Below are 55,828 nucleotides of genomic sequence, written 5' to 3' on the forward strand. Positions count from 1 at the left end.
ATATCGCGCTCGCCCGCGCGGTCTTTCCGGAAGGGACGCGCGGCGGCCAGCTCGATACGCTCGCCCGCCAGTTCCTGTGGAGCCACGGCCTCGATTACGCCCATGGCACCGGCCATGGCGTCGGCGCCTATCTCGCGGTGCACGAGGGGCCGCAGCGCATCGCCCCGGTCGGCGGGGCGTATGTCGGCGGGGACGAGCCGTTGCGCGCGGGCATGATCCTCTCCAACGAGCCCGGTTACTACAAGGCGGGCGAGTACGGCATCCGCATCGAGAACCTCATCCTCGTCGAGCCGCGCGACGTGGCCGGGGCCGAAAAACCCTGCCTCGGCTTCGAGACGCTCACCTTCGCGCCGATCGACGCCAGCCTGATCGACGTCGCCCTACTCGACTCCACCGAACTTACATGGTTGAATGCCTATCATGCGCAGGTGCTGGCGATCGTCGGCCCCCGTGTGGAAGGCGAGGTGAAGGCGTGGCTCGGGGGGGCCTGCCGCCCGCTGGGAGAGTGACGATGGGCAAGGTTTCCGCGGTCGCCGGTTTCGCCATCCTGGGCCTCTGCGCGGCGGTCTATGCCGCCCACCCCGAAATCCCGGCCACTCCGCCGATGGCGGCGGCACAGGCGGCCAGGATGAAGGCGACCGATTTCCAGCTCGTCGCGATCGACGGCGCGCCGCTCCCGCTCAAGAAGTTCAAGGGACAGGTCGTCCTGCTCGTCAACACCGCCAGCTTCTGCGGCTTCACCCCGCAGTACGAGGCGCTCCAGAAGATCCAGACCGAATATAAGCCCAAGGGCTTCACCGTGCTCGGCGTGCCCTCGGCCGATTTCGGCGGGCAGGAATATGCCAAGAACAGCGAGATCGCGGGCTTCTGCAAATCCAAGTTCGGCATCAATTTCCCGCTGACGGAGAAATCCGACGTGGTCGGCCCGCAGGCGATCCCGATCTACAAATGGGCCGCCGCCAAGATGGGCGCGGACAACACGCCCAAGTGGAACTTCCACAAATATCTGATCGGCAAGAACGGCCAGATCGTCGCCGCCTTCGGCAGCAAGGCGACCCCCGACAGCCCCGAAGTGCGCGCCGCGATCGAGGGTGCGCTGAAGAAGGGCTGAGCATTCGGGTCAGGCCGGGGGGCACATGATGCGGACGACGATCGCCGGCCTCGCGATGGGCCTCCTGCTTCTTGCCGGATGCAGCAAGCCTGCGCCCGACGGTGGTGCGCCAGACGTCGCCGAGGAGGCGAAGGGTCCGGATGTCGGCGCCACGCCGGCGGCGGGTGTAGCGATGACCTACAGCTACGTCTTTCGCGTGCCGGTCGCGCGGGTGGCGGCGCTTCAGGAAGTCCATGCCGCACAATGCGAGGCGCTGGGCGTGGCACGCTGTCGCGTGGCCTTCATGACCTATCGGGTCCAGCCGCAGCGCCGGATCGTGGCATCGCTGGAGGTGATGCTGGCGCCCGACATCGCGCGGGCGTTCGGCAAGCGCGGCATCGATGCGGTCGTGGCGCAAGGCGGGATGCTCACCTCGGCTGATATAAACAGCGAGGATGTCGGCGTGGCGGTCGCGAGCGGCGATCGGACTGGCGTCAGTGTCGATCAGGAGCAGCGCGACCTGACGGCGCAACTCCAGAAGCCGGGGCTGGGCTCGGCCGAGCGCACGCAAATCCAGACGCGGCTGGCCCAACTCGCCGATGGGCGGAGGCAGGCGCAGACCGCGCGCGACGAGGCTCAGCGCAAGCTGGCCGGCACACCGATGCGCTTCGCCTATGAATCGGGCGAAGTGGATCCGGGCTTCAGCGATGGTCCGATCCTCGGCGCCCTCAAGGATGGCTGGTCGAACATCGTCTGGGGCTCGGCGGCCCTGCTGGTGATCTTCATCACGCTGCTGCCGTGGGGGCTGTTGCTCGCGGCGGTAATCTGGATTTCGCGGCGGTGGATCACGCCGCTGCTGGACGCGAAGCGACCCGGCGACGGCGGTTGATCGAACAGTCGCTCAAACCCCCGGCCGGGTCCACGCCATAACCAGGAACCACGGCGCGCGGCGGTAGCGTTTGACGCGGCGGGCATCGCCGCCGGTGGGGGCGGGTTCGGAGAAATGGGTCAAGGTGAGGCCCGCGCCCAGCAGCAATTCCATGTAGCGGCCGAGCGGGCGATGCCAGTTTTGCACGCGGATGCCACGCCATTCGATCCAGTCGGCGCGTTCGTCGAGATAATGATCCATCCCGAAATGCGAATTGCCCGACAGATCCTGCATCCAGCCGAGCGTCTGCCCGGCGGTGTTGAAGCCGTTGAGATTGGCGATCAGCAGGGTGCCGCCGGGGCGCAGCACGCGCGCCATTTCCGCGATGGCGGCCGCGACATCGGGCATGTCGATCAGCGAGAGATAGCTGACGACCAGATCGAAGCCGGCGTCGGGCAAATCAAGCGCCTCGCCCCGGCCAAGGCGATAGTCGCCCGCCGGATCGCGCGCGCGGGCCCGGTCGATCAGGGCTTCGGTCGGGTCCACGCCCACCGTCGCGATGCCGTTGGCGCGCAGCATCCGGCAGAAGCGCCCTTCGCCGCAGCCGACGTCGAGCGCGGTGGCGGGCGCGGCGGCCGTCGCCAGCCGCAGCATCGGTTCGTCGAGGACGAAGCGGCGGCCGAAATCGCCCTCCTCGCCCATGTCGGCGATCCACGCCCCGGCTGATTCCGCCCAGCCGTCGGACGGCGGCCCTGCGGGATTCACCCCCACACGACCGGATCGAAGCGCACCGGCGCGCCGATCGCCTGAGGCGCGAGCGTCGCTTCCCACATCACCTTGTTGCCGCGAATGAAGGTGCCGATCGGCTTGCCGGTGATTGCCTTGCCGGTGAAGGGCGACCAGCCGCAGCGCGAGGCGAGCCAGCTTTCCTCGATCGTCCAGCGCGCCTTCAGATCGACGACGGTGAAATCGGCGTCATAGCCCGCCGCGATCCTCCCCTTCCGAGTGAGCCCGAACACGCGCTGCGGGCCGGCGGAGGTCAGCTCGATCAGGCGGGCGAGCGTAAGGCGGCCTTCCGCCACATGGTTCAGCATCAAGGGCAGCAAGGTCTGCACGCCGGGCATGCCGGAGGGCGAGGCGGGATAGGGTTTGGCCTTTTCCTCCAGCGTGTGCGGCGCGTGATCCGAACCCAGCACGTCGGGCACGCCCTGGTTGAGCCAGTGCCACAGGCCGTCGCGGTGCGCGGCCGAGCGAATCGGCGGGTTCATCTGGGCGAAGGTGCCGATCGTCGGATAGGCCTCCTCGCCCGCCAGGGTCAGATGCTGCGGCGTGACCTCGCAGGTTGCCAGATCCTTGTGCCGCGCGATCAGCTCCAGTTCGGCGGGCGTGGTGATGTGGAGGATGTGGATGCGGCGCTTCGCCTCCCGCGCGAGGCGCAGGATGCGGCGGGTGGCGAGCAACGCGCTCTCGTCGTCGCGCCAGACGGGGTGGCTGGCGGGGTCGCCCTCGATCCGCTCGCCCATCCGCGCCTGCATCCGCTCCTCGTCCTCGGCGTGGATCGCGACCCTGCGGTGGCCGCTCGCCAGCACGCGGGCGAGATTGCCATCGTCCGACACGAGCAGGTCGCCGGTGGAGGCGCCCATAAAGATCTTCACCCCCGCCGTGCCGGGCAGCCGCTCCAGTTCGGCAAGGTCCGGCGCGTTGTTGTTGGTGGCGCCGACGTAGAAGGCATGGTCGCACCACATCCGGTCCTTCGCGCGGGCCAGCTTGTCGGCGATGGCCTCGGCCGAATCGGTATTGGGCTTGGTGTTGGGCATTTCGAACACCGCCGTCACGCCGCCCAGCACGGCGGCGCGGCTGCCGCTCTCCAGATCTTCCTTGGCCTCCAGCCCCGGCTCGCGGAAATGAACCTGGCTGTCGATCACGCCGGGCAGGATGGTGAGGCCGCTGCAATCGACCGTCTCGCCCGCGTCTCCGGTGGCGCCCAGCGCCACGATCGTGCCGTCGCGCACGCCGATGGAGGTTTCGACCGGGCCGCCGGGCGTCCAGACGATGCCGTTCTTGAGGATCAGATCGTAGGTGGGCGCTGGCATAAAGGCTCCGTTCGTCCTGAGCGCAGTCGAAGGACGGGCCACAAACGGTGCGCCTCGCCTCCCGTGCTTCGACTGCGCTCAGCACGAACGGGTCGGTGCTGGCAAGCGGTAGTGCCGGCATTCCGGCCGTATCCCTTGAAAGACGGGGCGCGCCGTTCCTTATGGAAGCCATGACCATGCTCGCCGACCGCGCCCTGCTCCGCCTGTCCGGCCCCGATGTGCGGGGCTTCCTGCAAGGGCTGGTCACGTCCGACGTGACCGGGCCGCTGCCGGTGTGGGCGGGGCTGCTCTCGGCGCAGGGCAAGGCGCTGTTCGATTTCCTGCTGTGGGCCGATGGCGACGACATCCTGATCGATTGCGAGGACATTCAGGCCGACGCGCTGGCCCGCCGCCTCGGCCTCTATCGCCTGCGCCGCCCGATCACGATCGCGCGCGATCCGGCGCTGGCGGTGCATTGGGCGCTGGATGGTGACGCCGAGCCCGATCCGCGCCTGCCCGCGCTCGGCCGCCGCTGGATCGCGCCGCCGGGGGCCGCCGCAGAGGGCTGGCGCCCGCACCGCCTGTCGCTCGGCGTGACGGAGGGCATGGCCGAACTCGGCACCGACAAGACCCTGTGGCTGGAGGCTAACGCCGCCGAACTGAACGGCGTGAGCTTCACCAAGGGCTGCTATGTCGGCCAGGAGAATACCGCGCGGATGAACTGGCGGCAGAAAGTGTCGCGCCGGCTGGTGGTGGTGCGCGCCGGGAGCGATCCGGGCGAGGCGGCGAACGTCTGGTATCCCGATCTCCGCCTCGCGGTGGCGCGGCGGCGGGTGGAGGCGCTGGCGGGCGCCGACGACGTGCTGATGCCCGACTGGCTCGAGCAGGCGTTGCGCGCGGCGCCGGAATAAGGGACGATCTCCCGACAATCGGGAGCCCTGCCGATGGACGCCTTTTCCTATCTGTCGGTGCTGCTCTCGATCATCATCGGTCTGGCGATGACGCAGATATTGCAGGGCTATCGCGGGATGCTGCTCGCCCGCGCCCGGATCATCCTTTATCCGCCGACGCTCATATGGTCCGTCCTGATCCTGCTGTTCGCCACGCAGAGCTGGTGGGCGAGCTTCGGGCTCAATGATTACAAGGGGTGGACCTTTGGCACCTTCAGCGTGATCCTCGCGCAGACGATCTTCCTCTACATGCTGGCGGCGCTGATCCTGCCCGACATGCCGGCCGGCGAGACGATCGACCTGAAGGCGCATTATTATCGCGAGATCGGCCCCTTCTACAGCCTGACCATCGCCATGCTGGCGGCCAGTCTCCTGAAGGACTGGATGCTCGACGGCCGCCTGCCCGAGCCGCGCAATCTGGCGTTCCACTTCGCCTTCGCCGGCCTTTCGGTGCTTGCCCTGATCGCCCGCCACCGGCGGCTGCACGAGGCGATCGCCCCGCTGATCGGCCTGTGCACGATCGCCTATATCGCGGCGCTGTTCGACCGGCTGTAAATCCTCACCGGCACGGGGAGGGCGACCGTCGCGCAGCGATGGTGGAGGGGGCGATCCACGATCGCCGCGCTTCGGGGAGAGCCCCCTCCGTCACGCTTCGCGCGCCACCTCCCCGTGCCGGGGAGGATTATTCGGAACCCCCGCCCTCACCGTTCGTCCCACCGCGCATGACCAGCCCCACCTTCATCGGCCTGCCCCGCGCCGATCTCGCCGCGCTCGACAGCCCCAGCGCCGTCGTCCTCGGCGCCGCCGAAGCCTCGCCCTATGTGAAGGGTGTCGCCAGCCATGCCGCCAAGGCGCCGGCCGCGCTGCGCGCCGCGTCGATGCAATTCGCCGGGTCGCTGGCGCAATATGATTTCGACATCGACCAGACCTTCTTCCCGGCCAAGGGCGAGCATCGTGGCATGGTGGATGCGGGCGATGTGACAACCACCACCTACGATGCCGAGGGCAATCGCGCCGCGATCGAGGCGGCGGTGCGGCGGGTGCTGACGGCGGGCGCGGTGCCGATCATGCTGGGCGGGGACGACAGCGTGCCGATCCCGACGATCGCCGCCTTCGCCGACGAAGGCCGGCTGACGATCCTCCAGGTGGACGCGCACGTCGATTGGGCCGACGTGATCCGGGGCAATGCCTATGGCTATGGCTCGCCGATGCGCCGCGCCGCCGAGATGGCGCATGTCACCGGCATGGTGCAGGTCGGCATCCGGGGCCTCGGCTCGGGCGAGAAGTGGCAGCATGACGATGCGCGGAACTGGGGCAGCCATATCGTCACCAGCTACGACTGGCACGATCGCGGGCCGGCCGCCGCGCTCGACCATATTCCCGCCGGCGGGCGCGTGTTCATCTCGATCGACTGCGACGGCATCGATCCCGCCGTGCTCCCCGCCGTCAACATGCCCACCCCCGGCGGGCTGAGCTATGAGGACATGATCCGGCTGGTGCGCGGCGTGGCCGCCAAGGCGACGATCGCGGGGCTCGCGCTGGTCGAATATGTGCCGGAGCGCGACGACACGCACCGGCTGTCGGGCCTCGTCGCGGCGCGGCTGGCGACGGCGATCATGGGGCTCGCCGTCGCCCAGCGGGAATGATCAGGGCCTGAGCGGCAGCAGCACGTCGGTCGTCCATTGCTCGACCGGGGTGTTTTCCGGGTCGGTCAGGAAATGGTGGATCAGCGGCGCGTCGGCCGGTTCGCGGCCGGAGGCGGGGAGCCATTCGCCGACAAGATATTGGTCGATCGCCTCCAGCGCGTCGTAATCGCCGACATGGCGGATCACCGCATGATCGCCGGCGGCGAGTGTGACGCTGTGGAAGGGGGCGGGCGGGCTTGCCGCGCCGAGGGCGAGGCAGGCGTCGTAGCGCAGCGCGTCGACCGGCACGCTCGCCGGATCATCATGGGGGATGCCGTAGAGTCCGGTAAACCCCTCAAGCCGCCCCGCGCCCTCGGCCCAGTCCCACACCGCCTGGAAGCTGGCGTTGAGGTTGGCGTAGGCCCCGCCGGTGCGGCGCAGCGCCACCACCTCGATTGCGTCGCGCCAGACGATCTCGATCGGCGCGGGCGGCCGATCGCCGACCAGCGCCAGCGCGGGCCGGGCACGCCAGTCGCTCGGGCTCATGCCGGTCTGGCGGCGGAAGGCGCGGGCGAAGCTCTGCGGCGTGCCGAACCCGGACGCCATCGCCGCCTCGGTCACGCTGCCGCCGCCCGCCGCCAACATCGCCTGCGCGCCCTCGATCCGCAGCCGCCGCACCGTCTCGGCGACGGTCTCGCCGGTCAGCGCGCGCCAGATGCGGTGGAAATGGAAGGGCGACACCGCCGCCGCCGAAGCCAGTTCCTCCAGTGCGGGCGGATCGTCGAGCCGCGCGGTGAGCAAGGCGGCGGCGCGGCCGATCCGTTGGTGCCACAGGTCGAGGGACGTATCGCGCATGTCGGGCCTCCTGCTTGGGGATGCCGGGGGTGATAGCGCGGGGCAAGAGGACGCGCGGTCCATGGCTTGCGGACTTTGGTGGCAATTCTCCCCTCCAAGGGGAGGTGGCAGCCCGCAGGGCTGACGGAGGGGTATCGCCCTATCGAGAACGGGTCACCCCTCCACCATCGCTCCGCGATGGTCCCCCTCCCCTTGCAGGGGAGGAATAAGAAAGGGCGGCCCTCTCAGGCCGCCCCTCCCGTCCGCCAATATCCGCCGTTTACGCCGCCAGCTTCCGCAGCACATATTGCAGGATGCCGCCGTTGAGGAAATATTCCAGCTCGTTGACGGTATCGATCCGGCAGCGCGCGTCGAAGCTTTCCTCGCTGCCGTCGGCGCGGATCAGTTTCACCGTCACCGTCTGGCGTGGGCGCAGGCTCGCGACATTTTCGATGGTGAAGCGTTCGGTGCCGTCCAGCTTCAGGCTGGCGCGATCGGTGCCCTCCGGGAATTGCAGCGGCAGCACGCCCATGCCGACCAGGTTCGAACGGTGGATGCGCTCGAAGCTCTCGGCGATCACGGCGCGCACGCCGAGCAGGTTGGTGCCCTTGGCCGCCCAGTCGCGCGACGAGCCGGTGCCATATTCCTTGCCGGCCACCACGACCAGCGGGGTGCCGTCCGCCTTGTAGCGCATCGCCGCGTCGTAGATCGCCATCGCCTCGCCGGTCGGGATATATTTGGTCATCCCGCCCTCGATGCCGGGCACCATCTCGTTCTTGATGCGGATGTTGGCGAAGGTGCCGCGCATCATCACTTCATGGTTGCCGCGCCGCGCGCCGTAGCTGTTGAAATCGGCGCGGGCGACCTGATGCTCCTGAAGGTAGCGGCCGGCCGGGCTGTCCGCCTTGATCGAGCCCGCCGGGCTGATGTGATCGGTCGTGATCGAATCGCCGAGGATGGCGAGCGGCCGCGCCTCGATGATGTCGGACACGGGCGCCGGCGTCATCGAGAGACCCTCGAAATAGGGCGGGTTGGCGACATAGGTCGAGCCCGCCGACCAGGTGTAGCGATCCGATCCCTCGATGTTGATCGCGCGCCACTTGCGGTCGCCCTCGAACACGTTGGCGTAGCGGGTGCGATACATCTCGCTGTCGATCACCGAGGTGATGACGTCGGTCACCTCCTGGTTGGTCGGCCAGATGTCCTTCAGGAAGACGTTCTTGCCCTCGGGCGTCTGGCCGATCGGCTCGGTGGTGATGTCCTCGCGCACGGTGCCCTTGATCGCATAAGCGACGACGAGCGGCGGCGAGGCGAGGAAATTGGCGCGTACGTCGGGCGACACGCGCCCCTCGAAATTGCGGTTGCCCGACAGGACCGAGGCGGCGACGAGGTCGTTCTCGTTGATCGCCTTGCTGATCGGCGCGGGCAGCGGCCCGGAATTGCCGATGCAGGTCATGCAGCCGTAGCCGGTCAGGTTGAAGCCGAGCGCGTTCAGATCGTCGGTCAGCTTGGACTTGTTGAGATAGTCCGTCACCACCTGGCTGCCCGGCGACAGCGAGGTCTTGACCCACGGCTTGCTCGTCAGGCCCAGCGCATGGGCCTTGCGCGCGACGAGGCCGGCCGCGACCAGCACGTTGGGGTTGGAGGTGTTGGTGCAGCTGGTGATGGCGGCGATCACCACGTCGCCATGGCCGACCTGATATTCGGCACCGTCGACATCGACGCGCACGTCGGCCTCGCCGGTCTTCTTGTAGCCCTTGACCAGCTCGTTGTTGAAATTGTCGTCCACGTTGGACAGCAGCACGCGATCCTGCGGTCGCTTCGGCCCCGCCAGCGACGGCTGCACGGTCGACATGTCGAGGGCCAGCGTATCGGTAAACACCGGGTCCGGCGCGCCGGCCGTGCGCCACATGCCCTGCGCCTTGGCATAGGCCTCGACCAGCTCGATCTGCCACTCGTCGCGCCCGGTCAGGCGGAGGTAGTTGATCGTGGCGCTGTCCACCGGGAAGAAGCCGCAGGTCGCGCCATATTCGGGCGCCATGTTGGCGATGGTCGCGCGATCCGCCAGGCTGAGCGAATCGAGGCCGGGCCCGTAGAATTCGACGAAGCGGCCGACGACGCCCTTGGCGCGCAGCATCTGCGTCACCGTCAGCACAAGGTCGGTCGCGGTGATACCTTCGGAAAGCGTGCCCGTCAGCTTGAAGCCGACGACTTCGGGGATGAGCATCGACACCGGCTGGCCGAGCATGGCGGCCTCCGCCTCGATCCCGCCGACGCCCCAGCCGAGCACGCCGAGACCGTTGACCATCGTGGTGTGGCTGTCCGTGCCGACCAAAGTATCGGGATAGGCGATCAGCTCGCCATCGACGCCCTTCGACACCCAGGTCGTCTGCGCGATATTCTCGAGGTTCACCTGATGGCAGATGCCGGTGCCGGGCGGCACCACCTTGAAATTGTCGAGCGCCTTGCTGCCCCAGCGCAGGAACTCGTAACGCTCCATGTTGCGCTGATATTCGAGATCGACATTGTCCTGGAACGCCTTGGGATTGCCGAACTCGTCGACCATCACCGAATGATCGATCACGAGGTGAACCGGCACCAGCGGATTGATCTTCTGCGGATCGCCGCCCAGCTTCGACATGGCGTCACGCATAGCCGCCAGATCGACGACGCAAGGCACGCCGGTGAAATCCTGCATCAACACGCGCGCCGGGCGATACTGGATCTCGCGCTCGGACGATCGATCGCTGATCCACTGCACCATCGCCTTCAGATCATCGACGGTGACGGTCGATCCGTCCTCGAAACGCAGCAGGTTCTCCAACAGCACCTTCATCGAAAAAGGCAGGCGGCTTACATCGCCCAGCGTCTCGGCGGCCTTGGCGAGCGAGTAGAAGGCAATCGTCTTGCCTCCGACGTCCAGCGTATCGCGAGTGTTGAGCGTGTCCTGTCCGACGGCGGTCATTGGGTGAGTCCCCTTTGTGCGATGCGGTATGTGGCGGCGCGTGTAGCAACGGGGTGTCGCGCGCGAAAGGTGCGACGGCCCCCGGCCATACCATATGATGGTTGTGATACGTGCGGCGCAGCATAGGGTTCCGAAATGGGCAAGCCTGTGGTTGGACGATGCGGGCGGCTCGGCTAGGCTCCCGTTCCGGGGGGATTCGATGCTGGAGTTTCTGGGCGCCGGGCCGAATGTCGCGTTCGTGGTGGCGCTGGTGACGATGCTGCTGATCGGGGTGCTGGAGGCGATCGGCCTCGGCTCGAGCGCGCTCGGCCACGATCTGGGCGCCGATGGCGACCTGCACTGGCTCGACTGGCTTGGGCTCGGCCGCCTGCCGCTGCTGATGACGCTGGTGCTGTTCCTCGCCGCCTTCGGCACGATCGGCCTCGTCGGCCAGCAGTTCGCGCTCGATCATCTGGGCGGGCTGCTCTCGCCCGCGATCGCGGTGCCGGGGGCGGCGGTCGCGGCGTGGCCCGTTACCGCTTTGCTCGGCCGGGTCGCGGCGCGCATCATCCCGCGCGACGAAACCAGCGCCATCGGCATCGACCAGCTCGTCGGGCTGACGGGCGAGATCGTCGTCGGCCGCGCCACGCGGGGCTCGCCAGCCAAGGCGCGGGTGCGCGATTTCCACGGCCAGTCGCACTACGTCATGGTCGAGCCCGACGACGCCGCGCTCGCCTTCGCCGAGGGCGAGCAGGTCCGCCTCTGCCGCCTCGAAAACTCCATCTTCCGCGCCATCCCCAGCGGCCGCGCGGACTTCTCCGACTGGATCAGCCGATGACCGATACGACCACGCTCCCCGCCACCACCGCCGGCCCGCTGGTGGAGCCCGGGCTGCTGAGCCAGCTGGGCGGCACCTATGTGCTGGTGCCGGCGGTCGCGGTGGTCGCGCTGGTCATCCTGGGCCTCATCATCGCCCGCCTCTATCGCCGCGCCTCCAAGGAGATCGCCTTCGTCCGCACCGGCTTCGGCGGGGAGAAGGTGGTGATGAACGGCGGCGCGCTGGTGCTGCCGGTCTTTCACGAGACGATGCCGGTCAACATGAACACCGTGCGGCTGGCGGTGGAGCGCAAGAATGCCGACGCGCTCATCACGCTCGATCGCCTGCGCATCGACGTGAAGGCCGAATTCTACGTCCGCGTCCGGCCCGATCGTGAGGCGATCGCCATGGCGGCGCAGACGCTCGGCCTCCGCACGATGCAGCCCGAGCATCTGAAGGAGCTGGTCGAGGGCAAGTTCGTCGATGCGCTCCGCTCGGTCGCGGCGGGCATGACGATGAACCAGCTCCACGAGCAGCGCAGCGATTTCGTGCAGAAGGTGCAGCAGGTGTCGTCGGCCGATCTGGCCATGAACGGGCTGGAGCTGGAGAGCGTGTCGCTGACCGGGCTCGACCAGACCTCGATCGAACATTTCAACGCCAACAACGCCTTCGATGCCGAGGGCCTGACCAAGCTGACCGAGCAGATCGAGCTGCGCAAGAAGGCGCGCAACGACATCGAGCAGGATACCCGCGTCCAGATCGAGGCGAAAAATCTGGAGGCGCAGCGCCAGTCCTTCATCATCGGCCGCGACACGGAATTCGCCCGGCTGGAGCAGGAGCGCGAGGTCGAGATGCGCCGTGCCGAGCAGTCTTCCGAGATCGCGCGCCAGCAATCCGAGCGCCAGCGCGAGGCCGATGCCGCCCGCATCTCCGCCAAGCAGCTGACCGACTCCGCCCAGATCGAGGCCGATCGCGCCGTCCAGCAGGCCAAGATCGCGCAGGCCCAGTCGCTCGAGATCGCGCGGCAGGAGCAGCAGATCGCGGTGCAGAACAAGAGTCGCGAGGAAAGTCAGGCGCGCGCCGAGGCCGACAAGGCCCGCGCCGCCGCCGTCGCCGCCGAGGAGCAGGTCGCCACCGCCCGCCAGACCGAGATCGCCGAGCGCGCCAAGCGCATCGAGCTGATCGAGGCCGCCAAGGAGGCCGAGCGCGGCGCCATCGGCATCCAGGTGCAGGCCGAGGCCGAGAAGAACGCCGCCACCGACCGCGCCGCCGCGCTGCGCGCCGCCGCCGAGGGCGAGGCCGACGCCGACAAGCTCCGCGCCGACGCGGCCCGCGTCCGCTTCGAGGTGGAGGCCGCCGGCCAGCGCGCGGTGAACGACGCCGCCAATTTGCTGTCCTCCGAACAGGTCTCGCTCCAGACCAAGCTGGCGCTGCTGAAGGTGCTGCCCGAAATCATCCGCGAGGCGGCCAGGCCGATGGAGGCGATCGATTCGATCCGGATCGTGCAGGTCGATGGGCTGACGGGCAACGGCGCTGGTGGCGCGGCCGGCGCCGGGGGCACCCGCCCCGCCGGCGACCAGAACCTCGCCGACTCGGCCGTCGCGGCGGCGCTCCGCTATCGCGCGCAGGCCCCGGTGATCGACGGGCTGATGAAGGAACTCGGCTTCGACGGCTCGACCCTCGACGCGCTGGTGGCGGGCGCGACGGTGACACCGAAGCCGGTCAACGAGGACACGCCGCCCGAAGCGTAACAACACCGTGCTCCGGCCTGCGCCGGAGCACGGTCAGCTTTTGCTCGCCCGCCCCGCCCACGCCAGCACGGCCGCCCCCGCCAGCGCGGACAGGATCGATCCGCCCAGCACGCCGATCTTCACTTCCTCGCCGAGCAAGGGATCGGTGAAGGCCAGTGCGCCGATGAACAGGCTCATCGTGAAGCCCACGCCGCAAAGCAGCGCTACGCCATAGCATTGCGCCCAACTCGTCCCGGCCGGCCGTTGGGCCAGGCCGAGCGCCGTGGCGGCGCGGATCGCGGCGAAGACGCCCACCTGCTTGCCGACGAACAGCCCCGCCGCGATCCCGAGGGTGACGGGGGCGATCAGCACCTCCGGCCCCAGCCCCCCCAGCGGCACGCCGGCGTTGGCGAGGCCGAACAGCGGCACGATGCCGAACGCGACCCAGGGGTGGAGACCATGTTCGAGCCTCGACAGCGGCCCGTCGCGATGCTCGCCGTCGGGCGCGCGCAGGGGGATGGTGAGGGCGGCCAGCACGCCCGCGATCGTGGCGTGGATGCCCGACAGCAGCACCGCCAGCCACAACAGCGCCGCCAGCAGCAGATAGGGGCCGAGACGCCGCACCCCGCGCCGGTTGAGCGCGACCATCAAGGCCAGCACGCCCGCCGCCGCGGCGAGCGCGAGCAGGTTCAACGAAGCCGTGTAGGCCACCGCGATGATGACGACCGCGCCCATGTCGTCGACGATCGCCACCGTCGTCAGGAACAGCTTCAGCGATGTCGGCGCGCGGCCCCCGAGGAGCGCCAGCACGCCCAGCGCGAAGGCGATATCGGTCGCCGCCGGCACCGCCCAGCCGCGCGCCAGCCCCGGCGTGCCCCCGGCGATGGCGAGATACACGATCGCCGGCGCCGCCATCCCCGCCACCGCCGCGATCACCGGCAGCACGCGGTCGCTGGGTTGCGAGAGATGCCCCACGATCAGCTCGCGCTTGATCTCCAGCCCGACGAGCAGGAAAAACAGCGCCATCAGCCCGTCGTTGATCCAGTGATGCACGCTCAGCGGGCCGGCATAAGCGTGAAGCAGGCCGAAATAGCCCGGCGCCAGCGGCGAATTGGCGATCACCATCGCCAGCGCGGCCGCGCCCATCAGCAGCAGCCCGCCGGCGGCTTCGTTGTGGAGGAAGGAGCGAAGGATCGAGGGTGCGCGCATGCCCCCTCCTCCCCCAAGTTGCCCGCGCGGGCAACGCCGATCGACCGTCGAAGCGTGCTGCGCTGCAAAAATCAGGGATTTACAGAAACCTCCCCGCCCGGCCATGATCGGCTCGCGGGGGGCATGATATGGCGGATTTCGGCGCGCTGGCCGGCGCTGTGCTGGCGGGCGCCACCTACGAGCTGATGCTGTTCGCCGCCGTGGGGCTGGCGATCGGCGGGATCGACGATCTCGCGGTCGATCTGATCTGGCTGGCGCGGGCGGGGTGGCGGCGTGTGACCGTCTATCGCCGCCATCCCCGCATGACGGCGGCCGATTTGCCCCCGCCCGACGCTCCCGGCCGCATCGCGGTGTTCGTCGGCGCGTGGCGCGAGGCCGAGGTGATCGGGCCGATGCTGCGCGCCGCGCTCGATCGCTACGATCATGCCGATTACCGCCTCTATGTCGGCGTCTATCCGAACGATCCCGACACGCAGGCGGCTATCCGCGCGGTGGACGATGCGCGTATCACGATGGTCGGCGGCACCCTGCCCGGCCCGACCACCAAGGCGGAATGTCTCAACCGGCTGTGGCGCCGGCTGCTGCTCGACGAGCGGATCGAGGGCCGGCCGTTCAAGGCGGTGGTGCTGCACGATGCCGAGGATGTGGTGCATCCGGCCGAGTTGAAGATCTTCGACCGGCTGATCGAGCGGTTCGATCTGGTCCAGCTGCCCGTGCTGCCGCTGATCGAGGGCGGGTGGCGGCGCTTCGTCTCCGGCCATTATGCCGACGAGTTCGCCGAGGCCCATGGCCGCACCCTGATCGTGCGCGAGGCGCTGGGGGCTGGCGTGCCCTCCGCCGGGGTCGGTTGCGCGATCGCCCGCGCCGCGATGGCGCGGATGGCCGAAGCGAACGGCGGGCGCCCGTTCGACGAAGGCAGCCTGACTGAAGATTATGAAATGGGGCTGCGGCTCGCCAATTTCGGCGGGCGCGGCGTGTTCGTTTCGATGCGATCGGCCCCCGGCGGCGCGCTGGTCGCCGTGCGCGCCTATTTCCCCGCCAGCTTCGACACCGCCGTCCGCCAGAAGACCCGCTGGCTTACCGGCATCGCGCTGGCGGGGTGGGACCGGCTCGGCTGGGCCGGGGGGCTGGCCGAGGGGTGGATGCGGCTGCGCGACCGGCGCTCGATCCTCGCCGCCGTCGTGACGGCCGGCGGCTACGGCGCCTCGCTGCTGCTGATCCTCAGCATCGCTTTCGGTGTCGCGCCCGCGATCGGGCCGTGGTTCGAAGGGTTGCTCTGGTTCAATTTCGGCCTGCTCTTCTGGCGCGCGGGGATGCGCATGGCGATGGTCACGCGGCTTTACGGGCTGGCGGAGGGCGCGCGCTCGCTGTTGCGCATCGTGCCGGCGAACATCATCGCCATGGCCGCCGCCCGCCGCGCCGTGATGGCCTATCTGGTGACGCCCGAAGGCCCGCCCCGCTGGGACAAGACGCGCCACCATTTCCCGCGGGATCTGCCGTGCGGCTGAACCTGCGATCCCGCCCCTTGCGCTTCATCATCGGCACGCTCGCCGGCTGGGGCGGGCTGCGCGCGGCGCTGCTGGTGCCGTGGGTGGCGGAGGAAGCGCCGGTCGAGGCGGTGCGGCAGACGGTGCGCGTGGCGCCGCCCGCAGCGGTCGCCGCGCCCCTGCCGCCCTTCACGCCCTATCTTCGACCGACGATCCTGGAGACCGCGCGCCGCTCCGACGAAGCCCCGCCCGGCGTCGATCGCGATCTCCAGTTCGTCCTGCTCGCCGCGCAGAGCGGCGGGCGCGACATGCCCCGCGAGGGCCTCTACCTCACCCCCGCCGATATCGCGGCGGCGGAGGCCATGCCCTATGTCCCGCTCCCGCCCGATGCCCCCGTCGCGCCCTTGCGTGCCACCAGCCGCTGGACGGGGTCCGCCTGGGCCTATGTGCGGCAGGGCAGCGGGCCGCGCGCGCTGGCATCCGGCGGGCAGCTCGGCGGATCGCAGGCGGGGGTGCGGATCGCCTATCGCCTCGGCGCGCGGATCGTCGCGGCGGGGCGGTTGTCGGCGGCACTCGGCGTGCCGGGGCGCGAGGCGGCGCTGGGGATCGACTGGCTGCTGGCCGGCAACGCCGCGCGCCTGTCCGCCGAACGCCGCTTCGCGCTGGATGCGGGCGGGCGCGATGCCTGGGCGGCCTATCTGGCGGGCGGCTTCTACGGCGAGGGCAAGGGGCTGGTGATGGACGGCTACGGCCAGGCCGGCGTGGTCGGCGCCAACCGCCGCGATCTTTTCGCCGACGGCGCGGTGCGGGTGGTGCGCCCGGTCTCGAAGGGCGCGGCGCTGGGCGGCGGCGTGTGGGGCGCCGCGCAACCCGGCGTCAGCCGCCTCGACATCGGCCCCCGCGCCGCGCTGCGCCTGCCGGGCGGGGCGGGCGTGCTGGCGGTGGAGCAGCGCTTCAAGGTGGCGGGCGACGCCAGGCCGGGGTCGGGCGTGGCGCTCACATTGGCGAAGGATTTTTGATCGCCGGCGTCAACACCCACCGTTTGTACCGAGCGAAGTCGAGGTACGGCCCCGCGCGCAGGTGTCTCGACTACGCTCGACACGAACGGGTTGAGAATATGGCCAATGTCGGCCTCAGCCCGCGAAATGGCCCTTCAGCCACGCCACCAGCGCGTCGGTCCGCGCGGCATCCAGCGACACGGCCTCGCCCAGCGCCGGCGCCTTGGGCCAGCCCGCGTCGCCGACCGTCACGCCCTCGGCGTTCCGCTCGCCATCGTAGCGGGGGATGACGTGGAAGTGGACGTGCGGGTCCACCATCATCAGCATCAGATAATTGATCTTCGCATAATCCACCGCCGCCTTCAGCGCGCGTTCGATCGAGACGACCACCGCGCCCATTTCCGCGAAGGCGGCCGGCGGCAAGGCGTGGAAGGCGGTCGCCTCGGCCTTGGCCGCCAGCACCAGCGATCCCAGGGTCGGCTGGTCGGGCCGCAGCAGCACCACCCAATGCTCATGCTCGGCGATCAAGGTCGCGGGATAGCCGAAGCGCACGATGGTGTCGTTCATGCCAGCCAGCTCCGAATCTCGCCGCCCTTCGCGCGGACCATCCACGCCTGCACCAGCCGGACGAGATGGACCAGGCACGACAGGCCGGTCCACGCCGCCACCGCGATCAGCCCCCAATCGGGGCGGAAGATCACGACGCTGGCGAACAGGATCACCATGTTCGGATTGCGCCGCGCGGTGATGAGGCGGAACCAGCTGTCGAACCGCTCCCACACATGGATGTGCATCTTGAACTGGGCGATGAACGCCCCCTCGATCAGCCGCTGGACGACATAGCCCGCCAGGATCGTCGCCATCACGATCGCGAAGCTCGCGGGGCTGAGGGGCCGGCCATAGGCGTGCAGCCCCACCCCCCAGGCATACCACCAGAAGGGTGGGTGGACGAGATCGACGCCATGATCGAGGAAGTCGCCCAGCTTGGACGAGGTGATGGTGCAGCGGGCGAGCTTGCCGTCCACCGTGTCGAGCACCATGAACACCAGCCCCATCGCCATGCCGGCCCAATAATAGCCGAACCAGAAGGCGACCGTCGCGGCGAGGCAGAGCGCGATGCCCACGCTCGTCACCTGATTGGGGGTGATGCCGCGCGCCGCGCACCAGCGGGTCGCGACCAGCGCCCATTCGGGCCACAGATATTTGGTGAGCAGATCGGTCACGCCCTTGTAGGCGCCGAAATAGCTTGCGCGCTCCAGCGCGGGCACCGCCTCGGGCACCAGCCGCTCGACGAAGGGCTTTTCCTTCTTGCGCAGTTCGTTGTTGGTCTGGGCGTCGGCCTCCTCGAAGCGGATGCGCTCCAGATCGGCCGGGATCGGCGCCTTGCCCTCGATCGCGAGCGCCATCGCCGCCGCCTCGCGCTGGTCGCGGCAATGGGCGAGGACGGGCACCCCGTCGCGCATCAGCACCGCGCCCGGCTTCGCGCTGATCGTGCGCAGCCAGGCCGGATCGAACACGAAGGCGAGATTGGCGACGATCGCCGCCGTCGTCGCCCGCGCCCCGCCCGACAGCATATGCCCCTGCGCCGCGCCGATCCGCGCCAGCCGTTGCTCGGAGGTCAGGCCCCACAGGCGGGTAGCGTTCTGGCCGGCGGGCAGGATCGGGGGCTTGGCGCTCATGCGCCGGGATTGGGGGCCGGCGCCGGGATTGGCAAGCCGGATCGCGCGGGAAATCAACAGATTTGGGGGTGCCCCACCTTTAATCCTCCCCCGCCAGGGGGAGGATCAGTCGGCGATCACCGCGGCGTGGTCGTCGCGCCCGTCGAGGCGCCGGCGCTCGCGCTCACCCCGCCGGGCGAGGTGCCCGCCGAGACGCCGGCCGCGCCGGTCGCATCGGTGCTGCCGTTCGACGTCGCCACGCCGGTGTTGGCCGAACCGTTCACCGAAGCGCCGGTGGCCGGCATGTCGTGGCCGCGATGGTCGGCATGTTCGGTCGCCCGATCGGCGGCGCGCTGGCTGCGATCGACCGTACGATCCGCCGCGCGCTGCGAGCGATCCGCCGCGCGGCTCGCGGCCCGCTGCGATCGATCGACCGTGGCGCCGGTCACGCCCTGCGCCCGATCGACGGTTCCGTCGATCCGGTCGGTCGGCAGGCCGGGGCTGCCGATCGTGCCGCCCGCCATGCCACCGGCTCCACCGGTCACGCCTCCGACCGTGCCGCCGAGGCCGCCGCCGGCCTGTCCGCCGAGCAATTGGGCACCAGCCATCGCCGGCAGGGCGGCAAGCGCCATGCCCGTCAGCAGGAATTTACGCATGGGATATCTCCTGGGTTTCTGTTTTCGCTGATTGTCCAACGGGCCTGCCCGCTTCCGGTTGCAACGACGGACCGTGCCGGATTTGCGGCAAGCCTATGGAATAGTTTCACAAGTCCGTCGCGATCCGCGCCAATGTGGGCCTGTGCCGCCGTTTCCGGCGCGGCGAGGGAGATGTGGGTTGATCCTTTTCGGTCAGGGTTCGGCCATCGCCCCGCAGATCGTCCGCCTGCTGCCCCAGCTTCGCGCCGCCTGGGATATGCTGGTCGTCATCGTGTTCGGCGGGATCGGCTGGCCGTGGCTGTTGCGCAGCCTCGGCGGCGGATCGCCCGCCGCGCGTGCCACGCTGCTCGCCCGCACCGGCCTGCCCGACGATGCCCTGCCCGCCAAACTCGGAAGCTGGCGGGCCGACGCGAATTTCCTCACCCTGATCGCCGACGAGATTCTTACCCGCCGCCCGCGCACGATCGTGGAATTCGGCGGCGGCACCACCACCCTCGTCGCGGCGCGCTGCCTCGCCAATGTGGGGGAGGGCGGCAGCTTCGTCAGCGTCGATGGCGACACCGGATTCGCCGCCGATACGCGCGCCATGCTGGCGCGGCAGGGGCTCGGCGCCGACATCCGCGCCGTGCCGCTCGCCGATCCGCCTGATGGCTGGCCCGGCCAATGGTATGATCACGGCCCCCTGCCGGCGCAGATCGACATGATGATCGTCGATGGCCCGCCCTGGGCGATCCATCCGATGGTACGCGGCGCCGCCGCATCCCTGTTCGGCCGGATCGCGCCGGGCGGGGTGGTGCTGCTCGACGATGCCGCGCGCCCCGGCGAGCGGCTGGTGGCGCGCCGCTGGCGCCGCGAATGGCCCGATTTCGACTGGCGGCGCATCGATGGCCCCGCCGGCACGTTGATCGGCGTCCGCCGCGCCGATCCGCACGGCTGAGGCCCTATTCGCGGTTTACGCCGCGTCCACCATCTCCCCGGCTGGCGCCGCCCGCCGTTTCGGCGTAAATCGGGGCCATGGCTACACTTGTCGACAAGGGCGTCGCCGCCGTCTCGCTGGCGGCCTATGAGCGCGACCCGACCGCTTTCTCGCAGGAGCTGGGCGACAGCTTCAAACGCTATGGCTTCGCCGTCGTGGCGGATCATGGCATCCCCGCCGATCTGATCGCGCGCGCCGAAAACGCCGCCAAGGCCTTTTTTGCGCTGCCGGTCGAGGTGAAGGCGCAATACCACATTCCCGGCACCGGCGGCGCGCGCGGCTACACCCCGTTCGGGATCGAGACCGCCAAGGACGCCAAGGCGTTCGACTTGAAGGAATTCTGGCACGTCGGTCGCGAACTGCCCGCCGGCCACCGCTTCGAGCGCGTGATGAAGCCCAATCTTTGGCCCGCCGAGATCGCCGAATTCCGCGACACCCAGCTGGAATTGTTCGCCGCCTTCGAGGAAGCCGGCCGCAAACTGCTGTCGGCTGTCGCCCTCTATCTCGATCTGCCGGCCGACTGGTTCGACGACAAGGTGGAGGACGGCAATTCGGTCCTCCGCCTGCTCCATTATCCGCCCGTGCCGCAGGACGGCCCCAACATCCGTGCCGGCGCGCATGAGGATATCAACACCATCACGCTGCTGCTGGGCGCCGAGGAGGCCGGGCTGCAGTTGCTCGACACCAGCGGCGAGTGGATCGCCGTCAGCCCCAAGCCGGGCGAACTGGCGATCAACGTGGGCGACATGCTCCAGCGGCTGACCAACAACGTCCTGCGCTCGACGACGCACCGCGTGCTGAATCCGGCGCCCGAGCGGCGCGGCTATTCGCGCTATTCGATGCCCTTCTTCCTCCACTTCCGCCCCGATTTCCTGATCGAGACGCTGCCGTCTTGCATCAGCGCGGATCGGCCGGACCTCTACCCCGATCCGATCACGGCGGACGACTATCTCTGGCAGCGGTTGCGCGAGATCAAGCTCGTATGATCCTGTGGTGGGCGGCCCTTGCGATGGAGGCCGCGCCACCGTCCGCATCCGCTTTGCCCCTGTGCAGCGAGGCCGTCGTCCTGCCCGCCGGAATGGAGGGCTGGGCGAGGCCCGTACCCGCCACGCGCGGCATCGTCGCCGGCACCGCCGCCGATCTGATGCTGGTCGATGTGGTCGATCTGCGCTGGGCGACGCCGCCCGTTCGTGCACCCATCGGCGGCACCTATGGAGCGGTCGTGGCCGTCACCATCTGGCGCGCGGGCGTCTACCGCCTCGCGACATCGGCCCGCGCCTCGGTGGCGATGGTAAAGGACGGGAGGCCGGTCGAAGCGGGCGCCGCAAGCGAAGGGCCACCGTGCAGCGGCATTCGCCAGATCGTGGATTTCAATCTCAAGCCCGGAACCTATGCGCTCCAGTTGAGCGACGCAGCCGGGCCGGAACTGACGCTGCTGTTAGCTGCCCGTTAGCGCCGGGGATTTCGGGCGCGGCGGCGGCTTCGGCCCGGCCTTGAGCGCGCCGATGCGGCATTCGGGCAGCTTCAGCTTGGGCAGTTCGCGGCACAGGCGTGGCTGGACGGTGCCGTCCGGCCCGACGAACAGGCCATAATCCGCCCCACTGTCGCACCGCGCGACCCACATGAAGAGATTCTTGTACGGCTGCTGATAGGCGACATCGCCGATCCGCCGGCAATAGAGGCCCGAACCCAGGATCGACGACCGCAACGCCGCCCGTTGCTGAACGACCGGCAGGCGCAGGAGCTGCTGTTGATAGGCGTTGACCGGCGCGGCCTGCACGACGGCGGGGGCGGTGAGCGCGAGGGCGGCAGCGAAAGCGATCCAGCGGGTCATGTCTCTCTCCTCACACGCATCCATAACATTGTGCCTCTAGCCCCGCCCGCGATACCCCGGCACGTCCTGCGGCGGCAACCACATCCCCTCGGGCGGGGGGCCGGATTGCCAGAACACGTCGATCGGGATGCCGCCGCGCGGATACCAATATCCGCCGATGCGCAGCCACAGCGGCTGCATCTCGGCCGTCAGTCGCTCGCCGATGCCGACGGTACAATCCTCGTGGAAGCCGGCATGGTTGCGGAACGCGCCGAGGAACAGCTTCAGCGACTTCGATTCGACGATCGTCGCGCCCGGCGCGTAATCGATCACCAGATGCGCGAAATCGGGCTGGCCGGTGACCGGGCAGAGCGAGGTGAATTCGGGCGCGGTGAAGCGCACCAGATAGGGGCGGCCGGGCCGCGGATTGGGCACATAATCCAGCACCGCTTCCTCCGGGGAGGCGGGCAGCGAAGAGGATTGGCCGAGATGGAGCGGATTCATGCGCGCTGATCTAGGTCGCGCACCCGCTCCCCGCAACCGGCGCTCGACAGAGCCCCCCCGCCGCCGATAGAGCGACCCCGACCGTATCAGGGAGCGATGGCCCACGATGGATAAGCTGGTTTCGACCGAATGGCTCGAGAACGAACTGGGCGCCAACGATCTGCGGATCGTCGACGCCAGCTATGATCCCTTCGCCCCGGATCGTGATTTCGCGGCCGAATATGCCGCCGGCCACATCCCCGGCGCGGTCTTCATGAACCTGGCCGAGCTGGGCGCGCCCGATGGCTATGCGCCGAGCGAGGAGAAATTCGCCAGCCGGATGCAGTCGCTGGGCTTGGGCGACGGCAGCCGCATCGTCCTCTACGACGACAGCCCCTATCACACCTCCGCCCGCGCCTGGTGGCTGCTCACGTTGTTCGGCGCGCATGAAGTCGCGATCCTGGACGGCGGCCTCGCCAAGTGGAAGGCCGAGGGCCGGCCGCTGGAGGAGGGCAAGCCGCAGGTCCGCCACCGCCACTTCACCGTCTGGCGCGATCCCAAGCTGATCCGCGAGCTGGGCGAGATGAAGGAGATCGTGGAATATAGCCGCGAGCAGATCCTCGACGCCCGTTCCGCCCCGCGATTTTCCGGCGCCGAGCCCGATCCCCGCCCCGAGCTGGCGGCGGGCCATATCCCCGGATCGAAGAACCTCCCCGCCGGCCGCCTCTTCAACGCCGACGGAACCTGGAAATCGCCCGACGAGATGAAAGCGATGTTCGAGGATGCCGGCATCGATCTGAAGGAGAAGCTGGTCACGACCTGCGGTTCGGGCGTCACCGCCTCCTCGCTGCTGTTCGCCGCCAACCTCTTCGGCAAGACCGACGTGGCGCTGTACGACGGCTCGTGGCGCGAATGGGGCGCCGATCCCTCGACCGAGAAGGCGGTCGGCGTCTGATCGCATGAGCAAGGGCCGGCCATCGGGCGATCTGCGCCCCGCGACGAAGCTGGTGGTCGGCGGGCGGCGCCCGGAATGGACCAATGGCGTGGTCAACGCGCCGGTGATCCACGCCTCGACCATCCTGTTCGACAGCGTCGCCGCGCTGCGCGAGGCCGAGACCCATCCCGATCGCGGCCTCTATTATGGCCGGCGCGGCACCCCGACGCAGTGGTCGCTGGCCGAGGCGCTGACCGATCTGGAGCCCGGCGCCGAGGCGACATTGCTCTATCCTTCCGGCGTGGCGGCGATCTCGACCGCGCTGCTGTCGGTGCTGAAACCCGGTGACGAACTGCTGATGGTCGACAGCACCTATGCGCCGACCCGCTTCATCTGTGACGGTTTGCTGAAATCGATCGGCGTGACGACGCGCTATTACGATCCGTCGCTCGGCGCGGCCGACGTGGCGGCGCTGTTCGGCGACCGGACCTGCGCGCTGTTCCTCGAAAGCCCCGGCAGCCTCACCTTCGAGGTGCAGGACGTGCCCGGCCTGTGCGCGGCGGCGCGCGCGGCGGGCGTCGTCACATTGCTCGACAACACCTGGGCCACGCCCTTGCTGTTCCCGGCGATCGGCCATGGCGTCGATCTCACCATATTGGCCGCGACCAAATATATCGTCGGCCATTCGGATGTGATGCTGGGGTCGGTCACGGCGACGGCAGCGCGGATGCCGGCGCTGCGGCGGATGACGACGCAGTTGGGCCATTCGGTCGCCCCCGACGACGCCTATCTCGCGGCGCGCGGCCTGCGCACGCTGGGTGTGCGATTGAAGGCGCATGGCGAGAATGGCCTGATCGTGGCGCGCTGGCTGGCGGATCAGCCGCAGGTGGCGAAGGTGCTGCACCCCGCTCTGCCCGACTGCCCCGGCCATGCCCTGTTCGCGCGCGATTTCGCGGGCGCGTCGGGCCTGTTCACCATCCTGCTCGATCCCGCGATCGACGATGCCGGCCGCGTCCGCTTCGTCGATACGCTGGAGCTGTTCGGCATCGGCTTTTCGTGGGGCGGGTTCGAGAGCCTGGCGCTGCCGATCGACCCGGAAAGCATCCGCACCGCGCGGCCCTGGGCGGGGGCGGGTCTCGGCGTCCGCCTCCACATCGGCCTGGAAGACCCCGCCGACCTGATCGCCGATCTCGGCCGGGCGCTGGCGGCAATCTAGCCGAACGACGTTCCGTTCGTCCCGAGCGAAGTCGAGGGACGTTTCCCAAGCGCCATCACCCGTGGCCGTGTCTCGACTGCGCTCGACACGAACGGGGATATTCGACCAGTCCCCGTGCCGTCCGTTTCGACATTTACCCCGCACCGCACAGCTGTTGCGAACCCGCAACAGCCGTCGCTATTCCGTAACAAAGTCTTTCTCGATCATTGCTGAGCGCAACATTATGTTGCAATGCGGCTGCCGACCAGCGGTAGCCGACCCACCCGTTCGCGGGGAGAGGATCGCGCCCGTCGGCGCAGGAGCAACGTGGTTTCACTTTCAAGGAAAGACACGATGCGCAGCTTCCTTCTCGCCTCGACCGTCCTCGCGGCGTCCGTTGCCGCCCCCGCTTTCGCCGAGGACGCGCCGGCCGCGCCCTTCACCATTTCGGGCAGCGCCACGGTCGTCACCGACTATCGCTTCCGCGGCATCAGCCAGACCAGCAAGCATTATGCGGCGCAGGCGGGCATCACCTTCGCCCATGAATCCGGCTTCTACGTGTCGGGCTGGACCTCCACGATCGACGATTATGTCGCGGCGGGCTCCGATGCCGAGGTCGATCTGATCGCCGGCTACACCAAGACGATCGACGCGCTCACCGTCGACGGCGGCGTCCTCTATTATTTCTATCCGGGTGCCGCCAAGACCGCGAACACCGACTTCTTCGAGCCCTACGCCTCGGTGAAATATGCCTACGGCCCGGTCACGGTGAAGGGCGGCGTCACCTACGCTCCCAAGCAGAAGGCGATCGGCTTCCCGCACACCAAGGACGACAATCTCTACCTGTACGGCGAAGTCTCGGGCAGCATCCCCGATACCGGCATCAGCCTGACCGGCCACGCCGGCTACAACAAGGGCCGCAGCCTGCTCACCGCCGGCCTCAAGTCCTATTTCGACTGGAGCCTGACTGCCAACTACACCTGGAACAAGCTCACCTTCGGCGTCAGCTATGTCGATACCGACATCAAGAAGGGCGAGTTCACTTTGCCCAACGGCAAGCAGGCCGCGAAGGCCGGCGTGGTCGGCTCGGTCGGCATCGCGTTCTAAGAACGCTTAGGCTGCGAACGAAAAAGGGGTCGTGGCGCGATGCCACGGCCCCTTTTTTCGGCCGTGCTCCTGCGAAGCCAGGAGCCCAGGGTTACAGAGCGCGGCGTTCGTGACTCTGGGCTCCTGCCTTCGCAGGAGCACGGTGCGGTTTGGCTGGCCGCTTGCCCCTTATTTCGCCCGCTCGCGATTCTCCGCGCGCGTGCCGGTGTCCTTGCGGGCTTCGCCCTTCACCGTGCGCTGCTGCGCGGCAGTCGCGCCGGCCAGAACCGGGCCACAGGCGGCGGCCTTGGCGTTGCCGGTATCGACGAAGGCCAGCACCGCCGCCAGCGGGCTCGCGACCAGCCCCAGGCCGATGCCGGCGCCCGCGCGGGTCAGCAGCTGTGGGCTGATGATGTTGATGCCGGGCGCGGCGAAATAACCGTTGATGCCCACCGGCGACTGGCCGGAGAACAGGCTGAACTTCTTGCCGTCGGCGCGGAAACCCATGTCGAGCGATTCATCCTTGAAGCTGAAGCCACCCTTGGCCGTCATGACATTCTTGGTCGTATCGATCAGGATCGGGTCGGCCGCCGCCACGCCGTCGCGCACGGTGAAGGCGATCAGGCCGCAATTCACCTGCACCGGCTCCTTGAGCTTCTTCTGGAACATCTTCTGCACGAACACGCCGATGTCGAATTCGGAGAGCTGGGTGTAGCTCGTCCAGAAGGTGCCGCGCGGCAGGACGACGGCGATGCGCCCGTTCGAGGTGGCGAGCGATTCGCGCACCGTGTCGCCGGTGCCCTTCATCTGGACGCGCGCCTTGATCGTGCCGTTGGTGCCCGACGAGGCCACGCCGAAGCGCGAAAGGAGCGTGCCGAGCGGTGTCGGCGAGAGGCGGATGTCGTAATCGGTCACCACCGCCGGCTGGCGCGCGTCGATCGAGATATCCGAATCGAGATGGCCGCCCGCGACATCGAAGTTGAGTGGCTTCAACGTCATCAGGCTGTGATCGAGGCCGAAGCCCAGCACGATGTTCGAGATCGGAACGAACTTCTGCCGCACGTCGGCGACCTTGTAGTTGATCTTGGCGTCGAACGCCTTGATCGCCTCGATGCGCAGTGGCGCGTCGGGCAGGATGCGCGGGCTGCCGCCGGTCTGCTTGACCGCCGCGACCGCGCCCTGCGTGGCGAGCGCGTTCGGATTGTAGCCGATAAATGGCCCGATATCGACCATATCGACCACCTTGGAGGCGAGGTCCGCCTCCAGCAGCAGGCGATTGTCCGGGAAGGTGACGGTCATGCTGCCACCGAGATCGCTGTTGCCGTAGACGCCCGCTATCCGCGTGAACTTGTACGCCCCGCCATCCTTGGTGAAATGCGAGGTCAGGCGGTAGGAGCGCGTGTCCGGCACGGCGATGCCGGCCAGATCGAACAGGTTGCGGATATTCTGCCCGCGCACGCCGACCCGCAGATCGGCGCCCTCGATGATCGTGGCGCCGGGCAGGGTGCCGGCCACGTCGATCCGCGATCGGGCGACGGCGGCGTGGAAATCGAACTGGTTGCGGCCGCCCGCGAGCAACTCGTTGGGGGTCGATTGGCTGCCCCACAATTTCAGGCTGTTGCCCCGGAACGATCCGCTGCCGTCGAAGCCGATGCGGGTCGCGAAGCGGCTGTCCTTCGCCTTGATCGTGTCGAACTTCACGTCGGCGAAGAGCTGCATCGCCGGCTGGCGGTAATGAATCACTGTACCGTCCACGACGGCGCGGCTGATGAGCGGCATCTGGAAGGGCTCGTCGCCCGCGAAGGTCCAGGTGTTGCGCTTGCCGGTCGCGTCCCATTCCAGATCGACGTCGCCATCGACCAGATTGAGCCACTCCACCCGGCGCCTGCCGAAGATGAGCGGGATGGTCTCGATCCGCGTATCGATCAGCTTGGCGGTGAACAGGTCTGGGCTCTTGGCCCAATCGGGGTTGGAGACGCGCATCCCTTCGGCGAGGAATTTGGCGTCGATGAAATCGAAATAGAATTGGAAGTCGCCCGCCACGCTTACCTTGCGCTCGCTATACTGGCTGGCGATCCGCTCGAACGGATGCTTCAGGAAGCGGCCCTTGGTGACGTAGAGGATCAGCCAGGCCAGAAAGATCAGGCCGATGACCGTCGCGACCAGCGCGATCGTCGAGGCTAACGCCGTCGAGGCGGGATCGCGCGTGCGTCTCGGCGCTTCCGGCGGCGCGTCGGGGGATGACCGGAGGGTCGCGCTGGGGGTTCCGTCTGCCATGAGGCGACTCAACCGCTTCGCCGCGCCACGGTTCCGATTCGTCGAGTTGCAAAGGGGGCGCCTTTCGCGTAGGGGCGCCGTCTTCCAGCGATTTGATGGACTGCCCGGCCGGTATGGGCTGCCGTGGCCGTCTTCGAACGTCGCATATTCAGGAGACGAAAATGCCCAAACTCAAGACCAAGAGCGGCGTGAAGAAGCGCTTCAAGCTCACGGCCACCGGCAAGGTGAAGCATGGCGTGGCCGGCAAGCGCCACCGCCTCATCAGCCACAACTCGAAGTACATCCGCACCAACCGCGGCACCAGCGTGCTTTCCGAGGCGGATACGCCCCGCGTGAAGCTCTGGGCACCGTACGGTCTGAACTAAGGGGTACTGACAGATGGCACGCGTCAAGCGCGGTACGACCACCAAGGCCAAGCATAACCGCATCCTGGATGCGGCGAAGGGCTATTATGGTCGCCGCAAGAATACGATCCGCATCGCCCGCCAGGCGGTGGAGAAGGCCGGGCAATATGCCTATCGCGACCGCAAGGTTAAGAAGCGCTCGTTCCGCGCGCTCTGGATCCAGCGCATCAACGCCGCGGTTCGCGCCGAAGGCCTCACCTATGGCGTGTTCATGCACGGCCTGAAGCTCGCGGGCGTCGAACTCGACCGGAAGGTTCTGGCCGACATCGCGATGCACGAGGGCGAGGCGTTTTCCGCCATCATCGCCCAGGCGAAGGCGGCGCTTCCGGAAGGGGCGCGGGTGGCGGCGTAAGCCTTCATCCACAGCTGATGGCCAAGGGGCGCGACAGGGACACCTGCCGCGCCCTTTGCTTTTTCGGGCCCGACTCCTAAAGCGACCCGGACAATCATGAACCGAGACCGATGACCGACCTCGACACACTGAAGGCCGCGCTGACCGCGCAGGCCGACGCCGCGCCGGACCTCGCCGCGCTGGAGGCGCTGCGCGTCTCGGCGCTGGGCAAGAGCGGGCAGGTGACCGCCCTCCTCAAGACGCTGGGCGGCATGAGCCCCGAGGCGCGCCAGAGCGAGGGGCCGCGCATCAACGGGCTGCGCGAGGCCGTCACCACCGCCATCGCCGCCCGCAAGGCCGTGCTGGATGCCGCCGCGCTGGAGGTGAAGCTGGCCGCCGAGGCGATCGACATGACCCTGCCGGTCGCGCCCGCGCCGCAGGGCTCGGTCCACCCGGTCAGCCAGGTGATGGACGAACTGGCCGAGATTTTCGCCGACCTGGGCTTCGCCGTGGCGACCGGCCCCGAGATCGAGGACGACTGGCACAATTTCACCGCGCTCAACATCCCGGAGACCCATCCGGCGCGCGCGATGCACGACACTTTCTACTTCGACCGGGTCGATGGCGAGGGGCGCAAGATGCTGCTCCGCACCCACACCTCCCCGGTGCAGATCCGCACGATGACCACGCAGGCCCCGCCGATCCGCGTGATCGCGCCCGGCCGGGTCTATCGATCGGACAGCGACGCGACCCATACGCCGATGTTCCACCAGATCGAGGGTCTGGTGATCGATCGCGGCATCACCATGGGCCACCTCAAATGGACGCTGGAGACCTTCCTCAAGGCCTTCTTCGAGCGCGACGATATCGTCCTGCGCCTGCGCCCCAGCTATTTCCCCTTCACCGAGCCGTCCGCCGAGGTGGATGTCGGTTACTCGATCGAGAACGGCCGCCGCGTGATCGGCGGATCGGAGGGCTGGATGGAGGTACTGGGTTCCGGCATGGTCCACCCCAAGGTGATCGCGGCCGCCGGGCTCGATCCGGCCGAATGGCAGGGTTTCGCCTTCGGCACCGGAGTCGATCGGCTCGCGATGCTGAAGTATGGCATGGATGATCTCAGGCCCTTCTTCGACGGCGATCTGCGCTGGCTGAAGCATCATGGTTTCGCGGCACTCGACGTGCCCACGCTTTCGGGGGGGATCGGCGCATGAAGTTCACCCTCGGCTGGCTGCGCGAGCATCTCGAGACCAGCGCCTCGCTCGACGAGATCGTCGATGCGCTCACCCGCGTCGGCCTCGAAGTGGAAGGGGTCGACGATCCCGCCGCGCGCCTCGCCCCCTTCGTCATCGCCCGCGTCCTGACAGCCGAGCGCCATCCGCAGGCGGACAAGTTGCAGGTGCTGACCGTCGCGGTGGGTGACGGCGATGCCGTGCAGGTCGTGTGCGGCGCGCCCAACGCGCGCGCGGGCTTGGTCGGCGTGTTCGGCGCGCCGGGCACCTATGTGCCGGGACTCGACGTGACGCTGAAGGTGGCGGCGATCCGCGGTGTCGAGAGCCGCGGCATGATGTGTTCGATGCGCGAACTGGAATTGTCCGACGCGCATGAGGGCATCATCGAGCTGCCCGCCGACGCGCCGATCGGCGCGCGCTACGCCGATTGGGCCGAGCTGGGCGATCCGATGATCGAGGTGGCGATCACCCCCAACCGGCAGGATTGCATGGGCGTGCGCGGCATCGCCCGCGACCTCGCCGCCGCCGGCCTCGGCACATTGAAGCCGCTGATCGTGCCGACGATCAAGCCCGAATTCCCATGCCCCGTCGAGATCGCGACCGAGGATTCCGAGGGCTGCCCCGCCTTCTTCGGCCGGGTGGTGAAGGGCGTCGCCAACGGCGCCTCGCCCGACTGGATGGCCAAGCGGCTGATCGCGGTCGGCCAGCGGCCGATCTCGGCGCTGGTCGACATCACCAATTATGTGATGCTCGATCTCGGCCGGCCGCTCCATGTCTATGACGTGGCGAAGCTCACCGGGCGCCTGGTGGCCCGCAAGGCGCGCGACGGCGAGAGCCTCGTCGCGCTCAACGGCAAGAGCTATGCGCTCACCCCGGCGATGACGGTCATCGCCGACGACGCGCATGTCCACGATATCGGCGGCATCATGGGCGGCGAAGGATCGGGCGTCTCCGAGACGACGACCGATGTGCTGATCGAATGCGCTTACTTCACGCCCGAGACGATCGCGCGGACGGGGCAGGCGCTCGGCCTCACCTCCGATGCGCGCCAGCGGTTCGAGCGCGGCGTCGATCCCGCTTTCCTCGCCGACGGGCTCGCCATCGCGACCCAGCTGGTCAAGGCGATCTGTGGCGGCGCGCCCTCCGAGGCGATCGAGGCGGGCGAGCCCCCGCTCCAGCGCCAGACGATGCGCTACGATCCGGCGCTGACCGAGAAGCTCGCCGGCCTCGCCGTGCCCGCCGATCGCCAGCGCCAGATCCTCGCCAGCCTCGGCTTCGCGCTGGATGGTGCGTGGAACGTACTGCCGCCGACGTGGCGCCGCGACGTGGACGGCCCCGCCGATCTGGTCGAGGAGGTCATCCGTATCGTCGGGCTCGATCACGTCCCCTCCACCCCGCTGCCGCGCATGGACGGCGTCGCACGGCCGACCGCCACGCCTGCGCAGAAGATCGAGCGCGCCGTCCGCCGCGCCGCCGCCGCGCGCGGCCTGAACGAAGCGGTCACGTGGAGCTTCATCGCCGAGGGCGACGCCGCCATCTTCGGCGGCGGCGCGTGGACGCTCGCCAATCCGATCAGCGAAGACCTGAAGGTGATGCGCCCGACCTTGCTGTCGGGCCTCGCCGCCGCCGCGCGCCGCAATCTCGATCGCGGTGCCGCCAGCGTGCGCCTGTTCGAACTCGGCCGCCGCTATCTGGCCGATGCTGAGCGGCCCACCCTCGGCCTGCTGCTGGCCGGCGAGCGCAGCCCGCGCGACTGGCGCGGCGGCAAGGCAGCGGGCTTCGACGCCTATGACGCCAAGGCCGAGGCGCTGGCGCTGCTCGCGGTCGCGGGCGCGCCCGCCGATCGGCTGATGGTGATGCCGGCGGTGTCCAACGTCTACCACCCCGGCCGGTCGGGCTCGCTCCGGCTCGGGCCGAAGGTGGTGCTGGCCGAATTCGGCGAACTGCACCCGACGACCCTCAAGGCGCTCGATCTAGACGGGCCGGTGATCGCGGCGGAAATCTTCCTCGACGCGATCCCCGCCAAACGCGACACCGGCCGGATGCGCAGCGCCTACGCGCCCCCGGCGTTGCAGGCGGTGACCCGCGACTTCGCCTTCCTCATCCCCGCCGACAAGCCGGCCGAGGATCTGCTGCGCGCGGTGCGCGGCGCGGACAAGGCGGCGATCACCGACGTGGCCCTGTTCGACGTGTTCGTCGGCACGGGCGTGCCCGAGGGCCAGAAATCGGTCGCGATCGGCGTGACCCTGCAACCGGCGGAGAAGAGCTTCACCGATGCCGAGCTGAAGGCGGTCGCGGAAAAGATCGTCGCGGCGGCGGGCAAGGCCGGCGCGGTGTTGCGCGGCTAATTCCAAATCCTCCCCTGCAAGGGGAGGTGGCATGTCGCAGACATGACGGAGGGGTATCGCGCTATTGGAGAGCGCGTCACCCCTCCACCACCGCCTGCGGCGGCGGTCCAGTTTCAGGTCGATCATGCCCCCGGCAATCCAAGATCATGCCGGGGGCATGATCGACCCGAAACTCACCTTACAAGGGAGGAATTTACTCCTCCTCGCCCTTGGCCGGCGGACAGGCGCATTTCGCGGCCGCCTTGCGCGCCACCCGCGTGGCGGCGAACTCCGCCGGCGTCAGCGCGCCCGATCTGTCCGCATCGGCACCGTCGAATTTGGTGAGCGACTTCACCGCCCATTCCTCGAAGCTCAGCCGCCCATCCCCGTTCGCATCCAGCCGGGCGAACGCCTTGCGGCGCGGCGCCAGATATTCCTCGCGCGCGATCTTTCCGTCCTTGTCCTTGTCGTTGCGGGCAAAGCGGCGCTCCTCGCGCGTCTTTTCGCTGGCGGGCGGGGGGAGGGGATCGTCGGCGTCGGCAACGGGTGCGCCGGCCAGCAGCGAGGGCGCGCGGCCGATCGGCGTGTCGGCGACGGCGCGGCTCTTCCACCACAAGGCGCCCGCCGTCACCAGCAGCAGCGCCCCCACGGCCCCGACCAGATAGCGCCACATGATCGTCCCCCCCCTTTGCCGGGGCGCACTATCCGATCGGACCTAGCGGCCCGTCAACCGGTACCAGAGGATGCGCGCGACCCGGCCGGGCGCGCCTTGCTGTCGGCTCTCCGCCCGCGCGTCGCGCCGGGCCAGCGTGGTGAGCGCACCGAGGGCGCGCAGGCGGGGCGGCAGGCGCGGTGGATCGGCCAGCCGGGCCTGCGCGGCGGATCGGGCGGCGGCGCACAGCGCGGGCTCGGTGGAGCGGTGGGCGAGGTCGGCCAGCGCCCAGCCTTCTCCGGCGCGGGCCACATCGGCCGCCGAACCGCCGAGGATGCGCGCGGCGAGGGTGAAGAGAGTGCCGCCGCGTTCGCGGGCGTAGGTGTCGATATCGGGCTCGTCGATCAGCGCCGCCCAGCCGCCTTCGATCGCGGCCAGATCGGTGCCGCTGATGCCGAGCGTCAGGATGTCATGGGCGATGTCGCGCAGCAGCGGTTCGGCGGGGGGCTCGGCGGTGTCGAGTGCCTCCAGCGCCTCGCGCCACCACGCCAGGCGGATGCGGCCGATCATCGCCTCGCGCGTGGCGGCGACGATGCCGCCCAGCCGCTCGTCGAGCCGCCACAGCACCGTCAGCGCCTCGCGCCGCTCGGCGGGGGCGTAGGCCAGGACGAGGGCGCGTTCGGGATCGGCGATGTCGGTCATATCAAATGATCGTCACCCCAGCGCAGGCTGGGGTCCATCTCCATTTCCACGGGCGATGCCGTCCGGGATCGAGAGACATGGACCCCAGCCTACGCTGGGGCGACGGAAGAAAGCGAGGCTGGCGCCCGGCCTCAATCCTTGTAACAGACCTTCTTCGCCGCCGAGACCACGTCGCTCGCCTTGAGCAGCGCGAGCTTCTCGAGGTTGGCGGCGTAGGGCATCGGCACGTCCTTGTTGGTGACGCGCAGGACGGGGGCGTCGAGGTCGTCGAAGCCCTGTTCCATCGCCACCGCCATGATCTCGGACGCGATCGAGCAGGTCGGCCAGCCTTCCTCGACAACGACGATGCGGTTGGTCTTGGCGAGGCTCTTCAGCACCGTCTCGGTATCGAGCGGGCGCAGGGTGCGCAGATCGATCACCTCGGCCTCGATCCCCTCGCTCGCCAGCTGGTTCGCGGCGTCGAGCGCCACGCCCACGCCGATCGAATAGCTTACCAGCGTCACGTCGCTGCCGGCCCGCGCGATCCGCGCCTTGCCGATCGGCAGGACATAATCGTCGAGCTTGGGCACGTCGAAGCTCTGGCCGTAGAGCAGTTCGTTCTCGAGGAACACGACCGGATCCTCGCTGCGGATCGCCGCCTTCAGCAGCCCCTTCGCATCGGCCGCCGAGCAAGGCGCGATGACGATCAGGCCGGGGACGCTGGCATACCAGGGCGCGTAATTCTGGCTGTGCTGCGCACCGACGCGGGCGGCCGCGCCGTTCGGGCCACGGAACACCATCGGGCAGCGCATCTGTCCGCCCGACATGTAATTGGTCTTGGCGGCCGAATTGATGATGTGGTCGATCGCCTGCATGGCGAAGTTGAACGTCATGAACTCGACGATCGGGCGCAGACCGCCCATCGCGGCGCCGGTGCCGATGCCGGCAAAACCATATTCGGTGATCGGCGTGTCGATCACGCGCTTGTCGCCGAATTCGTCGAGCAGGCCCTGGGTCACCTTGTAGGCGCCCTGATATTGCGCGACTTCCTCGCCCATCACGAACACGCGCTCGTCCGACCGCATTTCCTCGGCCATGGCGTCGCGCAGCGCCTCGCGCACGGTGGTCTTCACCATCTCGGTGCCTTCAGGCACTTCGGGGCTGTCGTCGGTCTTTTCGGTCGAGGCGACCAGATCGCGCGCGCCGGTCTCCATCTGCTTGGGCGCCTCGCCGCCCTCCGGCGTGGCGACCTTGGCGTCGGCCTTCGACTCGTCGGCCTTGGCCTCTTCCTTCGGCGCTTCCTCGGCCTTCGGTTCCGGCTTCTCGGCGGGGGCCTCGGCCTCCTCGTCGTCGCCGGCGATCATCGCGATCACCGCGCCGACCTTGACGTTATCGGTGCCCTCGGGAACGACGATCTTGCTGATCGTGCCCTCGTCCACGGCCTCGAATTCCATCGTGGCCTTGTCGGTCTCGATCTCGGCGAGGATGTCGCCGGACTTCACCGAATCGCCCTCCTTGACCAGCCATTTGGACAGGGTGCCCTCCTCCATCGTGGGGGAAAGGGCGGGCATCTTGAGTTCGATCGCCATCAGTAGCTCCCCACCAGCACGTCGGTGGTCAGTTCGGAGAGTTCGGGTTCGGGGGATTCCTCGGCGAAGGCCGCCGCGTCCGCCACGATCTTGCGGATGTCCTTGTCGAGCGCCTTCAGCTCGTCCTCACCCACGCCCAGTGCGCCCAGTTCCTTGGCGAGATGGTCGATCGGATCGGACTTGTCGCGCACCGCCTGCACCTCGTCGCGCGAGCGATATTTCGCCGGATCGGACATGGAGTGGCCGCGATAGCGGTAGGTCTTGAGTTCGAGCAGGATCGGCCCCTTGCCGCCGCGCACCCATTCGATCGCGGTCTCGGCCGCGCCGCGCACCGCCAGCACGTCCATGCCGTCGACCTGGAGGCCGGGGATGCGGAAGCTCTCGCCCCGGCGATACAGCTGGTCCTCGGCCGAGGCGCGGTTGACGCTCGTGCCCATGGCGTATTGGTTGTTCTCGATCACGAAGATGCAGGGCAGCTTCCACAGCTCGGCCATGTTGAAGGCTTCGTAGACCTGCCCCTGGTTGGCCGCGCCGTCGCCGAAATAGGCCAGGCACACGCCGCCGTCGCCGGCATATTTGTGCTTGAAGGCCAGGCCAGCGCCCAGCGACACCTGTGCGCCGACGATGCCGTGGCCGCCGTAGAAGCCATGCTCGACGCTGAACATGTGCATCGATCCACCCTTGCCCTTGGAGATGCCGGCGGCGCGGCCGGTCAGCTCTGCCATGATGACCTTGGGGTCGATGCCATAGGCCAGCATGTGACCATGGTCGCGATAGCCGGTGATGACCGAATCCTTGCCGACCTCCAGCGCGGACTGGAGCCCGACGGCGACGGCCTCCTGGCCGATGTAGAGGTGGCAGAAACCGCCGATCAGGCCGAGGCCGTAAAGCTGGCCCGCCTTTTCCTCGAAGCGGCGGATGAGCAGCATCTGGCGGTAGAATTCGAGCAGCTCGTCCTTCGAGCCCTCGTAGCGCGTCGGCTCGGCCGGGCGCTCGCGGTTGGGGGTTGCGGGGACCGCCTCTGCCGGCTTCTCGGCCTTGGGGGTGGCGGACTTGCTACGCGACGTCGATGTACGGGCCAAGCGGACCTCTCCTCGTCCTGATGCCGCAACCTATACGCGGGCAACGGAAGGGACCGCAACGCTCGACGATTGCAGTTCGCGCAATCCGTCGTGCAAAAAACTTACGGGTGGGATCGCGCGGGGATCAGCCGCGCGGGATGATGACCTCGTCGGGGCGGACCTGTCCGGTCGAGCGGCGCACCAGTTCGTCGGCATAATCGGGATCGACCCGGCGCGGATTGAGCAGCTCGGCATGGCGCTGGAGTTCGGCGCGCTGCGCCTGCAATACCGTCAGCCGCGCCTGCCGCTCGGCGATCTGCGTCTTGTAGGTGCCGAGCGACATCAGCCCGTTCTGGCCGAGCAGCGCATAGCCCGCGAATTGCGCGACGACGAGAATCGCCAGCGCCGGCCAGAAGGCCGATCGAATGAGCTGGGCTGTGTTGCGGCGCGCCATGCGGTTACGCAAACATGAATGACGTGAATTTGCAAGGCCATGCGACGCGAAGGTCGCAATAGAAACGCGGGCGAATCGATCGGGATGGGGCCGATCCTCCCCGGCAAGGGGAGGGGGACCGCCGCCGTAGGCGGGGGTGGAGGGGTGACCCGCTATCGATGGCGGGTCACCCCTCCGTCAGCACTGCGTGCCGCCACCTCCCCTTGCAGGGGAGGATTTGGACCGCCTCAGCGCAGCGCCTTCAGCGCGGTGCGGCCCGCATAGACAGCGATCGGGCCCAGCTCTTCCTCAATGCGGATCAGCTGGTTGTACTTGGCCAGCCGGTCCGAACGGGCGAGCGAGCCGGTCTTGATCTGGCCGCAGTTGGTGGCGACCGCCAGGTCGGCGATGGTGGCGTCCTCGGTCTCGCCCGAGCGGTGCGACATCACGGCGGTATAGCCAGCGCGCTGCGCCATGCTGACGGCTTCGAGCGTCTCCGAAAGCGTGCCGATCTGGTTTACCTTCACCAGCAGCGAATTGGCGAGGCCGTCCTTGATGCCCTGCTTCAGCCGCTTGGGGTTGGTCACGAACAGATCGTCGCCGACAAGCTGCACCTTCCCGCCGATCTTGTCGGTCAGGATCTTCCAGCCCTCGAAATCATCCTCGCCCATGCCGTCCTCGATCGAGACGATCGGATATTTGGCGCACAGGTCGGCGAGGTAATCGGCCATTTCGGCGGGCGAACGCTTCACGCCCTCGCCGTGGAAATCATAGACGCCGTTCTTGAAGAATTCGGTCGCGGCGCAGTCGAGCGCGATCTGCACGTCGTCGCCGGGCTTGTAGCCGGCCTTCTCGATCGACGACATGATGAAGTCGAGCGCGTCGGGCGCCGAGGCCAAGTTGGGGGCGAAGCCGCCCTCGTCGCCCACCGCCGTCGCCAGCCCCTTGTCGTGCAGCGCCTTCTTCAGCGTGTGGAAGATCTCCGCGCCGCAGCGCACCGCCTCGAACAGCGATTCCGCGCCGACGGGCATGATCATGAATTCCTGGAAGTCGATCGGATTGTCGGCGTGCATGCCGCCGTTGATGATGTTCATCATCGGCACCGGCAGCACGCAGGCCGAAACGCCGCCGACATAGCGGTAGAGCGGCAGCGAGCGCGCGTCGGCCGCCGCCTTGGCGACGGCGAGGCTGGCGCCCAGGATCGCGTTGGCGCCCAGCCGGCTCTTGTTCTCGGTGCCGTCCAGCTCGATCAGCATCGCGTCGACCAGCGTCTGGTCCTCGGCCTCCTCGCCGATCAGCGCGTCGGCCACCTCGCCGTTGACCGCATCGACCGCCTTGGTCACGCCCTTGCCCATCCAGCGGCTCTTGTCGCCATCGCGCAGCTCGACCGCCTCGTAGGCGCCGGTCGACGCGCCCGAGGGCACGGCGGCGCGGCCGAAGCTGCCGTCCTCCAGGGTCACCTCGACCTCGACGGTGGGATTGCCGCGGCTGTCGATGATCGAGCGGGCGTGGACGTCGACGATGGCGGTCATCGGAACTCCTCTGGCATGCCTCTGGAAAGGGCGGGCGGGAAAGATGGGCCGGGCTCTATCGGGCGATCCGCCCCCACGCAACATTGTCGATCGCGCGACGAACAATGTCGAACCGGCAATGGAACGTATCGCGGGCGGCGCGGGTTGACTTGGCCGAGCAGGCGCACAAAACCGTTGCGCTTCCGTTCCGGCTTTCGATGTGAGGATATTGGCGATGGCTGACGAGAAACTTCCCGAGGGCACCGATACGGTCATCAACGGCGCGAGCGGATCGAGCGACGCCTCGTCCGCGACCGGCGCCGCCTTCGATGGCGACGCCAAGACGGCGCCCGGCTTCGACTGGACCTCGGCCGAAGGTTTCCGCTCGGCGTTCGGCGCCAAGGCGCAGGGCTTCTTCGACACCGCCGGCGATCGCGCCAAGGATTATGTGACCGAAGGGCTCGATCGCGGCGTCACCGCGCTCGACGATGTCGTCCGCATGGTCGACGATGCCGCCACGACGATCGACGAGAAGGTCGGCGCGCAATATGGCGATTATGCCCGCAAGGCCTCCAGCGCGATCTCGGGCTTCGCCGAGACGCTGCGGATGAAGGATGCCGAAACGCTCTTCGCCGACGCGCGCCATGCCGTGAAGAAGAGCCCCGCGATCGCCATCGGCGCGGCCGCAGCATTGGGCTTCGTCGTGGCGCGGATCATCAAGGCCGGCATGCCCGACGCGCCCGAGCCGACGTCCAAGGCGCCCACGCTCGCCGAAGACGACCCGATCGTACCGGCGGCCTGACCCTTGGAGAAGCCGGGGGAGCTTCGCGGCGAATCGATCGGTGCGCTGTTCTCACGCCTGATCGATCGCGCGCGGGACGTGCTGCGCGCCGAGGTGACCTATTATCGCGAGACGGCGACCGCCAAGGTCACCGGCCTCGTCAAGCCGGCGGTGCTGGGCTTCGTCGCGCTGATGTTCGTGCAGGCGTCTCTGACGGTGCTGGTGGTGACGATCGGCATCGTGCTGGGGCGCTGGCTGGGGGCTGCCGCCGGTCTGTTCGCGGCGGTCGCCGCCGGGCTGCTGATCGCGGCGCTGCTGGGCTGGATCGCCATGCGACTGGCGACGGGAAAGAAATGATGAGCGACGAAACGGAGATCAACGACGCCCGCGCCAAGGCCGATGCCGCGCGCGCCGACATGTTCGCCGTGCTGGGCGAACTCCAGCGCCGCGCCGCGCCCGCCACGTTGGTGCGCGACGGTGTCGAGGCGGTGAAGGAGAAAGCCGGCGATGCCGCCACGGAGGCCCGCCGCTTCGCCCGCCGCCGCCCGCTGATCGCGGCCGGGGCGGTCGCGGCGGCCACCGCCGCCGTGGCCTGGTTCCCGCTGCGCCGGCTGTTCGTCGGCAAGGGCAACCCGGACGCCGACTAGATCGTTGAACGACTGTAACGGCCGTGCGCGGCCCGAAGGATTGGAGAAGGCCATGACCAAGACGACCGACGCGGCCGAGCCCGCCAGCCGCTTCCACGACGCGAGCAGCGCCATCCGCGACAAGGCGGACGCCGCCCGCGAGGCCGCGACCGACGCTTATGGCAGCGCGATCGACAAGATTTCCGCCGTCACCGGCAAGGCGGCGAGCGGCATCGAGGCCAATCCGGTGATCGCGCTGGCCGGTGGGCTGGCGCTGGGCGTGATCGCCGGCGCGCTGCTGCCGCGCACCGCCAGGGAAACCGAGTTGCTCGGCGGCGTCGGCGGCCAGATCAACACCGCCGCCAAGGCCGCGTTCGAAGCGGGCAAGGCCGAAGGCAAGAGCCAGATCGGCGCGCTCGGCTTTAGCGGCGATGCCGCCAGGGAGCAGGTGAGCAAGCTGGCGTCGAGCGCGGGTGAAGTCGCCAGCGCGATCGGCGCGGCGGCGCTCAAGGCGGCGCGCGACACGCGGGGGTAAGCCCGCATCTGTCCGGTCTTTCCCAAACCGTTCGTGTCGAGCGAAGTCGAGACATCTGCGCGCGTGGCACGCCCCTCGACTTCGCTCGGGACGAACGGTGTGAATGGGCGGCCCCAAACTTCCTGCGAGGTGTTCAGGGTGAACCGCATGGAAAGCCCCCGGCGCAACCCTTCCCGTCAGCCCGCGTTCAGCGCGCAGGTGCCACAGGCTGGCGCATGTCATTCGGAGTTCTCGACTTGAAGATTTCCCGTTCCCTGATCGCGGCCACGCTCGGCTTGGCCGGTCTCGTCTCGCCGATCGCGCTCGCCCCCGCTTCGGCGGCGGTGGATGCCAGCGATCCGTCGCGTTTCATCACCACGCTGACCACCGATGGCCTCGGTGCGCTGCGCAGCGGCAATCGCGCGGCGGCCAAGGCGCAGTTCCGCACCCTGCTCGCCCAATATTTCGCGGTGGACGCGATCGGCGACCGGCTGATCCGTCGCTGGAGCCCGACGATCACCCCGGCGCAGAAGTCGGCCTACAAAGCCGCCTTCCCCAACTATATCATCGGCACCTACGCCGATCGCCTGTTCGAATATGCCAATGCCCAGGTGAAGGTGGTGCGCGCGACCCCGGCGGCCGGCGGCACGGTCGATGTCACCACGCAGGTCATCAAGCCCGGCCAGCAGCCGATCGTGGCGGTCTGGTCGGTCGCGAAGGCCGGCGCGGGCTACAAGGTGACCAACCTGAAGGTCGCCGGGATCAATCTGGCGATCGCGCAGGCGGCCGATTTCGATGCGATCGTCCAGCGCCAAGGCTTCGACGCGCTGGTGGCGATGATGAAGTCGCGCTCGGCGTCGTAATAGCCGGACCGTCACCCCGGCCTTGTGCCGGGATGACGGGTGGGTGACGCCGCGCGCAACCGTCCGTGCGTGTCACGCAATCCTATGTCACACGATCGACGGTGGCGGAAATGCGCCCTCGCTGCTAAGCGGCGGGGGCGTTTTCCATTCGGGCCGCCTGCCGGCCCCGTCAGATTTCCAGGGGATATGATGAGCAAGCTGCACCTCGTCTTCGGTGGCCGCGTGAAGGACCCGCAGGGTCTCGACTTCCAGGATCTGAAGGCGCTCGACGTGGTCGGCTTCTTCGAGGATTACAAATCGGCCGAGGACGCCTGGCGCGCCGCCGCCCAGCGCACCGTGGACGATGCCGAGATGCGCTACGTCGTGGTCCACCTCCACCGCCTGCTTGAGCCGGAACTGCCCCCGGTCGCGAAGTAAGATTTGCTCGTCATTGCGAGCGTAGCGAAGCAATCCAGCCTTTTGACCGGATGCAACCGGCGGAACTGGATTGCTTCGCTACGCTAGCAATGACGATTTGGGCGCTTACGCCTTCCGGTAGCGCCAGCGCAGCAGTGGCTGCGCCAGCGCCAGCCCCGCGACGAAGCCGCCGATATGCGCGGCGACGGCGATCACCATGTCGCCCCCGGCCGTCGCGATGCCGACGAGCAGCTGCACGCCGATCCAGCCCGCCGCCAGCCACAGGATGTTGAGCGCCCGCGCCAGCCCCGGATGCTTCGTCAGCGGCTTCCGCTCGCCATAGAAGATCGCATAGGCGGCGATCACCGCCGAGGCGGCGCCGCTCGCGCCGATCAGCGGGACCGGGCTCGCCGGGCCGATCGCATAATGCGCCGCCGCCGCCGCGATCGCGCCGACGACATACAGCGCCACCAGCCCGAAACTGCCCAGCACCTGCTCCACCGCCCGGCCACAATAGCCGAGCAGCAGCATGTTGAACGCCAGATGCAGCAGCCCGCCGTGGAGAAAGGCGGAGGTGAGCGGGGTCAGGAAGGCCGGAACCGCCTGCGGCAACACCATCGCGCCCGACAGGCGGGCGGGGATGAAGCCCGCCAGCATCGCCAGCGTCTCGGTCGCGCCGGTGCCCGCCTCGATCAGATAGACCGCGCACGACAGGCCGACGAGGGCGACCGTCGCCTTGGCAGGCGGCATCTTCATGAAGCGGGCCTAACCGTCCGCCGGATCAGATGAATTCGATGCTGTCGACCTGATAGTAACGGTCGCCCGACGGCACCGTCACCTCGATGTCTTCGCCCACCTTGCGGCCGATCAGCGCGCGGCCGAGCGGCGAATTGTAGGAAATCTTGCCCATCTTGGCGTCCGCCTCGGTCTGGCCGACGATCTGATAGGTGACGGGCTTGTCGTCCTCGTCGATCAGATGGACGGTCGCGCCGAACACGATCTTGTCGCCCGACAGGGTCGTCGGATCGATCACCTGCGCGCGGCTCAGCTTGTCCTCGATGTCGGCGATCATCGCCTCGATCTGGCCCTGGCGCTCCTTGGCGGCGTGATATTCGGCATTTTCCGAAAGATCGCCGTGCGCGCGGGCTTCCTCGATGGCGTCGATGATCTGCGGGCGCTCGATCTTGAGACGCGAAAGCTCCGCGTTCAGCATCCGCTGCCCTTCTTCGAGCATCGGCAGTTTTTCGCCGGTCGCCATCTGATCGTCCACCCTTCGCATAAAACGTCTTTCCCCGGCCTCGCCGGGGCGAGGCCTTCGGCACCGTCACCTATGTCTGGGGATCAGCCGCGGGATTGAGGATAATAGGATTGAAGGGGGCGTACTTCAAGCGGGCGGGACTTCAAGGCGCGGATTGCCTGCGCGGCGGCCACCCCGGCGGCGGCCGTGGTGAAGTTCGGAATGCGCAGCGCCAGCGCCGAGGCGCGGATCGAGGCGGAATCCTTCAGCGACTGCGCGCCCTCGGTCGTATTGATGACGAGCGCGACCTCGCCGTCCTTGATCCGGTCGACGATGTGGGGGCGACCCTGCGCCACCTTGTTGACCGTCTCCACGTCCAGCCCCTGCTCGCGCAGATAGGCGCCGGTGCCGGTGGTGGCGATCACCTTGAACCCCTGATCGATCAGCTCGCGCACGGCGGGCAGCACGATCGTCTTGTCGCCATCCTTGACCGAGACGAAGCAGGTGCCCCCGGTCGGCAGGATGGTGCCCGCGCCGATCTGCGACTTGGCGAAGGCGGTGGCGAAATCGAGATCGATGCCCATCACCTCACCGGTGGATTTCATCTCCGGCGACAGGACCGGATCGACACCGGGGAAGCGCGCCCAGGGGAACACCGCTTCCTTCACCGCGATATGATCGATGTGGCGGTTGATTTGGGGCAAGGCGGCCAGCATCTCGCCCGCCATCACCCGCGCCGCGATCTTGGCGATGGGCGCGCCGATCGCCTTGGCGACGAAGGGCACGGTGCGGCTGGCGCGCGGATTGACCTCGATCAGATAGACCAGCTCGTCCTTCACCGCGAACTGCACGTTCATCAGGCCGCGCACGGAAAGCGCGCGGGCCAGCGCGTCGGTCTGGCGCTCGATCTCGGCGATCACCGCCGCGGACAGGCTGTAGGGCGGCAGCGAGCAGGCGCTGTCGCCCGAATGGACGCCCGCCTCCTCGATATGCTGCATCACGCCGGTCACGACGACATCGGTGCCGTCGCAGATGGCGTCCACGTCCACCTCGACCGCGTCGCGCAGATATTGGTCGATCAGCACGGGGCTGTCGCCCGACACCTGCACGGCGGTGGCGATATAGGTTTCGAGCGCGGCCTGCGTCTCGACGATCTCCATCGCCCGGCCGCCCAGCACGTAGGAGGGGCGCATCAGGACGGGATAGCCGACCCGCTCGGCCACGATCACCGCTTCCTCGCGGCTGCGGGCGATGCCGTTCGCGGGCTGGCGGAGGCCCAGGCGCTGGATCAGATCGGCGAACCGCTCGCGATCCTCGGCCAGATCGATCGCGTCGGGGCTGGTGCCCAGGATCGGGATGCCGGCGCGCTCCAGTTCGGCCGCCAGCTTCAGCGGGGTCTGCCCGCCGAACTGCACGATCACGCCGACCAACTCGCCGCGCGACATTTCGACGTGGAGGATTTCCAGCACGTCCTCGGCGGTCAGCGGCTCGAAATAGAGGCGGTCGGAGGTGTCGTAATCGGTCGAGACGGTCTCGGGATTGCAATTGACCATGATGGTCTCGTAGCCCGCCTCCTCCAGCGCGAAGCAGGCGTGGCAGCAGCAATAATCGAACTCGATGCCCTGGCCGATGCGGTTGGGCCCGCCGCCGAGGATCACGATCTTCTTCCGGTCGCTCGGCTGCGCCTCGTTCTCTGGCTCGCCGAAGGCGGGCGCCTCGTAGGTGGAATACATGTAGGGCGTCTTGGCCTCGAACTCGGCCGCGCAGGTGTCGATCCGCTTGAACACGGGGCGCACGCCCAGCTTGTGGCGCAGCGCGCGCACCTCGGCCTCGTTGACGCCACCGGTCATCGCCCGGATCGCATCATGGACGATGCCCGACCCGCGCGCCTGGGCGCGGCGCATGCCGGCCAGATTGGCCGAATTGAGCGCCAGCCAGGCGAGGCGCTTGTCGGAAAAGCCCATCGCCTTCAGGCGGCGCAGGCCCTGCGCGTCGTTGGGCAGGCCGTCGCGGCAGACGTCCATCTCGGCGTCGATGATCTCCTCGAGCCGCTCGAGGAACCAGGGATCATATTTCGCCAGATTGTGGACTTCGGCGACGGTGAAGCCCTCGCGCAGCGCCTGCGCGGCCACCAGCAGCCGGTCGGGGGTCGGGCGGGTGAGCGCCGCCTCGATCTCGGCGCGGGGCGCGCCCTTCAGGTGATCGACGATGTTGAGGCCGGAAAGTCCCGTCTCCAGCCCGCGCAGCGCCTTTTGCAGGCTCTCGTGGAAGTTGCGGCCGATCGCCATCACCTCGCCGACCGACTTCATCGCGGTGGACAGGTCACTCGACGCGCCCTTGAACTTCTCGAAGGCGAAGCGCGGGATCTTGGTGACGACGTAATCGATCGTCGGCTCGAAGCTGGCCGGGGTCGCGCCGGTGATATCGTTGTCGATCTCGTCGAGCGTGTAGCCGACCGCCAGCTTGGCCGCGACCTTGGCGATCGGGAAGCCGGTCGCCTTGGAGGCCAGCGCGGACGAACGAGACACGCGCGGGTTCATCTCGATCACGACCAGCCGGCCGTCGGCGGGGTTGACCGCGAACTGCACGTTGGAGCCGCCCGTTTCCACGCCGATCTCGCGCAGCACCGCGATGCTTGCGTTGCGCATGATCTGATATTCCTTGTCGGTCAGCGTCAGCGCCGGCGCGACGGTGATGGAATCGCCCGTATGGACGCCCATCGGATCGATATTCTCGATCGAGCAGATGATGATGGCATTGTCGGCGCGATCGCGCACGACCTCCATCTCATATTCCTTCCAGCCGAGGACGCTTTCCTCGACCAGCACCTCTGTCGTCGGGGAAAGATCGAGGCCGTTCAGGACGATGCGGGTGAATTCCTCGCGATTGTAGGCGATGCCGCCGCCCTGCCCGCCCATGGTGAAGCTGGGCCGGATGATCGAGGGGAGGCCGACGAAATCGAGCGCGGCCAGCGCCTCGTCGAGCGAATGGGCGATGCGGCTGCGCGGGGATTCCAGCCCGATCTTGTCCATCGCGTCGCGGAATTTCAGCCGGTCCTCGGCCTTGTCGATCGCCTCGGCATCGGCGCCGATCATCACGCAGCCATATTTCTCCAAGGTGCCGTCATTGGCGAGGGCCAGCGCGGTGTTGAGCGCGGTCTGGCCGCCCATCGTCGGCAGGACGGCGTCGGGCCGCTCCTTCTCGATGATCTTGGCGACGATCTCGGGGGTGATCGGCTCCACATAGGTGGCGTCGGCCATGTCCGGGTCGGTCATGATCGTCGCCGGGTTGGAATTGACCAGGATGATCCGGTAGCCTTCCTCGCGCAGCGCCTTGCACGCCTGCGTCCCCGAATAATCGAACTCGCACGCCTGGCCGATGACGATCGGGCCGGCGCCGATGATGAGGATGGAGGAAATGTCGGTGCGCTTGGGCATCAGAAGTGCTTGCCTGCTAGTTTGGAGAGTTGCTCAAAAGCCGCCTTTGAAAGACGCAGGCTTTGCGACGTTTTGCCCACCAGCACGCGGTCGGGTGAGCCGTAGGTATCAATCTGCAAAAACTTCTCACCGTCCAACTCAACAAGGCTGACGGTCGCTGCCACATCGCCCTGGGGCTGCACGCGAGCAAGATCTTTCGTCTCAAGCTGCCTGACTGTCGCCACGCCGTCCTCCAGGAAAAATATTACAACTCAATCCGTCTGTGCGAGGCAGCCCCAGCCGTCATATGCGACGCCGGGGAAGGCCGCCTCGATTTCGAGGCATTTGGTGGTGAGGGCCTTGATGGCCTCGGGTTCGGTGGTCTGGTCGATGTCGCAGTCGAGCTGCCAGGTGCCGGGCGCGGTCTCGGCGAACTCCGCCACCTCGAAGCCGTAATCGGCGGCCGCGTCGGCGAGGCGGTCGAGCGCCTTTTCGGGGCCGGTGAAGCTCACGTCGATGGTGCGGACGATCGACGCGATGTCGCCGCCGGCCGCCATCTGCGCCAGCACGTCCTGATCCGCCGCCCATTCCTCGGCAAGACGCTTCGGGTCCACGGGGCGGGCCATCGCCATTATTCCGCCGGTTCCAGCGCGACCCATTCGATGTTCGCGCGGCTTTCCTGCGCCCAGCCGAGTAGACAGGTGGCGGCGGCCGGCTTGGTGGCGTTCTTGCCGATCTGCCACAGGAACAGCCGCTCGCCGGTGTGATCCTCGGTCGGCTTCCACACCATCTGCGCCGGCTTCAGCCCACATTCCTTGGCCTTCGCCTCGGTCGCGATCCGCATTTCAGACGGCGCGACGGGTGCGGCGGCCTCCACCGGGGCGGGCGCCACCGGCTCGGCGGCCTGGAGCGTGAGAGCGAACAGGATCATGCGGCGCCTTTCCCCAACTGGCTGACGAACTGATCGAACAGATAATGGCTGTCCTGCGGGCCGGGGCTGGCCTCGGGATGATATTGCACGCTGAACGCCGGCTTGTCGGTCAGGCGCAGGCCGGCGAGCGATCCGTCGAACAGCGAGACGTGGGTCGGCTCGGCGTTGGCGGGCAGGCTCTCGGCATCGACCGCGAAGCCGTGGTTCATGCTGGTGATCTCGACCCGCCCGTCGCCGCTGCGCTTGACCGGATGGTTGGCGCCGCGATGGCCCTGATGCATCTTGTAGGTCTTGCCGCCGATGGCCAGGCCCAGCAGCTGGTGGCCAAGGCAGATGCCGAAGATCGGAGTTCCGACGTCGAGCAATTCGCGGATCACCGGCACCGCATAGATGCCGGTCGCGGCGGGATCGCCGGGGCCGTTCGAGAGGAACACCCCGTCCGGCTGGTGCGCCATCACCTCGTCGAACGTGGCCGTCGCCGGCACCACCGTCACCCGCGCGCCGGCGCCGACCAGATTGCGCAGGATGTTGCGCTTTAGCCCGTAATCGATCGCGACGACGTGCGGCCCGTCCGGGTTGGCCGAATGGGTGGCGTAGCCCTGGCCGAGCGTCCACAGGCCATCGTCCCATTTGTAGCTCTGCGTGGCGGAGACTTCCTTGGCAAGGTCCATGCCCTCCAGCCCCGGCCAGGCCCGAGCCTGCGCTAGCAGCGCGTCGACATCGAACTCGCCCTTGGCGTTATGCGCGATCACGCCGTTGGGGGCGCCCGCCACGCGGATCAGCCGGGTGAGCGCGCGGGTATCGACGCCCGCCAGCCCGATGCGGCCGTTGGCGCGCAGATAGGCGTCGAACCGCTGGGTCGAGCGGAAGCTGGACGGCGCGGTCACGTCCTCGCGCACGATGCAGCCCAAAGCGTGCGGGTTGATCGCCTCGACATCCTCGGCATTGGCGCCGACGTTGCCGATATGCGGGAAGGTGAAGGTGACGATCTGGCCCGCGTAGGAGGGATCGGTCATCACCTCCTGATAGCCGGTCATGGCGGTGTTGAAGCACACCTCGCCGACGGCGGCGCCTTCCGCGCCGAAGCCCCGGCCCCAGACGATCGAACCGTCCGCCAGGACCAGAACGCCGGTCGCGCCTTCGGGTGGGCGCACAGCATCGGCCATGGGTGGCTCTCCTTGAAATCGGGGTGGCGGGGGCGGCAAACGGCCGGGTCGATAGGGGGCTCCATCCCGAGGGTCAATGACTATCAGGAAAGCGCGCGGCCCGCTATGGTGGCCGTTTCCCGAACCGTTCGAGACCCACATGATCCGAGACGATATCAAGGCGGCGCTGATTGCCGCGATGAAGGAACGCGACCAGCCGACGACGGCCGCGATCCGCCTGATCCAGGCCGCCATCAAGAACCGAGACATCGAATTGCGTACCGCCACCGTCCAGCCGGACGACGACCTGCTCATCACCGAAGTTCTGTCGAAGATGATCAAGCAGCGCCGCGAATCGATCGAGATGTTCGAGAAAGGCGGCCGCCAGGAACTCGCCGACGCCGAAAAGGGCGAGGTGGCGGTGATCGAGCGATTCCTGCCGGCGCAGATGAGCGAGGCCGAAGCCGCCGCCGCGATCGACGCGATCGCGACCGAACTGGGCGCGGCCTCCGTGAAGGACATGGGCCGGGTGATGGCGGCCGTGAAGGACCGCCACGCGGGCAAGATGGACATGAGCCGGGCGAGCGCGCTGGTGAAGGCGCGGTTGGGGTGAATGAAAGCCCCCTCCCTGCCAAGGGAGGGGGTTGGGGGGTGCTGGCGAATCGCCCGGCCGGTGATAGCCTCTTCACTCCACCGTTCGTCCTGAGCGAAGTCGAAGGACGTGCCCCGAAGGACCACGATGACGTTCTGGGCCTATATTCTGCGCTGCTCGGACGGGGCTTATTACACCGGCCATACCGACCATCTGGAGCGGCGCGTGGCGGAGCACCAGACGGGTGGGTTTTGTGATTTCACCGCCCGCCGCCAGCCCGTTGTGCTGGTGTGGAGCCAAGCCTTCGGCACCCGCATCGAGGCGCTGGAGGCCGAACGCCGTGTCAAAGGCTGGTCGCGCGCCAAGAAGGAGGGCCTGATAGCGGGGGACTGGAACTCAGTGTCGTATTTCGCCCGGCCGCCGCGTGAGCGTCCCTCGACTTCGCTCGGGACGAACGGAGGTGGGGTGGCTCTCCAAGAAGGGGCTCTCCCCCAAGAATCCCATTCGTCCCGAGCGAAGTCGAGGGACGTGCCCCTCGGCCCCCCGCAGCCATGACCCTCTCCCCCGCCTTCCTCGACGAGCTGCGCCACCGCACCACGCTCTCGACCCTTATCGGCCGCACGCTCAAGCTCCAGAAGGCGGGGCGCGAGTATAAGGCCTGCTGCCCGTTCCATAACGAGAAGTCGCCCAGCTTCTACGTCAACGACGACAAGGGCTTCTACCATTGCTTCGGTTGCTCGGCGCATGGCGATGCGATCCGGTGGATGACCGATCAGCGCGGGCTGCCCTTCATGGATGCGGTGAAGGAGCTGGCGCAGGCGGCGGGGATGGAATTGCCCGCGATGGACCGCGCCGCCGCCGACAAGGCCGAACGCGCGCAGGGGCTGGTGGATATCACCGAGGCGGCCGCCGCCTGGTATCGCGAGCAGCTGCAAGGCCTCGCCGGCGCCGAAGCGCGCGCCTATCTCGACAAGCGCGGCATCAAGGAGGCGACGCGCAAGGCCTTCGCGATCGGCTTCGCGCCCGATGGCCGCAACCGCCTCGCCCCGGCCCTCGCACCCACCGAGCCGGCCCGGCTGGTCGAGGCCGGCCTGCTGATCCAGCCCGACGAGGCGAAGCGTGAGCCCTATGACCGGTTTCGCGGCCGGCTGATGATCCCGATCCGCGACCAGCGCGGGCGCACGATCGCGTTCGGCGGGCGCATCATCGGGCAGGGCGAGCCCAAATATCTGAACTCGCCCGAGACGCCGCTCTTCGACAAGGGGCGCACGCTCTACAATCTCGATCGCGCCGGCCCCGCCTCGCGCAAATCCGGGCGCGTGCTGGTGGTCGAGGGCTATCTCGATGTGATCGCGCTGGATCAGGCGGGCATCGGCGAGGCGGTGGCGCCGCTCGGCACGGCGCTGACCGAAGCGCAGATGGAGCGGCTGTGGCGGCTGGCCGACATCCCGATCCTCTGCTTCGACGGCGACAAGGCCGGGCAGAAGGCCGCCTTGCGCGCCGCGATCCGCGCGCTGCCGCTGGTCCAGCCCGGCCGCACCCTTCGTTTCGCCCTGCTGCCGGCCGGCAAGGACCCCGACGATCTGGTGCGCGAAGGCGGGGCCGCCGCGTTCGAGGCGGTGCTGGCCGCCGCGATCAGCCTGGACGAGCTGGTCTGGCGCAGCGAGCTGGAGGAAGCGGGCGCCCTCGCCACGCCCGAGGCACGCGCCGGGCTCGGCAAAAGGCTGCGCGATCATGCCCGGCTGGTGTCGGACGAATTCCTCCAGCGGCAATATCTCGCCGAATTCAACCGGCGGCTGTACGAACATTTCGACAGCCTGCGCTCGCCCCGCCGCTTCGATCCCGGCCAGCGCGGGCCGGGCAAGGGCAAGGGGCCATTCGGCCGCCCGTTCGCCCCCGCCGCCCCGCCGCCGCCGGAATTGCGCGCCATCGCCGACGAGGGGATCGATCGCGCGACCGTCGCCGCGATCCTTGCCGGATTGCTCCGCCATCCCCAGGTGATCGCGCGCCATGCCGAGACCTTGGCGCGGGTCGCGATCGCCGATCGGCAGCTGGGATTGGTGCAACAGGCGATGCTGGAAGCCGCGCTGATCGTGCCCGACCTTGACTCTGCGGCGCTCGCCACCAACTTAAGGCAGGATGGCCTCGAACCGTTCCTTGACGCGGTGCGGCGAACAAATCTTGCCTTTTCCTTCCTGCGCGGCAATGCGGAACCGGAACGTGCGGAGCGGGACCTTGGCGCCGTGATCGATCAGGTCGTGGCGATTTTCGAGGTTCGCAAGGATCAGGCGGCGGCGACGCGGCGTTTCATGGAAACCGGCGAGGAAGCCGATTTCCTGGAACAGGTTCGGCTCCGGGCCGAGGAACGGAAGTTGCAGGACGGGTTCGCCGCGCTGGCGGGGGACGACGGCGCGGGATTGTAAGGATTAGTAGGCGGCATGGCGAAAACCATTACGGCAGGGGCGAGCGGCGGCGGCGGCGAAGGAGGCGACGGGGGCGATGCGCCGCTGATCGACCTGAATGACGCGTCGATCAAGAAGGTCTTCGCGCGCGCCAAGAAGCGCGGCTACATCACGATCGACCAGCTCAACGAGGCGCTGCCGCAGGACCAGATGTCCTCCGACCAGCTCGAGGACATCATGTCCGCCCTGAACGAGATGGGCGTCAACATCGTCGAGAACGAGGATGCCGGCGAGGACGGCGAATCGCAGGACGCCGACGATTCCGCCGACGAGGCCCAGCCCGAGGACGACGGCACCGCGCCGCAGCAGCTGACGAACGTCACCAAGAAGGAGACGATCGACCGCACCGACGATCCGGTGCGGATGTACCTGCGCGAGATGGGCGCGGTCGAGCTGCTCAGCCGCGAGGGCGAGATCGCCATCGCCAAGCGCATCGAGGCCGGCCGCGACACGATGATCATGGGCCTGTGCGAAAGCCCGATCACCTTCAACGCCATCATCGACTGGTCGACCGCGCTCAACGAGGGCACGATGCAGCTGCGCGAGATCCTCGATCTCGACGCGATGGTCTCCAAGGGTCCGTCGGCCGAGCAGGTCGCCGAGGCCGAGGAGGATGACGGCACCGGCGAGATATCCGCCGCCACCGCCGGCCCCGCCTTCAAGGAAGAGGCCGAGCCCGAAGAGGCGTCGGTCGACGAAGAGGACGAGGATGGCGTCGAGCGCCGCGCGCCGCGCCCGTCCGACGACGAGGACGAGGACAATACCCTCAGCCTCGCGCAGATGGAGGAGCAGCTCAAGCCGATCGCGCTGGAGCGGTTCGCCACGATCACCTCGCTCTACAAGAAATTCTCCAAGCTCCAGGCCGTCCGCATCGAGACGCTGGGCGTGGGCGACGATTTTCCCGTCGGCGACGAGAACAAATATCAGAAGCTGCGCGAGGAGCTGACGGCCGAGGTCGAGAGCGTCCAGTTCCATGGCGCCAAGATCGAATATCTGGTCGATCAGCTCTATGCCTTCAACCGGCGCCTGACCGCGCTCGGCGGGCAGATGCTGCGTCTGGCCGAGCGCCACAAGGTCAACCGCAAGGACTTCCTCGATCGCTACGTCGGCCACGAACTGGAGGAGGGCTGGCTCGACACGGTCGCCAAGCTCGACAAGAAGTGGACGGCCTTCGCCACCAACGAGGTGGACGCGGTCGATCGCATCCGCGCCGAAATCGGCGAGATCGCCCAGGCTACGGGCATGGCGCTCACCGAATTCCGCCGCATCGTCAACATGGTGCAGAAGGGCGAGCGCGAGGCGCGCATCGCCAAGAAGGAGATGGTCGAGGCGAACCTGCGCCTCGTGATCTCCATCGCCAAGAAATATACCAATCGCGGCCTGCAATTCCTGGATCTCATCCAGGAGGGCAATATCGGCTTGATGAAGGCGGTCGATAAGTTCGAATATCGCCGTGGCTACAAATTCTCGACCTATGCGACGTGGTGGATCCGGCAGGCGATCACCCGCTCGATCGCCGATCAGGCGCGGACGATCCGCATCCCGGTCCACATGATCGAGACGATCAACAAGCTGGTCCGCACCAGCCGCCAGATCCTCCACGAGATCGGCCGCGAGCCGACCCCGGAGGAACTGGCCGAGCGCCTCTCTATGCCGCTCGAGAAGGTCCGCAAGGTGATGAAGATCGCCAAGGAGCCGATCTCCCTCGAAACGCCGATCGGCGACGAGGAGGACAGCCATCTGGGCGACTTCATCGAGGACAAGAATGCCGTGATCCCGGTCGATGCCGCGATCCAGGCGAACCTCAAGGAAACCGTGACGCGGGTGCTGGCGAGCCTGACCCCGCGCGAGGAGCGCGTGCTGCGGATGCGCTTCGGCATCGGCATGAACACCGATCACACGCTGGAGGAAGTGGGCCAGCAGTTCAGCGTGACCCGCGAGCGTATCCGCCAGATCGAGGCGAAGGCGCTCCGCAAGCTGAAGCACCCGAGCCGCAGCCGCAAGATGCGCAGCTTCCTCGACCAATAAGGTCGGCGGGAGATACGGAAACGAAAAGGCCGGGAGCGATCCCGGCCTTTTTTGTGCTCGTCATTGCGAGCGTAGCGAAGCAATCCAGGTTCCGCCGCTGGATTGCTTCGCTACGCTCGCAATGACGAGTGGATGGCGCTCACACAGCCATCCACCCCGCCAGCGCTTCGCGTGCCCGCTCGCTCATCAGCGCCTTGCGGTCGGCCTTTTTCGATTTGCCCTCCAGCGGCGGGAAGAGACCGAAGTTCACATTCATCGGCTGGTAGGTGTCGGCCTCCGCCCCGCCGGTGATATGCCCCAGCAGCGCGCCCAGCGCGGTCGTCACCGGCGGTGCGGCCATCGTTCCGCCCGCCAGCTCGGCCGCCGCGAAACGCCCCGCCAGCAGGCCGATCGCCGCGCTTTCGACATAGCCCTCGCAGCCCGTGATCTGCCCGGCGAAGCGCACGTTGGGCCGGCTCTTGAGGCGCAACTCCCTGTCGAGCAGCTCGGGCGATTTGAGGAAGGTGTTGCGATGGATGCCGCCCAGCCGCGCGAATTCGGCGCTCTGGAGGCCGGGGATGGTGCGGAAGATGCGGACCTGTTCGGCGTGGCGCAGCTTCGTCTGGAAGCCGACGATGTTCCACAAGGTGCCCAGCGCATTGTCCTGCCGCAACTGGACCACCGCATAGGGCCAGCGGCCGGTGCGCGGGTCGTCGAGCCCGACCGGCTTCATCGGCCCATAGCGCGGCGTATCGAGCCCGCGCTCGGCCATCACCTCGATCGGCATGCAGCCCTCGAAATAGGGCGTGTCGCGTTCCCACTCGCGAAACTCGGTCTTCTCACCCGCCAGCAGCGCGGCGTGGAAGGCGAGATACTCGTCCTTGTTCATCGGGCAGTTGATGTAATCGTGCCCATCGCCCTTGTTCCAGCGCGACTGGAACCAGCAGATCTCCATGTCGATCGTGTCGCGGTGGACAATCGGCGCGATCGCGTCGAAGAAGGCGAGCGCGTCCTGCCCCGTTTCGCTGGCGATGGCGGCGGCCAGCGGGGCGGCGGTGAGCGGCCCGGTGGCGAGGATCGCCGGCCCCTGCGGCAACGCGTCGATCCGCTCGCGCACGATCTCGATATTGGGATGGGCTTCGATCGCGGCGGTGACGGCGGCGGAAAAGCCATCGCGATCCACCGCCAGCGCCGAACCCGCCGGCACCTTGTGGGCATCGGCCTCGCGCAGGATCAGCGACCCCAGCGACCGCATTTCGGCATGGAGCAGGCCGACGGCGTTGCGGTTGGGATCGTCCGACCGGAAGCTGTTGGAACAGACGAGTTCGGCGAGATGATCGGTATGATGCGCGGGCGTGCCCTCCACGCCGCGCATCTCGGACAGGCGCACCTTGTGCCCCGCCTCGGCCAGCTGCCAGGCGGCCTCGGATCCGGCGAGCCCGCCGCCGACGATATGGATTGCGTGATCGTTCATGCCGGGTCGCTTAGCGCCAACCGGGCTGCCGCGAAAGCGGGAGCCCGGCGGGGTCGATCAGCTCCCGAAAAACAGTTTCCGCACGCTGATGCTCACCGTGCGGCCCAGCGGGTCGAGATAGGCGGGCTGGTAGCTGAGCGGGGTGGCGCCGGTGGCGTCGCGCACCTTGGGGCGCTGGTTGAAGATGTTGGTCACGTTGAACGATACGCGCATGCCGCGCACCCATGGGTATTTCACCATCGAAGGCATCTGCATCGGATTGACGAACAGGCGGAAATTGGCGGTCGTGAGCCCAGAGAAGCGCAGATTGCCCGTGCCGCCGCTGGTGCCGAGCCCGGTGGTGACGGTCGTGCCGGTCTTGTAGGTGCCGGTCAGCCGCATGCCGATCCCGTTATTGTTGTAGCCCGCTTGCAGATCGAACTGGTGGCGCGAGGTGCCGCCCGACGTGCCGGTGGCACCCCCGTTGAGCAGATCGATCACCGGCAGCCCGTCGCGGATGCGAATCTGGTCCTCGATGATCCAGGTGTGGAAGATGCCGAGCTGGAGCCGGCCGCCGCCACCGCCCGGCCCACCGCCGAAGCGCCCGCCGGGGCCACCCGGCCCGCGCTGGCCACCGCCACCGCCGCCGCCACCCGGACCGGCACCGGCCGGCCGCTCGCCCGTGTTGCCCGCCGCCTGACCCCCCGATGGCTGCCCGCCGGCCTGCTGGCCCTGGCCCATCGGCGGCGCGCCTTCCGGCCGCTGGCCGCCGGGCGCGCCCGGCACGCTTTCGCCCGGCGGGCGCTGGAAGCCCGGCATGCCGTTGGGATAGGCCGCGCGGAAGGCGGCGATCAGCGCCTGGGTGTTGGACTTGAGCGGCTTGGAGAAATTGAAGCCCCAGCGCAGTTGCTGGCGATCCTGGCTGGCGAGGTTGATCGAGCGGGCGTCAACGCGGGTGAGCGTGCCGGTCGCGTCGCGGGTGAAGCGATCGGGGAAGGCGCTCTCGGCCTCGGCCAGCGCCAGCGGCAGCTGCGACACGCCGTTGCGGGTGCGGCTGTTGTTGTAATTGACCGTGAAGGTCAGGTCGGTCTTCTCGAACGGCTTCACCGTCAGCCCCAGCTTCCACACCTCGCGCGTGTCGTGCAGGAGATTGGGGTTGCCGCCGCTGATCTGCGAGATCGTCACCTGCCGGCCCAGCGTCGCATCATAATAGGGCACGTTGGCGGTCAGCACCTGCGGATTGCCGAGCTGCTGGATCGTCGGCACGCCCTGTTCGTGGGTGTAGGAGCCGATGAAGTCGATCCGGTCGCGCGGCGAATAGCGCAGGCCCGCGCCATAGGCCGAAAGCGTGCCGAAATCGGAATAGCGATCGATCGAGGCATTGATGTTAGCCGAAAGATTGCCGATCGCCGCCAGCACATCCTCCTTGCGGCTGGTGAGCGGCAGATCGACCGAGACCTGGCCCGATCCCTGCCGCCGGGTGAG

Annotated in this window: 56 protein-coding genes (2 of these 56 running past the window's edge); 30 read left to right on the forward strand and 26 right to left on the reverse strand. The window is 68.2% G+C overall.

All coding sequences use genetic code 11. The features are described from left to right. The 3 genes in view from PQ455_RS18350 to PQ455_RS18360 are tightly spaced (at most 28 nt apart) and all read left to right on the forward strand, a layout consistent with a single transcriptional unit that may run on beyond the window. Positions 1-509, forward strand: the final stretch of a protein-coding gene (locus PQ455_RS18350; RefSeq protein WP_273687844.1) for an aminopeptidase P family protein. 1,291 nt of this gene lie to the left of the window's left edge; 509 of the gene's 1,800 nt are visible here — the last part of the coding sequence; its start codon lies off the left edge, out of view; it ends in the stop codon at positions 507-509. 2 nt (positions 510-511) lie between these two features. Continuing rightward, a complete protein-coding gene (locus PQ455_RS18355) occupies positions 512-1,111 on the forward strand; it encodes a glutathione peroxidase (protein WP_273687846.1) in 600 nt (199 codons plus the stop codon). Between the two features lie 28 nt (positions 1,112-1,139). Continuing rightward, positions 1,140-1,979 carry a DUF4349 domain-containing protein gene (locus PQ455_RS18360; RefSeq protein ID WP_273687847.1) on the forward strand — a complete coding sequence of 280 codons (840 nt, stop codon included), beginning with the start codon at positions 1,140-1,142 and terminating at the stop codon, positions 1,977-1,979. Positions 1,980-1,991: 12 nt separating this feature from the next. On the opposite strand, the gene PQ455_RS18365 is transcribed toward PQ455_RS18360, so the two are convergent. Together PQ455_RS18365 and PQ455_RS18370 are read right to left on the reverse strand one after the other, a co-directional pair. Next, complete coding sequence (locus tag PQ455_RS18365) at positions 1,992-2,723, reverse strand: class I SAM-dependent methyltransferase (protein ID WP_273687849.1); 732 nt, start codon at positions 2,721-2,723, stop codon at positions 1,992-1,994. After that, complete coding sequence (locus tag PQ455_RS18370; protein ID WP_273687852.1) at positions 2,720-4,051, reverse strand: dihydroorotase; 1,332 nt, start codon at positions 4,049-4,051, stop codon at positions 2,720-2,722. Before PQ455_RS18370 ends, PQ455_RS18365 begins: the two co-directional genes overlap by 4 nt. Before the next feature lie 161 nt (positions 4,052-4,212). Between PQ455_RS18370 and ygfZ the strand changes: the two genes are divergently transcribed. The 3 genes from ygfZ to PQ455_RS18385 all read left to right on the forward strand — a co-directional run bounded on the left by ygfZ (position 4,213) and on the right by PQ455_RS18385 (position 6,626). Beyond that, positions 4,213-4,941, forward strand: coding sequence for a CAF17-like 4Fe-4S cluster assembly/insertion protein YgfZ (gene ygfZ / locus PQ455_RS18375; RefSeq protein ID WP_273687854.1), 729 nt, complete (start codon positions 4,213-4,215; stop codon positions 4,939-4,941). A gap of 33 nt (positions 4,942-4,974) precedes the next feature. Further along, positions 4,975-5,535: a hypothetical protein gene (locus PQ455_RS18380; RefSeq protein ID WP_273687855.1), complete on the forward strand. Its 561-nt coding sequence runs from the start codon at positions 4,975-4,977 to the stop codon at positions 5,533-5,535. Positions 5,536-5,702: 167 nt separating this feature from the next. After that, a complete protein-coding gene (locus tag PQ455_RS18385) occupies positions 5,703-6,626 on the forward strand; it encodes an arginase family protein (protein ID WP_273687856.1) in 924 nt (307 codons plus the stop codon). Here PQ455_RS18385 and PQ455_RS18390 read toward each other — a convergent pair whose 3' ends face one another. Further along, positions 6,627-7,460, reverse strand: a complete 834-nt coding sequence (locus PQ455_RS18390; protein ID WP_273687857.1) for an AraC family transcriptional regulator — start codon at positions 7,458-7,460, stop codon at positions 6,627-6,629. A 259-nt stretch (positions 7,461-7,719) separates the two neighbouring features. Further along, positions 7,720-10,404 (reverse strand): aconitate hydratase AcnA, encoded by a 2,685-nt coding sequence (gene acnA / locus PQ455_RS18395; protein WP_273687858.1) that lies wholly within the window; start codon positions 10,402-10,404, stop codon positions 7,720-7,722. A gap of 199 nt (positions 10,405-10,603) precedes the next feature. On the opposite strand from acnA, the gene PQ455_RS18400 reads away from it, so the two are divergent. Both PQ455_RS18400 and PQ455_RS18405 read left to right on the forward strand, forming a co-directional pair. Beyond that, a complete protein-coding gene (locus tag PQ455_RS18400; RefSeq protein ID WP_273687859.1) occupies positions 10,604-11,221 on the forward strand; it encodes a YqiJ family protein in 618 nt (205 codons plus the stop codon). Next, positions 11,218-12,951, forward strand: coding sequence for a flotillin family protein (locus PQ455_RS18405; RefSeq protein ID WP_273687860.1), 1,734 nt, complete (start codon positions 11,218-11,220; stop codon positions 12,949-12,951). Before PQ455_RS18400 ends, PQ455_RS18405 begins: the two co-directional genes overlap by 4 nt. Positions 12,952-12,984: 33 nt before the next feature. Here PQ455_RS18405 and nhaA read toward each other — a convergent pair whose 3' ends face one another. Further along, the gene (nhaA, locus tag PQ455_RS18410; protein ID WP_273687861.1) at positions 12,985-14,139 is read right to left on the reverse strand and encodes a Na+/H+ antiporter NhaA; all 1,155 of its coding nucleotides are present in this window, start codon (positions 14,137-14,139) and stop codon (positions 12,985-12,987) included. 128 nt (positions 14,140-14,267) lie between these two features. Here nhaA and PQ455_RS18415 point away from each other — a divergent pair, with 128 nt between their 5' ends. Both PQ455_RS18415 and PQ455_RS18420 read left to right on the forward strand, forming a co-directional pair. Further along, on the forward strand, positions 14,268-15,647 hold the full coding sequence (locus tag PQ455_RS18415) for a glycosyl transferase family protein (protein WP_273687862.1): 1,380 nt from the start codon (positions 14,268-14,270) through the stop codon (positions 15,645-15,647). Beyond that, positions 15,638-16,645 (forward strand): hypothetical protein, encoded by a 1,008-nt coding sequence (locus PQ455_RS18420; protein ID WP_273687865.1) that lies wholly within the window; start codon positions 15,638-15,640, stop codon positions 16,643-16,645. The genes PQ455_RS18415 and PQ455_RS18420 overlap by 10 nt, the downstream gene beginning before the upstream one ends. A 114-nt stretch (positions 16,646-16,759) precedes the next feature. Here PQ455_RS18420 and PQ455_RS18425 read toward each other — a convergent pair whose 3' ends face one another. The 3 genes from PQ455_RS18425 to PQ455_RS18435 all read right to left on the reverse strand — a co-directional run bounded on the left by PQ455_RS18425 (position 16,760) and on the right by PQ455_RS18435 (position 18,938). Further along, positions 16,760-17,191, reverse strand: a complete 432-nt coding sequence (locus tag PQ455_RS18425) for an HIT family protein (protein WP_273687867.1) — start codon at positions 17,189-17,191, stop codon at positions 16,760-16,762. Further along, on the reverse strand, positions 17,188-18,303 hold the full coding sequence (locus tag PQ455_RS18430) for a CDP-alcohol phosphatidyltransferase family protein (RefSeq protein ID WP_273687869.1): 1,116 nt from the start codon (positions 18,301-18,303) through the stop codon (positions 17,188-17,190). Before PQ455_RS18430 ends, PQ455_RS18425 begins: the two co-directional genes overlap by 4 nt. Before the next feature lie 116 nt (positions 18,304-18,419). Then, positions 18,420-18,938: a hypothetical protein gene (locus PQ455_RS18435; RefSeq protein WP_273687872.1), complete on the reverse strand. Its 519-nt coding sequence runs from the start codon at positions 18,936-18,938 to the stop codon at positions 18,420-18,422. A gap of 178 nt (positions 18,939-19,116) precedes the next feature. Here PQ455_RS18435 and PQ455_RS18440 point away from each other — a divergent pair, with 178 nt between their 5' ends. The 3 genes from PQ455_RS18440 (at position 19,117) to PQ455_RS18450 (ending at position 21,367) form a co-directional block, all read left to right on the forward strand. Next, a complete protein-coding gene (locus tag PQ455_RS18440) occupies positions 19,117-19,875 on the forward strand; it encodes a class I SAM-dependent methyltransferase (protein WP_273687874.1) in 759 nt (252 codons plus the stop codon). 77 nt (positions 19,876-19,952) lie between these two features. Continuing rightward, a complete protein-coding gene (locus PQ455_RS18445; RefSeq protein ID WP_273687876.1) occupies positions 19,953-20,900 on the forward strand; it encodes an isopenicillin N synthase family dioxygenase in 948 nt (315 codons plus the stop codon). Beyond that, on the forward strand, positions 20,897-21,367 hold the full coding sequence (locus PQ455_RS18450) for a hypothetical protein (RefSeq protein WP_273687878.1): 471 nt from the start codon (positions 20,897-20,899) through the stop codon (positions 21,365-21,367). Before PQ455_RS18445 ends, PQ455_RS18450 begins: the two co-directional genes overlap by 4 nt. Here PQ455_RS18450 and PQ455_RS18455 read toward each other — a convergent pair. After that, on the reverse strand, positions 21,353-21,748 hold the full coding sequence (locus tag PQ455_RS18455) for a hypothetical protein (protein ID WP_273687879.1): 396 nt from the start codon (positions 21,746-21,748) through the stop codon (positions 21,353-21,355). The genes PQ455_RS18450 and PQ455_RS18455 overlap by 15 nt on opposite strands. Before the next feature lie 36 nt (positions 21,749-21,784). Continuing rightward, a complete protein-coding gene (gene queF / locus PQ455_RS18460) occupies positions 21,785-22,231 on the reverse strand; it encodes a preQ(1) synthase (RefSeq protein ID WP_273687882.1) in 447 nt (148 codons plus the stop codon). Between the two features lie 106 nt (positions 22,232-22,337). Between queF and PQ455_RS18465 the strand changes: the two genes are divergently transcribed. The 3 genes from PQ455_RS18465 to PQ455_RS18475 all read left to right on the forward strand — a co-directional run bounded on the left by PQ455_RS18465 (position 22,338) and on the right by PQ455_RS18475 (position 25,446). Beyond that, positions 22,338-23,165: a sulfurtransferase gene (locus PQ455_RS18465; protein ID WP_273687884.1), complete on the forward strand. Its 828-nt coding sequence runs from the start codon at positions 22,338-22,340 to the stop codon at positions 23,163-23,165. Between the two features lie 4 nt (positions 23,166-23,169). Beyond that, complete coding sequence (metC, locus tag PQ455_RS18470; RefSeq protein WP_273687887.1) at positions 23,170-24,360, forward strand: cystathionine beta-lyase; 1,191 nt, start codon at positions 23,170-23,172, stop codon at positions 24,358-24,360. 333 nt (positions 24,361-24,693) lie between these two features. Next, positions 24,694-25,446 carry a TorF family putative porin gene (locus PQ455_RS18475; RefSeq protein WP_273687889.1) on the forward strand — a complete coding sequence of 251 codons (753 nt, stop codon included), beginning with the start codon at positions 24,694-24,696 and terminating at the stop codon, positions 25,444-25,446. Between the two features lie 168 nt (positions 25,447-25,614). On the opposite strand, the gene PQ455_RS18480 is transcribed toward PQ455_RS18475, so the two are convergent. Beyond that, positions 25,615-27,702: an AsmA family protein gene (locus PQ455_RS18480; protein WP_273687891.1), complete on the reverse strand. Its 2,088-nt coding sequence runs from the start codon at positions 27,700-27,702 to the stop codon at positions 25,615-25,617. 161 nt (positions 27,703-27,863) lie between these two features. Here PQ455_RS18480 and rpmI point away from each other — a divergent pair, with 161 nt between their 5' ends. From rpmI to pheT, 4 genes are all read left to right on the forward strand, one after another. Next, positions 27,864-28,067 carry a 50S ribosomal protein L35 gene (rpmI, locus tag PQ455_RS18485; protein WP_273687894.1) on the forward strand — a complete coding sequence of 68 codons (204 nt, stop codon included), beginning with the start codon at positions 27,864-27,866 and terminating at the stop codon, positions 28,065-28,067. Positions 28,068-28,080: 13 nt separating this feature from the next. Next, entirely contained in the window at positions 28,081-28,458 is a 378-nt protein-coding gene (gene rplT, locus PQ455_RS18490; RefSeq protein ID WP_273687897.1) for a 50S ribosomal protein L20, read from the forward strand. A 110-nt stretch (positions 28,459-28,568) separates the two neighbouring features. Further along, positions 28,569-29,648, forward strand: coding sequence for a phenylalanine--tRNA ligase subunit alpha (pheS, locus tag PQ455_RS18495; protein ID WP_273687899.1), 1,080 nt, complete (start codon positions 28,569-28,571; stop codon positions 29,646-29,648). Beyond that, on the forward strand, positions 29,645-32,014 hold the full coding sequence (gene pheT, locus PQ455_RS18500) for a phenylalanine--tRNA ligase subunit beta (protein ID WP_273687901.1): 2,370 nt from the start codon (positions 29,645-29,647) through the stop codon (positions 32,012-32,014). Before pheS ends, pheT begins: the two co-directional genes overlap by 4 nt. 193 nt (positions 32,015-32,207) lie before the next feature. Here the strand turns inward: pheT and PQ455_RS18505 are convergent, their stop codons facing one another. From PQ455_RS18505 to eno, 6 genes are all read right to left on the reverse strand, one after another. Next, on the reverse strand, positions 32,208-32,666 hold the full coding sequence (locus PQ455_RS18505) for an EF-hand domain-containing protein (protein ID WP_273687903.1): 459 nt from the start codon (positions 32,664-32,666) through the stop codon (positions 32,208-32,210). A gap of 42 nt (positions 32,667-32,708) precedes the next feature. Then, on the reverse strand, positions 32,709-33,347 hold the full coding sequence (locus tag PQ455_RS18510; protein WP_273687906.1) for a squalene/phytoene synthase family protein: 639 nt from the start codon (positions 33,345-33,347) through the stop codon (positions 32,709-32,711). 131 nt (positions 33,348-33,478) lie between these two features. Further along, positions 33,479-34,915: a pyruvate dehydrogenase complex E1 component subunit beta gene (locus PQ455_RS18515; protein WP_273687909.1), complete on the reverse strand. Its 1,437-nt coding sequence runs from the start codon at positions 34,913-34,915 to the stop codon at positions 33,479-33,481. Beyond that, positions 34,915-35,997 (reverse strand): pyruvate dehydrogenase (acetyl-transferring) E1 component subunit alpha, encoded by a 1,083-nt coding sequence (pdhA, locus tag PQ455_RS18520; protein WP_273687911.1) that lies wholly within the window; start codon positions 35,995-35,997, stop codon positions 34,915-34,917. Before pdhA ends, PQ455_RS18515 begins: the two co-directional genes overlap by 1 nt. Positions 35,998-36,121: 124 nt before the next feature. Continuing rightward, positions 36,122-36,430, reverse strand: coding sequence for an FtsB family cell division protein (locus PQ455_RS18525; RefSeq protein WP_273687913.1), 309 nt, complete (start codon positions 36,428-36,430; stop codon positions 36,122-36,124). 227 nt (positions 36,431-36,657) lie between these two features. Continuing rightward, positions 36,658-37,941: a phosphopyruvate hydratase gene (gene eno, locus PQ455_RS18530; RefSeq protein WP_273687914.1), complete on the reverse strand. Its 1,284-nt coding sequence runs from the start codon at positions 37,939-37,941 to the stop codon at positions 36,658-36,660. A 214-nt stretch (positions 37,942-38,155) separates the two neighbouring features. Here eno and PQ455_RS18535 point away from each other — a divergent pair, with 214 nt between their 5' ends. The 6 genes from PQ455_RS18535 (at position 38,156) to PQ455_RS18560 (ending at position 41,121) form a co-directional block, all read left to right on the forward strand. Then, on the forward strand, positions 38,156-38,722 hold the full coding sequence (locus tag PQ455_RS18535; protein WP_273687915.1) for a hypothetical protein: 567 nt from the start codon (positions 38,156-38,158) through the stop codon (positions 38,720-38,722). Positions 38,723-38,725: 3 nt separating this feature from the next. Then, a complete protein-coding gene (locus PQ455_RS18540; RefSeq protein WP_273687916.1) occupies positions 38,726-39,058 on the forward strand; it encodes a hypothetical protein in 333 nt (110 codons plus the stop codon). After that, positions 39,058-39,348 carry a hypothetical protein gene (locus PQ455_RS18545; RefSeq protein ID WP_273687918.1) on the forward strand — a complete coding sequence of 97 codons (291 nt, stop codon included), beginning with the start codon at positions 39,058-39,060 and terminating at the stop codon, positions 39,346-39,348. Before PQ455_RS18540 ends, PQ455_RS18545 begins: the two co-directional genes overlap by 1 nt. Positions 39,349-39,400: 52 nt before the next feature. Next, positions 39,401-39,862: a hypothetical protein gene (locus PQ455_RS18550; RefSeq protein ID WP_273687919.1), complete on the forward strand. Its 462-nt coding sequence runs from the start codon at positions 39,401-39,403 to the stop codon at positions 39,860-39,862. 236 nt (positions 39,863-40,098) lie between these two features. Next, positions 40,099-40,704, forward strand: a complete 606-nt coding sequence (locus tag PQ455_RS18555) for an MlaC/ttg2D family ABC transporter substrate-binding protein (protein WP_273687921.1) — start codon at positions 40,099-40,101, stop codon at positions 40,702-40,704. A 189-nt stretch (positions 40,705-40,893) separates the two neighbouring features. Continuing rightward, positions 40,894-41,121, forward strand: coding sequence for a DUF4170 domain-containing protein (locus tag PQ455_RS18560; RefSeq protein WP_273687923.1), 228 nt, complete (start codon positions 40,894-40,896; stop codon positions 41,119-41,121). A gap of 105 nt (positions 41,122-41,226) precedes the next feature. Here PQ455_RS18560 and PQ455_RS18565 read toward each other — a convergent pair whose 3' ends face one another. From PQ455_RS18565 to carA, 7 genes are all read right to left on the reverse strand, one after another. Next, complete coding sequence (locus PQ455_RS18565; protein ID WP_273687925.1) at positions 41,227-41,856, reverse strand: rhomboid family intramembrane serine protease; 630 nt, start codon at positions 41,854-41,856, stop codon at positions 41,227-41,229. A gap of 25 nt (positions 41,857-41,881) precedes the next feature. After that, positions 41,882-42,358: a transcription elongation factor GreA gene (greA, locus tag PQ455_RS18570; RefSeq protein ID WP_273687927.1), complete on the reverse strand. Its 477-nt coding sequence runs from the start codon at positions 42,356-42,358 to the stop codon at positions 41,882-41,884. Between the two features lie 83 nt (positions 42,359-42,441). Beyond that, the gene (gene carB / locus PQ455_RS18575; protein WP_273687928.1) at positions 42,442-45,774 is read right to left on the reverse strand and encodes a carbamoyl-phosphate synthase large subunit; all 3,333 of its coding nucleotides are present in this window, start codon (positions 45,772-45,774) and stop codon (positions 42,442-42,444) included. Beyond that, the gene (locus PQ455_RS18580) at positions 45,774-45,998 is read right to left on the reverse strand and encodes a hypothetical protein (RefSeq protein ID WP_273687931.1); all 225 of its coding nucleotides are present in this window, start codon (positions 45,996-45,998) and stop codon (positions 45,774-45,776) included. The genes carB and PQ455_RS18580 overlap by 1 nt, the downstream gene beginning before the upstream one ends. A gap of 27 nt (positions 45,999-46,025) precedes the next feature. Beyond that, a complete protein-coding gene (locus PQ455_RS18585; protein ID WP_273687933.1) occupies positions 46,026-46,379 on the reverse strand; it encodes a ribonuclease E inhibitor RraB in 354 nt (117 codons plus the stop codon). A gap of 5 nt (positions 46,380-46,384) precedes the next feature. Then, complete coding sequence (locus PQ455_RS18590) at positions 46,385-46,684, reverse strand: hypothetical protein (protein WP_273687935.1); 300 nt, start codon at positions 46,682-46,684, stop codon at positions 46,385-46,387. After that, positions 46,681-47,850 (reverse strand): glutamine-hydrolyzing carbamoyl-phosphate synthase small subunit, encoded by a 1,170-nt coding sequence (gene carA, locus PQ455_RS18595; RefSeq protein ID WP_273687936.1) that lies wholly within the window; start codon positions 47,848-47,850, stop codon positions 46,681-46,683. Before carA ends, PQ455_RS18590 begins: the two co-directional genes overlap by 4 nt. A 139-nt stretch (positions 47,851-47,989) precedes the next feature. Here carA and PQ455_RS18600 point away from each other — a divergent pair, with 139 nt between their 5' ends. From PQ455_RS18600 to rpoD, 4 genes are all read left to right on the forward strand, one after another. Beyond that, positions 47,990-48,442, forward strand: coding sequence for a GatB/YqeY domain-containing protein (locus tag PQ455_RS18600; protein ID WP_273687939.1), 453 nt, complete (start codon positions 47,990-47,992; stop codon positions 48,440-48,442). 126 nt (positions 48,443-48,568) lie between these two features. Next, the gene (locus tag PQ455_RS18605; RefSeq protein WP_273687941.1) at positions 48,569-48,976 is read left to right on the forward strand and encodes a GIY-YIG nuclease family protein; all 408 of its coding nucleotides are present in this window, start codon (positions 48,569-48,571) and stop codon (positions 48,974-48,976) included. After that, positions 48,973-50,844, forward strand: coding sequence for a DNA primase (dnaG, locus tag PQ455_RS18610; protein ID WP_273687945.1), 1,872 nt, complete (start codon positions 48,973-48,975; stop codon positions 50,842-50,844). The genes PQ455_RS18605 and dnaG overlap by 4 nt, the downstream gene beginning before the upstream one ends. A 15-nt stretch (positions 50,845-50,859) precedes the next feature. Beyond that, positions 50,860-52,911, forward strand: coding sequence for an RNA polymerase sigma factor RpoD (gene rpoD, locus PQ455_RS18615; protein WP_273687946.1), 2,052 nt, complete (start codon positions 50,860-50,862; stop codon positions 52,909-52,911). A 139-nt stretch (positions 52,912-53,050) separates the two neighbouring features. On the opposite strand, the gene trmFO is transcribed toward rpoD, so the two are convergent. Next, the gene (gene trmFO / locus PQ455_RS18620) at positions 53,051-54,364 is read right to left on the reverse strand and encodes a methylenetetrahydrofolate--tRNA-(uracil(54)-C(5))-methyltransferase (FADH(2)-oxidizing) TrmFO (RefSeq protein WP_273687947.1); all 1,314 of its coding nucleotides are present in this window, start codon (positions 54,362-54,364) and stop codon (positions 53,051-53,053) included. A 57-nt stretch (positions 54,365-54,421) separates the two neighbouring features. Continuing rightward, positions 54,422-55,828: the 3' portion of a porin family protein gene (locus PQ455_RS18625; RefSeq protein ID WP_273687949.1), read on the reverse strand. The gene runs 1,536 nt beyond the window's last position; only the last 1,407 of its 2,943 coding nucleotides appear in the window; its start codon lies beyond the right edge, outside the window — the gene reads right to left on this strand; it ends in the stop codon at positions 54,422-54,424.

Source organism: Sphingomonas naphthae (assembly GCF_028607085.1).
Lineage (GTDB): Bacteria > Pseudomonadota > Alphaproteobacteria > Sphingomonadales > Sphingomonadaceae > Sphingomonas_Q > Sphingomonas_Q naphthae.

Coding starts and splice junctions, on each gene's coding strand:
- PQ455_RS18465 (WP_273687884.1), top strand. CDS start 22,338: ATGGATAAGCTGGTTTCGACCGAATGGCTCGAGAACGAACTGGGCGCC.
- PQ455_RS18560 (WP_273687923.1), top strand. CDS start 40,894: ATGAGCAAGCTGCACCTCGTCTTCGGTGGCCGCGTGAAGGACCCGCAG.
- PQ455_RS18425 (WP_273687867.1), bottom strand. CDS start 17,191: ATGAACGACACCATCGTGCGCTTCGGCTATCCCGCGACCTTGATCGCC.
- PQ455_RS18380 (WP_273687855.1), top strand. CDS start 4,975: ATGGACGCCTTTTCCTATCTGTCGGTGCTGCTCTCGATCATCATCGGT.
- PQ455_RS18510 (WP_273687906.1), bottom strand. CDS start 33,347: ATGACCGACATCGCCGATCCCGAACGCGCCCTCGTCCTGGCCTACGCC.
- PQ455_RS18415 (WP_273687862.1), top strand. CDS start 14,268: ATGGCGGATTTCGGCGCGCTGGCCGGCGCTGTGCTGGCGGGCGCCACC.
- carA (WP_273687936.1), bottom strand. CDS start 47,850: ATGGCCGATGCTGTGCGCCCACCCGAAGGCGCGACCGGCGTTCTGGTC.
- PQ455_RS18590 (WP_273687935.1), bottom strand. CDS start 46,684: ATGATCCTGTTCGCTCTCACGCTCCAGGCCGCCGAGCCGGTGGCGCCC.
- trmFO (WP_273687947.1), bottom strand. CDS start 54,364: ATGAACGATCACGCAATCCATATCGTCGGCGGCGGGCTCGCCGGATCC.
- PQ455_RS18400 (WP_273687859.1), top strand. CDS start 10,604: ATGCTGGAGTTTCTGGGCGCCGGGCCGAATGTCGCGTTCGTGGTGGCG.
- pheT (WP_273687901.1), top strand. CDS start 29,645: ATGAAGTTCACCCTCGGCTGGCTGCGCGAGCATCTCGAGACCAGCGCC.
- PQ455_RS18535 (WP_273687915.1), top strand. CDS start 38,156: ATGGCTGACGAGAAACTTCCCGAGGGCACCGATACGGTCATCAACGGC.
- PQ455_RS18600 (WP_273687939.1), top strand. CDS start 47,990: ATGATCCGAGACGATATCAAGGCGGCGCTGATTGCCGCGATGAAGGAA.
- greA (WP_273687927.1), bottom strand. CDS start 42,358: ATGGCGACCGGCGAAAAACTGCCGATGCTCGAAGAAGGGCAGCGGATG.
- PQ455_RS18355 (WP_273687846.1), top strand. CDS start 512: ATGGGCAAGGTTTCCGCGGTCGCCGGTTTCGCCATCCTGGGCCTCTGC.
- queF (WP_273687882.1), bottom strand. CDS start 22,231: ATGAATCCGCTCCATCTCGGCCAATCCTCTTCGCTGCCCGCCTCCCCG.
- ygfZ (WP_273687854.1), top strand. CDS start 4,213: ATGGAAGCCATGACCATGCTCGCCGACCGCGCCCTGCTCCGCCTGTCC.
- PQ455_RS18515 (WP_273687909.1), bottom strand. CDS start 34,915: ATGGCGATCGAACTCAAGATGCCCGCCCTTTCCCCCACGATGGAGGAG.
- PQ455_RS18565 (WP_273687925.1), bottom strand. CDS start 41,856: ATGAAGATGCCGCCTGCCAAGGCGACGGTCGCCCTCGTCGGCCTGTCG.
- PQ455_RS18505 (WP_273687903.1), bottom strand. CDS start 32,666: ATGTGGCGCTATCTGGTCGGGGCCGTGGGGGCGCTGCTGCTGGTGACG.
- PQ455_RS18605 (WP_273687941.1), top strand. CDS start 48,569: ATGACGTTCTGGGCCTATATTCTGCGCTGCTCGGACGGGGCTTATTAC.
- eno (WP_273687914.1), bottom strand. CDS start 37,941: ATGACCGCCATCGTCGACGTCCACGCCCGCTCGATCATCGACAGCCGC.
- PQ455_RS18385 (WP_273687856.1), top strand. CDS start 5,703: ATGACCAGCCCCACCTTCATCGGCCTGCCCCGCGCCGATCTCGCCGCG.
- pheS (WP_273687899.1), top strand. CDS start 28,569: ATGACCGACCTCGACACACTGAAGGCCGCGCTGACCGCGCAGGCCGAC.
- PQ455_RS18435 (WP_273687872.1), bottom strand. CDS start 18,938: ATGCGTAAATTCCTGCTGACGGGCATGGCGCTTGCCGCCCTGCCGGCG.
- PQ455_RS18430 (WP_273687869.1), bottom strand. CDS start 18,303: ATGAGCGCCAAGCCCCCGATCCTGCCCGCCGGCCAGAACGCTACCCGC.
- PQ455_RS18525 (WP_273687913.1), bottom strand. CDS start 36,430: ATGGCGCGCCGCAACACAGCCCAGCTCATTCGATCGGCCTTCTGGCCG.
- metC (WP_273687887.1), top strand. CDS start 23,170: ATGAGCAAGGGCCGGCCATCGGGCGATCTGCGCCCCGCGACGAAGCTG.
- PQ455_RS18455 (WP_273687879.1), bottom strand. CDS start 21,748: ATGACCCGCTGGATCGCTTTCGCTGCCGCCCTCGCGCTCACCGCCCCC.
- PQ455_RS18405 (WP_273687860.1), top strand. CDS start 11,218: ATGACCGATACGACCACGCTCCCCGCCACCACCGCCGGCCCGCTGGTG.
- nhaA (WP_273687861.1), bottom strand. CDS start 14,139: ATGCGCGCACCCTCGATCCTTCGCTCCTTCCTCCACAACGAAGCCGCC.
- PQ455_RS18545 (WP_273687918.1), top strand. CDS start 39,058: ATGAGCGACGAAACGGAGATCAACGACGCCCGCGCCAAGGCCGATGCC.
- rpoD (WP_273687946.1), top strand. CDS start 50,860: ATGGCGAAAACCATTACGGCAGGGGCGAGCGGCGGCGGCGGCGAAGGA.
- PQ455_RS18390 (WP_273687857.1), bottom strand. CDS start 7,460: ATGCGCGATACGTCCCTCGACCTGTGGCACCAACGGATCGGCCGCGCC.
- PQ455_RS18370 (WP_273687852.1), bottom strand. CDS start 4,051: ATGCCAGCGCCCACCTACGATCTGATCCTCAAGAACGGCATCGTCTGG.
- carB (WP_273687928.1), bottom strand. CDS start 45,774: ATGCCCAAGCGCACCGACATTTCCTCCATCCTCATCATCGGCGCCGGC.
- PQ455_RS18445 (WP_273687876.1), top strand. CDS start 19,953: ATGGCTACACTTGTCGACAAGGGCGTCGCCGCCGTCTCGCTGGCGGCC.
- acnA (WP_273687858.1), bottom strand. CDS start 10,404: ATGACCGCCGTCGGACAGGACACGCTCAACACTCGCGATACGCTGGAC.
- dnaG (WP_273687945.1), top strand. CDS start 48,973: ATGACCCTCTCCCCCGCCTTCCTCGACGAGCTGCGCCACCGCACCACG.
- rpmI (WP_273687894.1), top strand. CDS start 27,864: ATGCCCAAACTCAAGACCAAGAGCGGCGTGAAGAAGCGCTTCAAGCTC.
- PQ455_RS18480 (WP_273687891.1), bottom strand. CDS start 27,702: ATGGCAGACGGAACCCCCAGCGCGACCCTCCGGTCATCCCCCGACGCG.
- PQ455_RS18550 (WP_273687919.1), top strand. CDS start 39,401: ATGACCAAGACGACCGACGCGGCCGAGCCCGCCAGCCGCTTCCACGAC.
- PQ455_RS18585 (WP_273687933.1), bottom strand. CDS start 46,379: ATGGCCCGCCCCGTGGACCCGAAGCGTCTTGCCGAGGAATGGGCGGCG.
- PQ455_RS18475 (WP_273687889.1), top strand. CDS start 24,694: ATGCGCAGCTTCCTTCTCGCCTCGACCGTCCTCGCGGCGTCCGTTGCC.
- PQ455_RS18360 (WP_273687847.1), top strand. CDS start 1,140: ATGCGGACGACGATCGCCGGCCTCGCGATGGGCCTCCTGCTTCTTGCC.
- rplT (WP_273687897.1), top strand. CDS start 28,081: ATGGCACGCGTCAAGCGCGGTACGACCACCAAGGCCAAGCATAACCGC.
- PQ455_RS18450 (WP_273687878.1), top strand. CDS start 20,897: ATGATCCTGTGGTGGGCGGCCCTTGCGATGGAGGCCGCGCCACCGTCC.